We start from the raw sequence: 57,671 nt of genomic DNA, 5'->3' as shown, positions 1-57,671 counted from the left end.
TCAGGTCACCTGATGCGGCTGCGTCTGCTGCCTTGGAGGCCAGCCGCAAGGCGCGGGACATGCCACGAATCAGCGCCGCACCAAACAGCACTGCAAACAGCACACACGCCCCGATGGCAGTGATGGACACCATGCGGATGGTGCTGTAGCGCGCGGTTGCCGCATCAAATTCTTCCCGGGCTATATCAATTTGCAGTTTCATGAGCGCATCCAGCCCGGCGTCTACCGGCCCATACAACGTGCGCGTGCGCTCCAGGGTAATGCGCTTGGCAGCTTCGAAGTCTTGGGCATCCAGCGCCGCGACGGCGGGTTTCAGGGCTTCAGTGACAAACCGGCCCCGATCCAGCGCCAGCTGCTTGGCGATTTCAGCCTCTTTGGGTGTCAGCGTGGTCGCCATATAGGTTGCCCAGATTTTGCCAATGGCCAGCATGTTGGCTTCAGCAACTGCGGTACCGTTGGCAACTTCTTCTGGCACTGGGTTGATCAGGGCGCCCGCAATGGCCAGCCGGATGCGCAAATTCAGCTTGTCAATGTCAGCAATTTGCGCCATCGGCACCGTTCGGTCCTCATAGACCGATTTCAGCGCATCGTTGGTTTTGCTGATGCCGTACAAACCCAGACCGCCAATCAGAACCAGCAGCAGTGACGCAAAGCCAATCAAAAAAATCAGGCGCGTGGAGATTTTGAATTGATTCATAACCGTAACTCCCTCATTCCATCCGGCGGGGTGGTTCGTAAACGCGAAAGTGCTGCGCGGACTGGCGCAACCTGGCGGGTGAACGAGACGGGGAGTAAGGTCTCAGGAAAGGTCAGGTATCAGAGGCAAGGATACAGACTTGCGAGCACTATATCAACAAAAAATGACCTTCCCCTTTCGAGGGGGATAGCCGCGCCGCCTCGCAAGTTAGCCGCTGGTCAACGCCTCATGCGCCTGCAGTACGGCGTGCGCCACATCAGCCAGCTTGCGGCGCTGGGTGCGCGCGGCGGTGCGCAGCACGTCAAACGCTGCCTGGCGACTCAGGCGGTATTGCACCATGGTGATGCCCACCGCCAGGCTCACCCCGCGCTCCACCACCAAGGCGTTTTGCAACTGCGCTGTCATGCCGTGCAGGCTGTGCAGTTCGCGGGCACGCAGCAGCGCGGCCTCCAAGGCGGGCACCATCTGCGCCACGCCCATGGGCTTGACCAGGTAGCTCAGGGCGCCCAGGCTGACGGCTTTGTCCACGCTGGCCGCATCGCTGTAAGCGCTGAACATGACAAACGCTACATGCTCAAAATCTCGCAGTCGGTCAGCCAGCGCCAGTCCGTCGACCTGTGGCATCTGTAAATCCAGAATGGCCAGATCGGGGCGATCCCCATTGGCCAGCAACGCCTCGGCATCCTGTGCCGACTCGGCCGTGCTGACCCGGTAGCCCGCGTGGCGCAAACCACTGGCCAAGGTGGACAGAATCAACCGGTCATCATCGACCAGCAGCAAGTGAGCCTTGCAAGAAGCCGCAATGGTGGTGTTCATGGGCGTTCAAAATTCCTGTACTGCTATTAAAAAAATAGTATTTAACTCAATAGATGAAAGGGCTTAAAGCCAAAATCATCCATAAAACTCAGCACGGGTGGCCCCAGCACCAGCACCGTGTGCACATACCCGCCTTCTGTGTGGTGCGTCAGTTGTGCGCCCTCGCGGGGCAGCAAGGTGTGCACCAATTGCAGGCCATTGCCCAAGGGTTTTGTTGGGGTTGAGCCCTTGCCCGGCCAGTCACCTGCATTGACGATACTCCAGAGCACCGCGCAGGTGTCATCGACCTTTTGAATTGCAATCTGCACGACGCCGGTGGCCGGGTGGCTGTGCTTGACGGCGTTTTGCAACAGTTCATTGAGCACCAGTGCCACGGGTACGGCGTCCGCTGGCCCAATCACACGCTCCGACCAAGGTGTGGGCACAGCAACGTCAATCTGCCTTTTCCACAGCGTACCCACGCCGCGCGCCACTGCTGACGTCAGCTCGCACAACTTCACTTGGTTGCGCTCGGTCTGGCCCTGCAGGCCGTGAATCACGGCCACACTTTGCACTTGAGCCACCAACTGTTCTATGGCCTCCTGCGTTTGCGGATGCGTGCGGCCAAATTCGCTCAGGATGCCAGCCACGCCCTGCAGGTTATTCTTGATGCGGTGATGCACCTCGCGCACCAGCGCACTGCGCAAAGTCGCTTGCAGGGCATCCTTTTGCGCTTCCAACCGTTTGCGGTCGCTGACATCGTGGCCGATGGCCAGATAGCGATCTTCTCCCAGGCGCTGGGTGACCAACTCGGTCACGATGGTGCTGCCGTTCTTGCCTTTGAGTGACCATTCGCGGCGCACAAACGGCTCGGTTTTCAGCCGCTCCATGTGAGCGGGGAGCCCAGCCAGTTCCGGCTCGGCCAGCAGGTCGGCAATGCGCATGGTCAGGTATTCGTCGATGGTGTAGCCCAAAAGGCTGCAGGCCGCCCGGTTGGCAAAAATATGGCGCTCTGTCAGGTCGCTGATCCAGACCACGTCACCCGCAGCCTGCATCACCTGCTGCATGTCGGCCTCGGCACGCATGCGCTCGGTGATGTCGGTGATGAAGCCGTGCCACAGGGTGCTACCGTCCGCCAATCGCTCCGGTCGGGCCAGACCCGACAGCCAACGCAAACCCTGCCGAGGCAAATTGACACGGAACTCCTGCGTCCAGGTCTGCAGGGTGCGGGCCGATTCGATGAGCGCGGCTTGCACCACATCGCGGTCATCCGGGTGCAGTCTGGCGGTCGCCGGGCTGGCATCCTCGCGCACCTGCTCGGGCGTGACTTCATAGATGTCTGCCATGCCAGCGCTGGCATAGGGGAAGCAGCGACGTCCATCGGGCCAGCGGCGGTACTGGTAAACCACCCCTGGCACATTGCGCGACAGCTTCTCCAGCAGATCATGGCTGGCCTGCAAACCGGATTCGAGTTTTTTGCGTTCGGAAATGTTGGTCAGCACCGCGCGGCACTGCAGGGCGTCGTTGGACCGCATGGCATTAACCACCACCCGTATTCCAGGCTTGGCGTCATCTGAACGGATCAATGTCAACTCGCAGCTGTGTTCAGACCCTTGGTCAAACACCTGCCAGAGGAATTCTGCAAATAGCTTGCGCTCAGCCATGGCGACAGAGAAGCCAAAGCGCGCGCCGACCAATCGAGCGCGATTGCGGCCCAGCAGGCTGGCCAGCGCCAGATTGCATTGGCAGATGTTGCCACTGCGGTCCAGCGTGACATAGCCCACCGGCGCAAAGTCATAGAAATCGGCATAGCGCTCGGCGGCTTCTTCCACCTGCACGCGCGCTTCGCGCAGCGCTTCGTTTTGCAATTCAAGCTCGATCTGGTGCACCTGTAACTCGTGCAACTGGCGCTGCACCGCCTGCGGGGAAACAAACGCAGGGTCATCGGGGAACTGGTTTTGCAGACGCTGCTCGGCCTGGCGGCGCAGGGCACTGTTCTGCTGACCCTCATCAAGCGGTGGGAGACTCATAGGCCAATGTAGCATCAACGATTCCCAAAAAGGGCGACACGGCTGAGCTGGCGCCAAGCCCCCGGCAGCATGGCGTAAGGCTCAGTAGCCAACGTTCGAGGCAATCCGCGCCAGATGCGCCAACAGCGAGCGTTTGGCCACCGGCCACATGCGCTCGGGCACGTCGGCGTAGGCGCTTGCCAGCCAGTCGTCTGGCGTGCCGTCGGGCAGCGCCTGCATGGCGGCCATCACTTTGGCCTCACGCTGCAAACGGTGCGCCTTCAGCCGGTCGATCGCCGCCAGTGCTTCGTCGCCGGGGCCGCCCATGGCGTAACCGTGTGCGGGCAAGATGAAGCCCACACCCAGCTGCACGCAGGTGGTTCGCAGCAGGTCCAGCGACGTCAGGTAGTCATTCATGTCGCCGTCAGGCGGGTCCACCACGGTGGTGCTGCCGTTCAAGATGTGGTCGCCGGAAAACAGCAGGCCGTCTTGCAACAGCACCAGACACACGTGGTTGGCCGCGTGCCCGGGGGTATAGATCACTTCCAGCGTATGGCCAGAGTTATATGCCAAATCTCCCTCTAGCCCTTTTGGAATAAGCGTGAGTAGCTCATGATTTAAGAGCGCTCTGTCCGGCGTAAAAGTGCTGGCGGCGCGCGCTGTCGGGGCGCTGGGCAGGCCCAGAATCGGTGGTGTGGGCGCGCACATGGCCTGCAGTGGCCGGGCGCCCGGCGCGTGGTCCGGGTGCGAGTGGGTGCAGACGATCATGCGGATGTCACCGCCAGCGGCGCGCCAGAGCTTTTCCAGGTGCTGGGCATCCGCCGGGCCAGGGTCGATCACGATGTAGCCGGTATCGGGGTCGCCTACCAGGTAGCTGTTGGTGCCAGGGCCGGTCATGGCGCCAGGGTTGGGGGCGGTCAGGCGCTGCAGGTTTTTTAACAGCGGCACGACGCGCTCGGTTTGCCAGTCCAGCGGGTGCACGATCTGGCCATCCGGGCAGACCAGGGCGAGCTCGCCAAACGGCAGTTCGTGTTCCATATAGCGGGCTTCGCGCCCACTCAGCAGGCCAGCGCGTGGGCAACTGGTCCACAGCGGCTCTTCGCTGACGGCGCAGGCGTCCAGCAGTGCTGACACGTCTGCAAAGGCGTCCAAGCGCTCCAGCGTGCGAATGGTCGGGTAAATCATGAAAAAAAGGCCCGCGTGGTGGCGTGCCAGCGCGTCAGCCGGGCGCACCCAGACCGGCTCGAACTGCTCCGATTCATCGGCCACCGGGTGCTGGCCGTCAGGCATGCGCGCCACCAAAAAGGGCACCTCAAAGCGACGGGCCAAGTCGCGGTCGGCGATCCAGCGGGCCAGCACAAACACCTCGTCAGCCGCCAGCGTCAGGCTGCGCGCGGCGCATTGCGCGAAGAAATCGCCCTGGCGGTCCAGCGCCTCAATGTCGGCCTGGGTCGCCCAACTGCCGTCGGCGTGGCGCGCCAGCAGCACGCCGAGTTCTTCAAGGCTCTCACGAATGGCGGCAATGGCTTCGGTGAGGTGCTGCGCCTGCTGGCCGATACGACGCGTGGCCAGCGTGTGGTTTTGTGTGTCGGCCGCATCCACACCACCGCCCGGAAACACATAGGCGCCCGGGGCAAAGCTGGCGCGGGCGGAGCGCCGCGTCATCAGCACCTCCAGCCCTAGCGGGCCGTCGCGCAGCAGCAGCACCGTGGCGGCCACGCGGGCAGGGGCGGGTGAACGGTTGGGGTGCAGGAGTTGGGTGGTGCGTGGCATGGGTAAATGATACCGACACGGTGTGCGGCACAGATAGCAGCTCTACGGAAAAGTCGCTGCTCAATGCGGTGCCTTCATCCAGGCGTGAGGTCAACCGATTCAATAGAGATAATGGCGCCATGCGAATCCCCTTTACCAAAATGCAAGGCGCCGGCAACGACTTTGTGGTGCTTGACGAGACCCAAACCCACTACGGCCTGAGCGCGGCGCAGTACCGTTTTCTGGCGGATCGGCACTTTGGCGTGGGCGCCGATCAGATTTTGACGGTGCGCGCCAGCAGCACCCCGGGCGTCGACTTTTCTTACCTTATTCACAACGCTGACGGCGGTGAGGTGGAGCACTGTGGCAACGGCGCGCGCTGTTTCCTGGCCTTTGTGCGCCGCCAGGGGCTGACGACCAAAGATCAGGTCACCGTGCAAACCATGAACCGTGTGCTGCAGCTCCAGATGCAGCCCGATGGCCGCGTCACGGTGGACATGCAAGCGCCAGACTTCGATCTGAGCCGCCTGCCGTTTAACAACAAAGGGCAGCACTGCGAATTAATAGGTTCATGGCTTTATTGGCCTCTAGCCCTTGATATACAAGCGCAAGAAGCTATTGTTAAAGTAGCACTGGTGTCGATGGGCAATCCGCACGCGGTCACGTTGGTGGACGATGTCGATACTGCGCCGGTGCTCAGCTACGGCCCACTGATCCAGAGCCTGAGTGCGTTTCCAAGTGGTGTGAACGTTGGTTTTATGCAGGTGGTGGATCGCAGTCATATTCGCCTGCGCGTTTACGAGCGCGGCGCGGGTGAAACGCTGGCTTGCGGCACCGGGGCCTGCGCAGCGGTGGTGGCCGGTATCCGAACGGGCCTGCTTGACGCCACTGTGGACGTGCAAACGCACGGAGGCACCCTGACGATTGGCTGGCAGGGCGAACGCACCCCGGTGCTGTTGACCGGCCCGGCCACGGTGGTTTTTGACGGTGACATAGAACTTCTCAATTGAAGGCAAACATGACGATTTCCAACCAGTTTCCCAACGCGATGGGCAGCCCGATCACCGAAGACGACATTGCCAACTATCTGGCCAACACCCCTGATTTTTTTGAGCGCCACGCCGAACTGCTGGCCGCGGTGCAACTGTCCAGCCCGCACAGCCAGCGCGCGGTGAGCCTGCAAGAGCGCCAGGCCACGCTGCTGCGCGAAAAAATCCGCATGCTGGAGCAGCGCATCATGGACATGATCCGCAACGTCAATGAAAACATGGTGCTGTCTGACAAGCTATTGCAGTGGGCGCAGACGCTGTTTTTGAACGCTGACTCGCAAGTCTTGCCGCAGTTGATTGCCGATGAACTGGCCAACCAATTTTCGGTGCCGCAAGTCGGCATCAAGGTGTGGGGCGTAACGCCGCAGTTTCAGTCCTGCAATTTCGCCTTGGGAGTCAGTGAGGATGCCAAGTCGTTTGCCACCTCGCTGACCGAACCTTTCTGCGGCGTCAACACCGGGCTGGAGGCCATCAACTGGCTGCCCGAACCGCAAGCCGCGGTGTCGCTGGCGATTCTGCCGCTGCGCGGCTTGCCCGTGGCCGGCGGCACACGTGGTGGTCTGGCCCCGGCGTTTGGCCTGCTGGTGCTGGCCTCGCCCGACGCGCAGCGCTTTAACAGCACCATGGGCACCGATTTTCTGGCTCGCATTGCCGAACTGGCCAGCGCCGCGCTGACACGGCTGCGCTGAAGCCCTCATGCCTGACCGACCATGACCGACCCGCTGGTGCAGCGTTATCTGGACCATGTGCGGTTTGAGAAACGTCTGGCCGAGCGCACCGTAACGCTCTACACCCTGGATCTGGAAAAGTTGGCCCGCAACGCGACGCTGGCTGGCGTGGACGTGCAGCAGGTGCAGCCCAGCCACATCCGCCGCTGGGTGGCGCAGATGCATTCGGGTGGGCGTAGCGCGCGTGGCATGGCGCTGATTCTGTCGGGCTGGCGCGGGTTTTATGCCTGGCTCGGGCGTGAAGGCCTGGTCGCCAGCAACCCGGTGGTGGACGTGCGCACCCCCAAAGCCGGTAAACCCTTGCCCAAAGCCTTGGCGGTGGACGAGGCCGTGCAACTTGCCAGCTTTAAAAACGAGAGCACTGACCCGTGGCTGGAAGCGCGTGATGCGGCTCTGGTCGAACTGCTCTATGGCGGCGGCCTGCGGCTGGCCGAGGTGACCGGGTTGGATGTGCTGGCCAGCAACAGCGCGCGCGGTTGGGTCGATTTGCAGGCTGGTGAGGCGCATGTGCTGGGCAAGGGCAACAAGCGGCGTATCGTGCCGGTGGGCTCCCAGGCGGTGCTGGCCGTGCAGGCTTGGCTGGCGGTGCGTGATCAGGGCTTGGATCAAGCGGTTCAAACGGCACAAGCGGCACAAGCGGCACAAGCGGCAGAACCCGCGTCACCCGGCCAAGCCACCGCTGGTGCTGCGTTCGTGCCACAACCTGCCTTGTTTATTGGTCGCAACGGCACCCGTTTGGCGGCGCAGTCGGTCTGGAAGCGCCTGCGCGCGCGCAGTTTGCAGGCCGGGCTGGCGCACCCGGTGCACCCGCACATGCTGCGCCACTCGTTTGCCAGCCATCTGCTGCAGTCCAGCAGCGACCTGCGCGGTGTGCAGGAGTTGCTGGGCCACGCCAACATCAGCACCACCCAAATTTATACCCGGCTGGACTTTGGTCACCTGACTAAAGCCTACGATGCAGCGCACCCACGCGCGCGCCTGAAGCCGGGTGGTTCAACCTAAAAGCTGCCGTTTTTAGGTTCAAAGTCACTACTGTCCGGTAGAGGTTGTTCCGCTTTGACGAAAACCCAATAGGCATGCGGGTTTGCGAGCGAAAAAGTTTGGTGTCGATTTGAATTTCATGATGCTTTTTACTGGTAATTTCCCTAGCCCGACAACTCGGGGAACTTACCGTGAATCTTGGAAAGACGCTTTTTGCGCAGGTGATCAGTCTGTGGCGCTCAATGGATTCAAGGCGGCCAAAGATGACCCCGAGCATTTGCGCCGGGTTCGTTTCAAGGATCCAATGGGCAAGACGCTGATCTTCTTGACCAACAACACGGCATTGTCAGCGCCGGTGATTGCGCAGCTTTACAAGAACCGCTGGCAGGTCGAATTGTTCTTCAAGTGGATCAAGCAGCATCTGCGTATCAAGAAGTTTTGGACACCAGCGAGAACGCAGTGAAGACGCAAATCTGGTGCGCCATCGCCACTTAGGTTTTGATCGCCATTGTCAAAAAGGAGCTTCAACTCAAATCCTCGCTCTACACTTGTCAACAGATTTTGTCGGTCTCGGTTTTCGAGAAAACCCAGGTTTCATGCGCCTTGCAGACCGATGAATTACAAAACGAACCCAAGTCCATCTCTAACCAATTGATTTTGTTTGACTTTTGACCGGACGGTTGTGAAACCACAGACACTTCCGCCACCAAGGTAGGGCTGGCGCCAGGCGCCAGCGTCACCCGGTCCGGCCCGGCGTTTCAGGTTTCCACGCACAGCATCTGGCGGTATTCGCTACAGGCCATGTCGGCCATGGTTTTTTCCTTGTCTGACCAGGGGTTCCAGACCACGGTGCTGGCGCTGCCCTGCTTGGTGATGCGCAGAGTGCGGCCGGTGGCTGCGTCCACGATCAGGCTGTTTGCCGTGGTGTCGGTGTAGATCCGGTCGGTTTCGCTTTGGAAGGTGACCGCGCCGCTTTGCTGGCATAGCGCAAAGTCTTGCACCTTATCAAGATAGTGGCAGCCGTCCAACCCCTGCACCGTGGTTTGCGCACTGTCGCCAGTACAAAAGTAGCTGGGCAACGCCTGGGTGATCTCGAAAGCCTCTGCACCGGTGTTGTGGGTGGTCAGCGCCAGGGTCAGCGTGCGGCCCACGGTCACCAGCAGTTCCAGTTCAAACGCATGCTCCCAGAAGCTGCGGGTGACGTCGTCGTCACAGATACCCAGACGCAGCACCACCTGGCCCGACGCGTCCAGCGCGGCGCCGCGCAGCTGCCACAGGCGCGTGCGCACAAGGCCGTGGGCGGGCTTGCCGGGCACCGCGCCAAACCACGGCCAGCACACCGGCACGCCAGCGCGCACGCCTTTGCCGCTTTCATAAACGGCCGCCTTGGACACCCAGAGCACGGGATAGGCAGCTGCGCAGAGATCATTTCCGGCCAAACAATCGGGCAAAAAAACCGCCTGACTTGGGCGCCACCTGCTGTACCAGCGGGGCGCTCGGTACCGGCCGGCTGGTGAGCCATTTTCCGAAGCGCAGGTCGTGGGTCATGATGTGTCCGATCAGCCATTTGTTCAGGAATTTGCGCATCTCCTGCACCCGGTCTTCGGTCCAGCCCTGGTCACTGCCCAGAAACTCGGCAACCTGGGCGGCAAATTCTTCATGCAACTTCAAATGTTGCTCAAACGCCGGGTAGCCGCTTTTTTCCATCATCGCCTGTTCGTTGGAAAAATGTGTGACCACATAGTCCAGCAGTTCGTCGACAGTGTGGTCCACCGACGCCAGGTTGAGCGCGCGCACCAAGGTAAACAGGTGCCGATGCTCCTGATCCACCTGGTCAATGCCGATCTTGAACCCGTCGCGCCATTCGATCACGAACGGCACTCTCTTGTGAGTTGCTTCTGTAGTCATGAGGTGTTGCCCTTCCAGCGGACTTGTTTTGTAAGGGTAAATACTACCTCAGAGCGGCGGCGGCGCCAAGCCCGTCACCGGACGGTTCAAGACTGGCGCTCACCCTCGCCAGATCGCCCCAGCGGCAATGGGTCGCTTACTCCACCGAAATAATCGCCACCAGCGTGTGCGCGCCGCCGGCCGGGATGCTCACCGCATCCGGCCCGGCGTTGCAGGTTTCCACGCAAAGCATCTGGTGGAATTCGCCGCTGGCCATGTCGGCCATGGTTTTTTCTTTGTCTGTCCAGGGGTTCCAGACCACGGTGCTGGCGCTGCCCTGTTTGGCGATGCGCAGGTTTCGGCCACCGGCTGCGTCCACGATCAGGCTGTCTGCCGTGGTGTCGGTGTAGATCCGGTCGGTTTCGCTTTGGAAGGTGACTGCGCCGCTTTGCTGGTATGGCGCAAAGTCTTGTACCTTGTCGAGATAGTGGCAGGCGTCGAGCCCCTGCACCGTGGTTTGCGTGATCTCTGTGGTGCACAAGTAGGTGTGCAGCGCCTGAGTGATCTCAAAAGCTTGCGTGCCAGTGTTGCGGGTGGTGAGCGCCAGGGTCAGCGTGCTTCCCACGGTCACGGTCAATTCCAAGTCAAACGCATGGTCCCAAAGGCTGTGGGTGGCGACGTCGTCACCGATCCCCAGACGCAGCACGACCTGGCCGGGCGCATCCAGTTCTGCGCCTCGTAGCTGCCAAAGTCGGGTGCGCACAAACCCATGCATGGGTTTCCCGGGCACCGCACCAAACCACGGCCAGCACACTGGCACGCCGCCGCGTACAGGCTTGCCTTCCTCAAAAATGGCGGCCTTGGACACCCACAGCACCGGCTGTTGCCCGGTCGGCTGCCAGGTCAGCACCTGGGCGCCCTGCAGCGCGATGCTGGCGCTGGCCAGCGGCGTGGTGATATGGGCCACCGGCAGGCCGGGTGCTGCCTCGTCAAAGTGCAGTGTGCCGGGCAAGCCAAAAGAGGCGTTCAGGGTGTCCAGAGGGGTGGGCATGGGGTGCTACTCGGTGAAAGGTTGGGGAAAAAGCGCTTGCGTGTGATGCGTGATTCGTGACGCTACTTAAATAATAGCTGTTAACGCTTCACGGATAAGGGCTAGAGCCCGAAAAAGCATTGCAATGGTCGAGAATGGCTTGGCTAAGCAGGGGCAGCAGCGCAGACGGCAGGTCATGGCCCATGCCGTCGATCACCATCAGTCTGGCACCGGGAGTGTGGTCTGCTGTGTCCTGGCCGCCCGACAGCGGCACCAGCGGGTCGTCACGGCCATGGATGACCAGGGTAGGCGCTTGGATCTGGCGCAGCAAGGGCCGCCGGTCACCACTGGCGATGACCGCCATCAGCTGGCGGTTGGTGCCAGCCGGGTTGTAGGCCCGTTTGACGCCTTGGCTAACACGCTCGTGCAGCGCCTGCACGGGTTCTGGGTAGTCCGGGCTGCCAATCACTTGCAGTATGTGCACCAGGTGGTCAGTGACCGACGCCAGATCCTTCGGCTTGGCCGGGCGGCTCATCAACATCCGGCGCACCTTGAGGCTGGGTTGGGGCAGGCGCTGGTGGCCGCTGGTGGACATGATGGAGGTCAGGCTCAGCACCCGCTGCGCATGGGCTGCGGCCAGCACCTGCGCGATCATGCCGCCCATCGACACGCCGACGATGTGCGCGCGCTCAATCTGTAGGGCATCCATCACCGCCAAGGTGTCTTGCGCCATGTCATGCAGCGTGTAGGGCGTGTGCACCGGCAGCTTCAAGACCGATGCCGCCACCGCTTTGAACAGACCCAACCCGCCACCACCAGTGGCGCGGGCAGACAAGCCACTGTCGCGGTTATCGAACCGCACCACCCGGTAGCCGCCCGCCACCAGCGCCTGGCAAAACGCATCAGGCCAGGCCACCAGCTGCATGCCCAGCCCCATGATCAGCACAATGGCCGGGTGAGCCGGGTCACCCAGCGACTCGAATTCGATCGGCACAGTTCCAGTGGTTCGCATGGGTCAGGTTGTTTGCGTGGGTTGCGCTGTCTTGCGGGTGGCGCGCGCTGCGGTGGCTGGCGCTGGCAGCAGCGCTCGGTACTCCTGAAAGCTGTCGCGCAGGCACTGGGCAAACACTTCGGGGTCAGGCAGTTGCTCGTCACAGCCGGTCAACGAGATCACCAGCATGTCGTTGTAGCTGGTCACCGAAAACACCAGCCCCATGCCGTCAGCAGTCGGCATGATCGCCGACAGGTAGGTCAGCTGCGCACCCAGCAGGTACAGCGCCACGGCGGGGCCGGGCAGATGGGTGATGCTGCAATTGGCCAGCGCTGCGTGTTTCAGCTCGACATAGGCCAGCACAAAGTCAACGGCCAACTGGCGCACAACGGGCACGGCGCAGCGCGCTGCGGTGAGGCCCACACACAGTTGCCCGGCATAACTCATCAGGGTGATGTTTAGCCCCACACCGTGCTCCACGATGGACACCGGCCAGTAACCGGTCATGCGCGCCTGGCCCACATACAGCGGCACAGGTGGGCCGGGCACATTGGAGATCACCAGGTAGGCCAGCAGCGGCAACACCTCGGAGACCCCCGCGCGGCCATACAGGTTGGCCAGGGTGCTGATCAGCCACGGCGCACCAATGCAAGGAAAGTCCGTGGGCAACGCCGATTTGGCGTGCCGCGCCACCGCCTTGGTGGCTGTGGTGTGGCCATGCACCGCCTGAAGGCGTTTGAGTGGGTCTTTGATGCGGGTGGCCAGGCTCACCAGGCTCAGCGTGGCCTGGGTGTGAAAGTCGGTGTTGCCCTTGTCACGCAGCGAGATCGCCATCGTGGCAATCAGCGACTTCTGGGGCAAAGGCCCGAGCCGCGCCAGATAACGCCTGAGCGCGCCGCCGCACACCGTCAACACCACATCGTTGACCGTGGCATCACAGGCGCCAGCGATGGCTTTGACCTCGGCCAGCGGCACGGCCTCTGCGGCAAAACCACGCTCGCGGGTGATGGCCACATTCAGCGGTGTGCGCGGGGCAAACGCCATGCCCGTCACGGCCTTAGCTGCTTTGCCGCTGCCAGGCTTCACCGTGCCGTGATCAGGCGCGCCGCCCGAGCTGCGCGCCAGCCCGGCGAGAGTGCGCGCCACACCCGGCAGCACGCGCACCAGCTTGACATATTGGCGAGCATCACGGCGCAAAGCCGCCGCCACCAGTCGCAGGGCGCCGGGTGGCTTGGGGTAGGGCCGCGCAGGTACTGTCTTTTTGCGAGCGCTGGTTTTGAACACCACGGGTGCGGTGTCAAACAGCGCGGCGGCCAGCGCGGCGGCAGCGTGTCCGTCGAGCATGGCGTGGTGGATCTTGAAATAATAGGCTTTTTCGCCGCTGGACAGGCCGTCCAGCACATACATCTTCCACAGCGGGCGGGCGCGCTCCAGCAGGTCAGCGTGCAGACCAGCCACCACGGCCTCCAGCTGTGCGCGCTCACCCGGTGCCGCAATCATGATGCGTTCAATGTGCCAATCCAGATCCACCTCGCCCTGCACCCACATCGGGTTGGCCAGTTGCAGCGGCATGTTGGTCAGATGCCGGCGCAGCAGAGGCACCATGCGCTGGGCCAGCATGGTTTTGGCATCGGTCAGAAAGTCGCCCTGGTAGCCCGGAGGCACCTCAAAGGTGTGCAACGAGCCCACATGCATGGGCGTGGCCAGGGTCTCAAGGTTCAAAAAAGCGCCGTCCAGCCCGCTTAAAGATTCCATGCCAGGTGTGAACGTGTTCAAGCTGTCCCTCTATGTATGGGTGTGCAAGGCTAAATTTGATTCTACGGCGCGGCCTTGGCCTGCGCCTGTGCGAGAAGTCGCGCAGGTTACTGAAACTGGCGGGATGAAATGCTATTTAAAAAATAGCTGTCAGCGCTTGACATATAAGGGCTGGAGGCCTAAAAGGCATTGCAATGATTGAGAATGGCCTGGCTCAGCGTGGGCAGCAGCGCGGGTGACAGGTCGTGCCCCATGCCGTCGACCACCAGCAGTTTGGCGCCGGGGATATGGTCCGCCGTGTCCTGACCGCCGGGCAACGGCACCAGCGGGTCGTCGCGGCCATGGATGACCAGCGTGGGCGCAGTGATGCGCTTGAGCAGCGGGCGCCGATCGCCACTGGCGATGATGGCCATCACCTGGCGCGTCAGGCCCGCAGGCTCGTAGGCGCGGCGAATGCCCCGGCCCACGCGCTCACGTAAGCCCGGCTCGGACTCAAGGTGCACCCGGCTGCCAATGGCGCGCACGATACGTACCTGGTGGTCAATCACCGACTCAAGGTCAGCCGGGTTGGCCGGGCGGCCCACCACCACGCGGCGAACGCTCAAGGCAGGCTGTTGCAGCCGCGGGTGGCCACTGGTGGACATGATGGAGACCAAGCTTTGCACGCGCTGCGGGTGTTTGGCCGCCAGCACTTGGCCGATCATGCCGCCCATGGACACGCCGACGATGTGGGCGCGCTGGATCTGCAATGCATCTATTACCGCCAGCGTGTCTTGCGCCATATCGTCCAAGGTGTAGGGCGAGGGCACCGGTAGCTTGAGTACTGACGCCGCAATGGTGCGAAACAGACCAAAACGGCCATACGCCGGTGCGCGGGCTGACAGGCCGCAGTCGCGGTTGTCAAAGCGCACCACGCGGTAGCCGCCGTCCACCAGCGCCTGACAAAAGCTGTCGGGCCAGGCGACGAGTTGCAGCCCCAGGCCCATGATCAGCACGATGGCCGGATGCGCCGGGTCGCCCAGCGCCTCATACGCGATGGGCCAGGCGCCAGTGGTGCGGCCTTGGAGGTGCTCAACGGAGTTCATGGAGACAACAAGACATGCATGGCAGTTTTAGACCTAAAAAAAGGTTCAGACTCTTCGGGTGGCACCTCTGTCAACGGCGACAGGGTGGGTTCAGGGCGGGGTGAATGCGGTTGCGAAACATCGTGGCGGAGTTTACGGCGTACCACCAGACGATTGAAGAACGACTGGTGACGCTATTGACGACGTAGCGATCAGCCTTTTAATATATGCTTTACAGGCCTTTCCAGCACAGAAAAATAGAGGGTTGCCCGGCCCGGCGACAGGCTGGCAAATTTCGTCCGGCAAGTAATTTGTCGCGTGTCTGATGCTGGTATAGGCTACACACTTGGTGAAGTATTTCTGGAGCAACTATGAGTTTGACAGTGCAAAAAAAACAGTCTGTCGCGCGCAACCTAGCGTTGCTGTCCTTGACCGGGCTGACGCTGGTTCTGATGTTGGTTGCCATTGCCATCGGTGTCATTGAATGGCGCAATGTAAATGGCCTGATGCGCCAGTCGGTCACCGAAAAGCTGCAGGGCATTGTGGCGGTGGCCAATGCCTCCGAGTTGACCAACCGCGAGATGGCAATGCGCAACTTCAAGAAGTTCCGCAACGATTTTGCCCCGGAGCTTACCTACAAACCAGACACCAGCGAGTTATCGAGTTTGGGTGTGCCGGTGAACGGTGACTTCAGTTCCGTGGACCGGTTCAACAAAGACACCGACGGCGTTGCCACGGTCTTTGTCCGCAAAGGCGAAGACTTCGAGCGTGTCACCACCTCGCTGAAAAAACAGGACGGCGAGCGAGCTATGGGCACCTTGCTGGACCAAAAGCACCCTGCCTACAAACTGGTACTGGAAGGTAAAACCTACACCGGCCAGGCGCTGTTGTTTGGCAAACCCTACATGACATATTACGAACCCGTTACCGATTCAACCGGGCAGGTGATCGGCATCTTCTTCATCGGCCAAGACATCAGCTTGCAACAGGCGGCGCTGGAGAAACAGATCAACGGGACGCGGTTTTTTGACACCGGAGGTACCTACCTCATCGAGGCCAATGGCCCGGCCGCTGGGGCGCGGTTTCTGGTGCATCCGACGGCCACTGGCAAAAAAGTGGCCGAAGTTTCAGCGCAGTCTGAGGCATTTGTGACGGCGCTAATGACGTCCCAGGACGGTTATCTGCCGCAAGCCCTGCCCTTGCTCAACGGCGCCACTGACAAGCGCTGGGCGGTAGTACGCAAGCTTGACCTGGGCAATCAGTGGCTGGTGGCCGAGGTGAGTGCGTCCGAGGCCATGGCGCAATACTGGATCAACATGACCTTGATCTGGGCGCTGCTGGCCGGCACAGCCGTACTGCTGGGCCTGGGGCTGTATCTGCTGGTCAGACGCACGGTGAGCCGGCCCTTGCGCGAATTGGCCACAGCGGTACTGGCGGTAGCCCAAGGTGATTTGACCCGCACTTTCGAGACCACCCGGCGCGACGAAATTGGTGAACTGGTGACCGAGACCGAAGGCATGCGGCTGCGATATCTGCAGGCCTTGCAACAGGTGCGCCAGGCGGCGGCAAGCATTGGCACTGCGAGCGCCGAAATCGCCAATGGCAACCAGGACCTGAGCCAGCGCACGGAACAGACCGCCAGCAACTTGCAGCGCACGGCCTCCAGCATGATGCAGTTGACCGGGGCGGTGCAGCAGTCGGCCGATGCCGCGCACCAGGCCAACCAGCTGGCTGCCTGCGCAGCGTCTGTCGCCGCACGCGGTGGTGTGGTGGTGGGCGAGGTGGTCAGCACCATGAACGACATCAACCAAAGTTCACGCCGGATTGCCGACATCATCAGCGTCATCGACGGCATTGCGTTCCAGACCAACATCCTGGCGTTGAACGCTGCGGTGGAAGCTGCCCGCGCGGGTGAACAGGGGCGTGGGTTTGCCGTGGTGGCGACTGAAGTGCGCAGCCTAGCCGGGCGCAGCGCGTCAGCAGCACGCGAGATCAAGGCGCTGATCAATGTCTCGGTCGACAAAGTCGAGTCGGGCTCGCGGCTGGTGCAAAACGCCGGTGACACCATGAACGAGATCGTCAGCTCGGTGCAGCGGGTGAGTGACATCATTGGCGAGATCAGCGCCGCAGCTGCGGAGCAGTCACAAGGCATTGGCAGTGTGAATGCCGCGGTGGGTGAGCTCGACCAGATGACGCAACAAAATGCCGCTCTGGTTGAGCAGTCGGCGGCCGCAGCCGAGAGCCTGCGTGACCAGGCGCAACGGCTGGAGCACGCCGTGTCGGTCTTCAAACTGGCCCACGGGGCAACGTTCAGCCAACCCATTTTGGCAGCGCAGGTGCCCGCACCCCGTGTTGGCCAGGAAGCATTTCAAGCCCTGAGTCATAGTCGCGGCTGATTCCATTTTCAGATCGATAGGAGCTTAGGCGCGAAGCCGCAGACAGTGCAGACGCACGGCAAGGCGAAGCAACAACAGATCCTATTGATATGGAAACGCAATGACACATTTGAGGGGTTTGGACATGAACGCACGCACCCCCACCGCCGCTTCTACCGCTCGCCTGAATACCATCGAGGCCTTACGCCAGGTCAGCGCGCAATCGGACGACGACATCTTCGGCCAGCTCAGTGACGACATCGCCATCCCCGCCAAATCGCCCATGTTTGACCCCGACTGGGCGCAGCATGGCTACATTGACACTGTCGTTCGCAACGCCTTCGAGTGGATGCAGGCGCAACAGGTGCCGGGGCTTTCTGTGGAAATCATCCGCATGGAAGGACGCACGCCCGTGCTGTTTTTTGAACTGGCCGCATCCCATGGCAACGCTGAAACAATAGCAGCTCACGCAAACGCAATAAGGGTTAGCAGCCAAACCGTACTGGTTTACGGGCACCTTGACAAGCAGCCCGAGTTCACCGGCTGGCGCTCTGATATGCAATTGGCCAGGCGCCGGTGGTGCTGCCGGTGACGCGCTGGGCGGTCAGCTCGGTGGTGCTTGTCAGGGCCTGCGAAGTGTGGCTCGCTGTCAGGATGGTGGGTGTGGGTGAGTCGCTATGCATGGGTGGTGCTGGCTGGCGCGGCTGACGTGACTGCCGTGACTGACGTAGCGAATGCGGCGGCTTTCAGCTCGCTATAAGCCTGTGCCAGGTCGTCGGCCAGCAGGCGGGCGTCGGGCACGGCGGTACGTGCCACCGTCAAGCCGATAAACAGTTGGTCGGTGTAGCGCACCAGGGTCATGTTCAGGCCCATACCGTGTTCAACGATGGAAATCGGCCAGTAACCGGTCATGCGCACGGGGCCCAGGTACAGCGTTTTCGGTGGCCCGGTCACGCTGGAGATCAGCACATTGGCCAGCGGCGGCAGGCGCTTGAGCGCACCGGCCCGCTCGACCCCTGCCGCCAGCGCGCCCATCAGCCACGGCTGGCCGATGGACGGAAAGTCGGTCGGCATCAGCGGCTTGGCCTGCTGGGCCAGTACTTTGGTGGCGCGGGTGTGGCCATGCACCGCCTGGATGCGCTGCAGCGGGTGCGCGATGTGGCTGGCTAGGCTGACCAGGCTCAGCGTGGCGTGGTTGTGAAAATCGGTGTTGCCGCGCTGGCGCAATGACAGCGCCATCAGGGCGATCAGCGACGCCTCGGGCAGCGGCCCAAGGCGCGCCAGATAACGGCGTAACGCGCCGCCACAGGCGGTGAGCACCACGTCGTTGGCGCTGACATGGCAGGTGCGGGCAATGACTTTGACCTCGGCCAGAGGCAAGCTGAGGGTGGCAAAACCGCGCTCAGCCGTGATCGGGCCGTTTAGCGCGGTGCGCGGTGCAAAGCTCAGCTTCACAGGTTGCAGCGCACCGCTGGCGACGCCGCGCACCAAGCCGCGCAAGGTACCCAGCGCCAACGGTAGACCACGCGCCAGCCGGGCCAACTGGCTGGCATCGTGACGGCCAGCGACTTTTAGCAGACCCAGCCAGTTCGGGCGGCGAGGGCTGTTAGGTTGAGTTGCTTGGTTGGCCGCTGACTCAGTTGAGCCAGGCGGCACAGGTGGCAATGGTGCGGTGGCTGGCGCCGCTGGCCAGTCGCTGGGCGCGGTATTAAACAGGCTGGCAGCCAGCACGGCCGCGGCCTGGCCGTCGAGCATGGCATGGTGAATCTTGAAGTACAGCGCTTTGTGGCCACTAGCCAGACCGTCCAACACCGTTACCTGCCAAAGCGGGCGGGAGCGGTCCAACGGCTGCGCGTGCAATTGCGCCACCAGATCTTCCAGCTGCGCCTGCCCACCCGGCGCGGGAATGTGGGCGTGCTGCACATGCTGGCGCAGATCGATCTCGCCCATCTGCCAGACCGGGTAGGCCAGCTGCAGTGGCAGGGTGACCAGCTGGCGGCGCAGTACCGGTGGCAAGCGCTGGGCCAGCCAGGCGGTGACATCGGCCTGCCAGTCACCGGTGTACCCGGCAGGCAGCTCAAACACGTTGAGCGAGCCCACGTGCATCGGCGTGGCAGGCGTTTCCAGGCTTAAAAAAGCACCGTCCAGCCCGCTTAAAGGCTCCAGGTCAGGGGCGAAAGTGTTCAATCGGTGTTTGCGCGGTGTGGGTTGCTGGGCGGGTGAATTTTGATTCTACGGTGGGCTATGGGTTGTGACTGGATTGCTATTTTTGATAGCTCTTCGCGCTTTACCTGTAAGGGCTACAGGCGTATTTCTTATACAAGAGGCGGCGTCAGGCCAGCCACCACAAAATCAATCCATGCCCGCAGTTTGGCGGCCAGGTAACGGTTGGGCGGGTACAGCAGCCAGGCGGTTCCGGCGTAGTCGGTCAGGTGCAGCCAATCTGGCAGCACCCGCACCAATTGGCCGCTTTGCAGCGCCCGGGTGGCGGTAAACCCCGGCAGGCTGGCGATGCCCAGATGCTGCAAGGCGCCGTCGAGCCGGACGTCGCTGTGGTCAGCCACGTAACGGCCACTGACACGCACAGTGACCACGCCGCCATTTTTCTGGAACCGCCAGTTGCGGTCACGGTCATCGGCACCCAGGTACAGGCAGCTGTGCTGCGCCAGATCGTGCGGATGCGCGGGTGTGCCACGGGTTGCCAAGTAGTGCGGGCTGGCGCAAACCAGATGAGGCGATGGCATCAACGGACGACCCGCCAAGCCAGGTGGCGGTGCATCGGTGATACGGATGGCCAGGTCCACCGCTTCTTCATACAAATCCACCGTACGGTCGGTGATGATGAGTTGCACGTCTACCTCTGGGTAGCGCGCCAGAAACGCAGGCATCAGCGGGTGCACCACCTGCTGGGCAAACGCCTCGGGAATGGTGATGCGCAACAGACCGCGCGGCGTGGCGCTTTGGGTGTCGCTCAGCGCCATCACCTCACGCGCGGCGGCCACCATGGCCTGGCAGCGGGTCAGCGCGGCGCTACCCGCCTGTGTCAACCGCAGCTTGCGCGTGGTGCGCTCCAGCAGGCGCACACGCAGAACATCTTCCAGGCGCGCTACCTGCCGGCTGACCGCCGACGGCGTCAGACCAAGCTGGCGCGCCGCACCAGAAAAGCTGCCCACTTCGGCCACACGGGCAAACACGGCCATGTCAGAGAGGTTGTCCAGCGGCTGATTGATGCTCATGGCGCAAAGGTAATGTTCTGAAAGAGGTGATTATCTTTTTGAATGAATGAATCTAGCATGAATACCCCAAACCCAAGCGCCCGTTTTGCCATGACTACCACCACCCTGCCCCAAAGCGCCCAACTGCTGCGCCTGTCAGACCTGACCCTACTGGCCGTGGCCATGGTCTGGGGCACCAGCTACGGCGTGGCCAAAGGCGCGCTGGTGTTTTACCCGGTGCTGGGCTTTCTGGCGGTGCGTTTTGGCCTGACCTTTGCGTTGCTGCTACCCACGTTGCTGCGCGCTGCGCGTCGTCAGCAGCGCGACGCGTTACGCACTGGCCTGCCGCTGGGTGGCTTGCTGCTGGCCATCTTTCTGTGTGAGACCTTTGGCGTGGCGCACACCCAAGCCAGCAACGCGGCGCTGCTGATCAGCCTTTGTGTGGTGATGACACCGTTTGCCCAATGGTGGCTGCTGGGCCAGCGCCCGGCACCGGCGATGTTTGTGTTTGCTGGCATCTCGCTGCTGGGTGCTGCGCTGCTCAGCGGCGGGCTATCAGGTGGACTGGGCTGGGGCGACGGCCTGATGCTGGTTGCTGCCGCGCTGCGCGCCATCACCGTCTGCAAAACCAGTCAGCTCACGCGCCACAGCAGCGCCACCGCTTTGCAGCTCACGGCGGTGCAGGCTGGGGTGATCGCACTGGGCAGCGTGCTGCTAGCGCTATCGACCCCCGCCGGTCTGCCCGCGCTGCCCAAGGATGCAGCCTTCTGGCAGGCCACGCTGTACCTGGTGTTGGGTTGCACGGTGTTTGCCTTTTTTGCGCAAAACTGGGCTTTGAGGCACAGTTCACCGAGCCGGGTGGCGTTGCTGACCAGCAGCGAACCGGCCTTTGGCGCGTTGTTTGCGGTGTTGTGGTTGGGTGAAAGTTTGAGCGTGTTGGGCTGGGTGGGTGGTGCGCTGATTGTGTTGGCGGCGTTGTGGACGGCTTTGCGGCGTGGGTAAGGTGTGATTCAAAGTGATATGCCATCTCAATAGGGGAGATGTTGGCTTCGTCGTGATTTGTCGCTGTTTGGCCAATCAGCCGGGCGATACGCTTTGCTTCGTGTCCCCCGCCCGCTGCGCGGTCTCCTCCTTGACCTACGCAAAGCGCATCACCCGACTGATTTTCCGAGCGTTTTGGTATGCTGGCAGGGAAGTCAAAAGTTGCCTGCTTTGGATACGGCGCGAATGGATGTGAATTGTTGACAGCAGAGATTCTGACCCACAGTGAGCTAGGCGCGGTGACTGGGTGATGCGACCGGGCTTCGGGGTGAAAGGCGCGCGCCAACAGTCGCGGGCGTACCAATCCCGCCATTTCGCGTGTGTGTTTTCACCTAGAGGCCGCATGCGCATGACCCAGTCGCCGTGCCGGGTCCGGCTTGGTTCGTGGCATCATCATAGGCAATGCAAACATTGCACAGGAGTTTTGACATGAACGCACGCACCCCCACCGCCGCTTCCACCGCCACCCTGGACACCACCGAGGTGTTGCGCCAGGTCAGCGCGCAATGGGACGACGACATCGTCGGCCAGCTCAGTGACTACATCGCCATCCCCGCCAAATCGCCCATGTTCGATGCCGACTGGGCACAGCATGGCTTTATTGAGACCGTGGTGCGCAACGCTTTTGAGTGGGTTCAGGCGCAACAGGTGCCAGGGCTTTCCGTGGAAATCATCCGCCTGGAAGGGCGTACCCCCGTGCTGTTTTTTGAAATGGCCGCCTCCCAAGGCAATACCGAAACAATAGCGGCTCGCGCAGATACAGTAAGGGCTAGCGGCCAAACGGTGCTGACTTATGGGCATCTGGACAAGCAACCCGAGTTCGCTGGCTGGCGCTCTGATCTGGGCCCCTGGAAGCCGGTCTACACCGAAGGCAAACTCTATGGCCGTGGCGGTGCGGACGACGGCTACGCCCTTTATGCCGCCATCGCCGCCATTCAAGCACTCACAGCCCAGCAGGCGGCGCACCCGCGCATCGTGGGCCTGATTGAGACCTGTGAGGAAAGCGGCTCTTACGACCTGGGCGCCTACATCGACCTGCTCAAACCCCGGCTGGGCGATGTGGGTCTGGTGATGTGTCTGGACTCTGGCGCGGGCAACTACGACCAGCTCTGGCTCACCAACAGCCTGCGCGGCATGGCCAGCGGTGTGCTCAAAGTTGAGGTGCTGACCGAAGGCGTGCACTCGGGGGACGCCAGTGGGCTGGTGCCGTCGAGCTTTCGCATCCTGCGCCATCTGCTGGATCGGCTCGAAGACAGCGCCACCGGGCGCTTGCTGCCCGCCAACTTTCACTGCGAGATTCCCGCCGACCGCTGGGCGCAGGCCAAAGCTACCGCAGCCATCCTGGGTAACGAGGTCTACAAGCGCTTTCCGTGGGCGCATACCGACTGTGGTGGTGAGGTGCAAAGCATGCTGCCCACCACCACCGACCCGCTGCAGGCCCTGATCAACCGCACCTGGTCTCCCACGCTGAGCGTGACCGGCGTGGAGGGCGTACCCGAGCTGCAAAACGCCGGCAACGTGCTGCGCCCCTACACCGCCTTCAAACTCAGCCTGCGCCTGCCGCCGCTGGTGGACGCTGCGCAGGCCGTGGCCGGCCTGAAAACGCTGCTGGAAGACAACGCGCCTTACCAGGCCAAGGTCACGTTTGACCGTGCTGCGGGCGCCACAGGCTGGAACGCACCGAGCAGCGCGCCGTGGTTCGAGCAGGCGGCCAACGCGGCATCACAAAACTGCTTTGGTGCGCCTTGTGGCTACATCGGCCAGGGTGGCACCATTCCGCTTATGAACATGTTGTCCACAGGTTTTCCCAAGGCGCAGATGATGGTTTGCGGCGTGCTTGGCCCGAAGAGCAACGCCCACGGGCCGAATGAGTTTTTGCACGTGCCTTATGCCAAAAAGCTCACCGCCGCCGTGGCCCAGGTGCTGGCGGCAGCGGCTTGGGTTTAATGGTCAAATCAGCGATTAGCCCTTGTGGAATAAGCGCGAGCAGCTATATTTAGTATAGCTAAACAGGTTCTCTGTGACTACCTGGCACAGCACTGGCCTGAAGCTGCCTGCGATCCACTGCGGAGCTCAAGCTGCCTGATACTGGCGGGATCGACGCCACGTGCAGGGTCTGGGTTGGGAACGCGAATTCGATTGCCAGGCCTTTGAAGTCGTCAATCAGTTGCAAATTGATGCCTTGCTGAATGTCCATGTACAGGTTGAAGTCGGCACTGTTGACGTAGTAAACGATTTCAAAATCCAGCGAAAACGCGCCAAAGCCCTTCAGGTGTGCGCGGTCAAAGCGCGTGTTGTCCTGTGCCTCAACGGCTGAGCGAACCAGCAGCGGGATGGCCTCAAGCTTCGCTCTGGGCGTGTCGTAGGTGACGCCGATGGCAAAGACCACGCGGCGCTGCTGCATGCGCTTGAAGTTGCGGATGCGGCTTTTCAGCAAGTCGTTGTTGGAGACGACGATTTGCTCCCCGCTCAGGCTGCGCAGGCGGCTGGTCTTCAGCCCGACGTGCTCCACCGTGCCCACCAAGTCGTCAACGACGATGAAGTCGCCAATCACAAACGGCTTGTCGATGGCAATCGACAGCGAGGCGAACAAATCACCCAGAATGTTCTGCACTGCCAGCGCAACGGCGATGCCGCCAATGCCCAGGCTGGCAATCAAGGCGCTGACGTTGAGCCCCAGGTTGTCCAGAATCAGCAAAAACACCAGCGACCACATCACAACGCGACCCAGGAACGACAGCAGCGAACGCGTCATCTCGCGCGCACCCTGCTCGCCGGGCTCGCCATGCGAGAGCCGGTGGCGCAACCAGAAATCCAGGCCCCGGGCGACCCAGAAGCCGGTTTGCAACAGCAGCAAGGCAACGAAGATCCGGCCCGTGGCCTTCTCCAGCGACGCGGGCATGATCAGAAACAACTGGGCGAGGTACAGGCTAACGGCCCCGGCCAGCAACACCCGCGTGGCTGACAACACTTCGTAGAAGAAATCGTCAATCAAAGTGTCTGTGCGGGTCGACAGTTTCTTCAGTCGGCCCAGCACCACCCGGCGTAAGATGTAGAACAGCGCCAAAAAGATGGCGATGGCAAGCAGGGCACTCGACCAGTGCTCCCATGTGTTTGCGGTCATAAATTCTCGAATCAAATGACGACTCCTTTGCTTTTTTTCGTCTGAAAGTCAAACTCTTTATAATACATTTGCACAAATATATTAGTTTGAATCGCCATTCAAACCCACACTAGGCTCGGTCAGCCCTAACCACACCGGAGTGCGCACCCTTGCCCAGAACACAACTACCCGTCGACAATTCCCCGCAGCCCGTAGAAAAAAGCGGGTTTTTCATCGCGCTCTTGAGCTTGCACGGCCTGATTCGGGGTCATGAACTTGAACTCGGGCGTGATGCCGACACCGGAGGGCAAACCAAGTACGTGGTGGAGTTGGCCAAGGCGCTGGGCGAGCGCGAGGACGTGCGCCAAGTGGTCTTGTTAACACGCAAAGTGGTCGATCCACGGGTCAGCCCCGATTACGCCGAAGACATTGAAGTGTTGTCGGACAAGGTTCAAATCGTTCGCATCGCCTGCGGCGAGCCGGGCTATCTGCGCAAGGAGTTGCTCTGGGATTCGCTGGATGCGTTCTGTGACAACACGCTGGCGTACTTCCAGAAAACGACCGGGCTGCCGGACATCCTGCACAGCCATTACGCGGATGCCGGTTATGTCGGCGCACGGTTGTCGCGCCAAACCGGCGTGCCCCTCGTTCACACTGGGCATTCATTAGGGCGCGGCAAGCGCAAACAGTTGCTGGCTTCGGGGGTGGACCCAGCAGAGCTTGAGCAAACCTACCAGATCAGTCGGCGCATTGATGTCGAAGAGGACACCCTGAGCGTGGCCGTGCGGGTGATTACCAGCACCCGGCAAGAGGTTGAACAGCAGTACGCCATGTACGACTTCTATCAGCCAGAGCGCATGCGGGTAGTGCCGCCAGGAACTGACTTGCAGGCGTTTCACCCGCCTGTGCCGAAAGCGCAGCGGCGCCCACCCGCCATCGCCAAGGAGCTCGAGCGGTTCTTGCGCGACCCGAGCAAGCCCATCATCCTGGCCTTGGCGCGACCAGATCCGAAGAAAAATTTGATCAGACTGGTTCAAGCCTACGGCGAATCAGAAGCGCTGCAAGCTGCTGCCAACCTGGTGCTGATTGCCGGTAACCGGGAAGATGTTGCCGACGACAAGGCGGTGTCTGGGCAGGTTCACGGCGAACTGCTGCTGGCGATCGACAAATACGATCTGTATGGCAAAGTGGCCTACCCCAAGCACCACCTCCCCGCTGATGTGGCCGACTTGTACCGCCTGGGCGCTGCCACCGGCGGCGTCTTTGTCAACCCGGCCTTGACCGAGCCGTTTGGTTTGACGCTGATTGAGGCCGCCGCCTGCGGATTGCCCACGGTGGCCACGCAAGATGGTGGCCCGGTGGAGATTTTGGCCAACTGTTGCAATGGCTATCTGATTGATCCGCTGGACAGTCAAGACATGACGACCAAGCTGTTGCACGTCCTCGAAGACCGGCTGAACTGGCAGCGCATGAGCAAAAAGGGCATTGAGGGCGTCCGCAAGCACTACTCCTGGGAAGCCCACGTGGCGCGCTACCTGGAGGTGATTCGCCCGCTGGCCGAAAAAACCGAGCCGATGGCGACGTTTACCAAAGGCCGAAAACCCTCGCGCTTCAGGCAACGTGCGCTGTTCACCAGCCTGGACCTGAACCTGACCGGCGACGCAGCGTCGCTGGCGGTGCTGATTCAGCGCATCCAGTCAGAGCGCAAGTCTTTGCTGTTTGGCGTGGCCACGGGTCGGCATCTGGACGATGCGCTGGGCGAGTTGCGCCGGCATGGCATTCCAGAGCCAGATGTGCTGATCACCCACCAGGGCACGCAAATCCACTACGCGCCCGGTCTGAACCGCGACACCGCCTGGGAGCAACACATTGAACACCACTGGAACCCAGCCGAAGTCCGGCGCCTGCTGGCCGGCTACCCGGGCTTGACGCCGCAGTCCAGAGAGCAGCAAAGCCGTTTGAAAATCAGCTACATCGTGGACCCCACCGTGGCCGATGTTGCCGCCATCCGCCAAACGCTGTTGCGTGGTGAGCAAGATGTGAATGTGGTGTTTTCCTTTGGTCAATTTCTGGATGTGATTCCGACCCGCGCCTCCAAGGGTTTGGCGGTGCGCTGGTGCGCGGGTCGGCTGGGTTTTCAGCTCGATCGCACGCTGGTGGCGGGTGTCACCGCAGCGGATGCAGACATGCTGCGCGGCAACACCCTGGGTGCCGTCATTACCAGCCAGCATCCGGATGAACTGGCAGGCATGTCTGGCGCAGACAACATCTACTATTCACATAGCCAGTTCGCTGATGGCATTCTTGAATCGATGGCGCACTATGGCTTTTAGAAATCGGCGTACCGGGGTTGCCAGATGAGGCCATTTTTGCTCTGCACCGATCTGGACCGCACCTTGATTCCTAATGGTGCGGCCACCGAATCGCCTTATGCCCGGGCGCACTTTGCCAATCTGGTGCGCCAGCCGCATGTCACCCTGGCCTATGTCAGTGGCAGAAACCTCGCGCAGATTGAAGAGGCGATCAAGACCTACCAATTGCCGACGCCAAACTTTGCCATCACCGATGTTGGCTCCAGCATCTACCAGCGCAAGTTCAGTGGCTGGCAAAGTTGGCGCGCCTGGGATGTGCGCATCGGGCTGGACTGGGACTGGGCCGGGGCCAGCGCCGAGCACATCAGCAGCCTGCTGGCAGATGTGGGTGAACTGCGCTTGCAGGAGCCAGAAAAGCAGGCCAGGCATAAGCTGAGTTTTTACGCGCCGCTGTCGGCATCCGCCACGAACCTGAAGCAGGTCATCGAGCAACGGCTGGCGCAGCATGGGGTACAGGCGAATGTCATCTGGAGCGTTGACGAGGAAACTCAGCTCGGTCTGATCGACATCTTGCCGGCGCGGGCGGGCAAACGCCAGGCGGTTGAATTTTTGATGCAGGCGCGTGGGTTCTCACGCGAGCAAACCGTGTTTGCCGGGGACAGCGGCAACGATCTGGACGTGATGCTGAGCGATATTCCTGCCGTTTTGGTGGCCAATGCGCACCCCGAGGTCAAGGCGCGATCGGTCATTCAGCCCCACATCAACCTCTATATTGCCAAGGGCGATTTTCTGGGGATGAACGGCAACTACAGCGCCGGGATTCTGGAAGGCATCTCACACTTTCGCCCAGATATCTGTGACTGGCTCAGACAACAACACGTCGTTGGATAACCTATGTACGAACAAACCTCGCACGCCTTGCTGAACGACATCTTGACCAAGCTCAAGCCGGAGTTGGAGCATCCGAACATGCGCCACTTTTACACCCGGCTGGGGGCCAACTTTTACGCCATCCACTCACTATTTCACCTGCTGTACGGCGAACGCGAAGATTTTCCCGCGCAAATGCTGAAACTTGTCGAAACACTGGCCCGACGCTACGTTGAGCGACCAACACGCTTACGCGACAGCGATATGGGCCGAGAGCAGCACTACGACTGGTTTCTAAGTCAAAAATGGGTCGGCATGGCGGTGTATTGCGATCGCTTTGCCGATAACTTGGAAGACATGCGCGACAAGCTGCCCTACCTGCAGGATTTGGGTGTCAACCTGCTGCACATCATGCCAATTTTGGCCTGCCCGCCCTCGGCCAGCGACGGTGGCTACGCCGTCAGCGACTATTACAAGGTCGATCCGCGCTATGGCAGCAACGACGACGTCAAAGCCCTGGCCGAGACGATGGCGCAACGCGACATGTTGCTGGTGCTTGATGTGGTGGTTAACCACACCTCGGACCAGCACGCCTGGGCGCAAAGCGCGCGCAAGGGCGTCACGAAATACCAAGACTACTACTACGCCTTCGACGACCGGAGCATGCCCGACGCGTTCGAGCAAACCATGCCCGAAATTTTTCCGGTGAACGCGCCAGGCAATTTCACCTGGGACGCCGCCATGGGGAAGTGGGTCATGACGGTATTCAACCACTACCAATGGGACCTGAACTACCGTAACCCCGAGGTGCTGATCGACATGATCGGCATCATGCTGTTCTGGGCCAACAAAGGGGTAGACATCCTTCGGCTGGACGCGGTGGCTTTCCTGTGGAAAAAAATGGGCAGCACCTGCCAGAACGAGCGTGAGGCGCACCTGCTGCTGCAACTCATGAAAGACTGCTGCCAAGTCACGGCGCCAGGCGTGCTGTTTATCGCTGAGGCCATCGTGGCCCCGAGTGAGATTGCCAAGTATTTCGGCGAGGATGCCATCAACGCCAAGGAATGCGAGATTGCCTATAACGCCACCCTGATGGCGTTGCTGTGGGATGCTGTGGCGACCAAAAACGCACGTCTGCTGAACCAGGGCGTGCGCAGCCTGCCGGTCAAGCTCGATCGCGCAACCTGGCTCAACTACGTGCGCTGCCATGATGACATCGGTCTGGGATTTGATGATCAGGACATTCGGCACGTCGACTATGACCCGCATGCACATCGGCAATTTTTGTTGAACTACTTTACCGGCCACTTTCCTGGTTCCACCGCTCGGGGCCTGCCGTTTAGCGTCAACGCGAAGACGGGCGATGCCCGTTTCAGCGGCTCATTGGCCTCTTTGGTGGGGCTGGAGGCGGCCATCGAGGCCAATGATGCCTACGGCATCGATATGTCGATTCAAACCATCATCACCTTGCACGCGGTGATTCTGTCGTTTGGCGGCATTCCACTGCTGTATTACGGCGACGCGATTGGCATGGTCAATGATCAGATCTACCTGTCCGACCCCAACAAAGCAGACGACAACCGTTGGATGCATAGGTACTACTTTGACTGGGAAAAAGCGGCCAAGCGAAAGCAGTCCGGCACGCTCGAATACCGGATCTTCAGCGCACTCAAAAAGTTGATTGCCTTGCGTAAGGAGATCGTTGCCTTTGCCGACATTCAAAACCGCGAGCTGCTGTCGGTCAGCAATCCGAATTTGCTGGTGTACCTGCAGACAGATCACAAAACGAGCAAAAGCCAGGTGCTGGTGGTGGCCAACTTCAATGCTGAACCGCAAACCCTGCAACTTGACGAGATCAGCGCATCCATCCCGTTTTTTCGCCAAGTTGCCAAAGACCTGGTCGCGGGAACCCTGCTTGAGTTGGAGGGGCGCACCATCACTGTGCCAGCGCTCGGGTTTTTCTGGTTGGCTGAAGGATAGTTAAGGCTGCGCTTTGGCAGCGTTCAACGTGTCAGCGCCTGGATGATCTGCTGATGCTGTGGGAAAGCCGCCACCAGCGCAGCCCGGTCAGCCAGGCAAAAGTCAGCAAAATCAAAACCCGGTGCCACCGTGCAGCCTACCAGCGAAAAAATGCCACCCTCGACCACTCTAGACGCGAACCAGGTGTGGGCTGGCGCATGATCTCTTTCAGGGGCCGCCCCCCATCGCCAGCCACTTTAGCCGGTGCTGGTGTAAAAGTGATCAGGCTCAGCACCCCCATCGACAACAGTGCCACCCCGGCCAGCGCCAGATAGGCGCCAACAAAGGGTGCTTGTGTCAAACCGCGCGTCTGCGCGGCCAGGTTCGGGCCGAGCACCGCGCCGATCAGGCCGCCGGCCATGACCGGCGACACCGCCTTTTCACGAAAGGCGCTGCCAGCCAGTTCGGCCGCAGCAAAGCGTTACAGATTGCCATTAGCGTTGCAATAGCCAGCGACCAGCGTGGCGGCGCACAGCAGCCAGAAGTTGTGGTTAAAAGCGGCATAGGCACACAGCAGCGCGCTGCCCAGCGCCACCACCAGTCCGGTAGAAAACGCACCACCCACGACGTAACCCATCACCGGCAGCATGGGCCATCCAGCCCAGCGGCGCCAGACTGAAACCGACCAGCCCGTTAATGGCAATAAAGGTCACGTTGTTGGTCAAAAACAGACCCTGGCAAATGGCCAGTAGCCAGAGGTGTCGGTTCATGGGGTGGGCAGCAGAGCAAAGGGATCTGGTATTGCCTCAGGCTTGCCTGCGTGCCACTTTTTTGACACGTTTTTGACATATTGCGTCGTTATGGTTCGACCATCGTTTCAGGAAAAACCATGCCAACAGCTATTCATATCAGTGCGCTGAACAAGACCTTTCGGGGCGGCCGCAAGGCGCTGCAGGATGTCAATCTGACCATCAACACCGGTGAGATGGTGGCTTTGATCGGCGCGTCGGGTTCCGGCAAGTCCACCTTGTTGCGGCACATGGCCGGGCTGATGGCGGGTGACGGCTCAGCCCAGGGTCTGATCCAGATACATGGCAAAACTGTCCAGAAAGGTGGCCAGATTGCCCGCGACATTCGCCAGATTCGGGAGGGCATCGGCTTTGTGTTCCAGCAGTTCAATCTGGTTGGGCGCTTGCCGGTCATCATCAATGTGCTGGCCGGCACCTTGCACAAGGTGCCGATGTGGCGCAGCCTGTTGCGCTGGTTCACCCAGGCGGAAAAGGCGCGCGGCATCGAGGCCTTGCGCCGCGTTGGCATTGACGAGTGCTGGGCCCAGCGGGCCTCGACCTTGTCGGGTGGCCAGCAGCAGCGCGCCGCCATTGCCCGCGCCATGGTGCAGGGTGCCAAAGTGGTGCTGGCCGACGAGCCCATCGCCTCGCTTGACCCCGAATCAAGCCGCAAGGTGATGGACATTCTGGCGCGCATCAACCGCGAAGACCGGTGCACCGTGGTGGTGTCGCTGCATCAGGTCAACGTTGCCATCAAATATTGCCCGCGCACCATTGCCCTGCATCAGGGTCGGGTGGTGTACGACGGCCCCTCGGTCGGACTCACGCCTGCTGTTTTACGCGAGTTGTATGGCGCCGATGCCGATGATATTTTGTCGCTTGGCGACCATATTTCGAGCCTTGAAGACAAGGCAAAACCCGTTCCCCATCGGGCTTGGCCGGTGCCTTTGGCGCAAGCCGCCTGAGTTGAACTCTCCCCCGCATTTTTTAACCCTCTAGGAAATTTCATGATCAAGAAACTACTCACTGGCTTGGCTGCTACGGCACTGTTTGCCCTGACACCGGCCCACGCGCAGGAAATGAAGGAATTCAATTTCGGCATCATCTCGACCGAGTCATCGCAAAATCTGAAAACCGATTGGCAGCCGATCCTGGATGCTATGGCCAAGAAAACCGGCATGAAGATCAATGCCTTTTTCGCATCCGATTACGCCGGCATCATTGAAGGCATGCGCTTCAACAAGGTGCATGCCGCCTGGTTTGGCAACAAATCGGCCATGGAAGCGGTGGACCGCGCCAACGGTGAAGTTTTTGCCCAAATGGTCAATGCGGATGGCACGCAGGGCTACTACTCGCACCTCATCGTCAACAAGGACAGCAAGCTGATGTCCTTGGACGACATGCTCAAGCATGGCAAAGACCTGGCTTTCGGCAATGGCGACCCTAATTCGACTTCCGGTTTCCTGGTGCCGAGCTTTTATGTCTTCGCCCAAAACCACATCGATGCCAAGACCTTTTTCAAGGTCGCGCGCAGCGCCAACCACGAAAGCAACGCCTTGGCAGTGGCCAACAAGCAGGTTGACGTGGCGACCAACAACAGCGAAAACCTGGATAAGCTCAAAGAGCGCATGCCCGAGAAGTTCAACCAGATCCGCGTCATCTGGACTTCGCCGCTGATTCCGCTGGACCCGCTGGTGATGCGCAAGGACCTGCCCGAAGTCACCAAGAAGAGCGTCAAAGACTTCTTCTACAGCTACGGCACCGGCAGCCAACAGGAAAAGGATGTCTTGATGAAGTTGTCCAAGCTGTCGGGCTTCAAGGCTTCCACCAATGCCCAACTGACCCCGATTCGCCAGCTTGAGCTGTTCAAGCTGAAGAACAAGCTTGAAATGGATGCCACTCTGGCGGCCAGCGAAAAACAGACCAAGATCGCTGAAGTGGACAAGCAACTCGCTGCGCTTAGCCAATAAGCCAACGTTTGCCTGATTGACACCCGTTGATTGAAGTTGCCATGACTGTCCCTGTCCCCATGCGCCCAGCGCCATCACCGCACCTGGCCGCGCCAAAGACCAGCTTGCTGACCATGTTGCTGTGGGGCGTAGCCCTGGCGTTGTTGGCAGCATCCTGGCGCAGTGCCGACATGCGACCGCTGGATCTGGTGCGCGATTCGGGCAACATGGTCACTTACGCCGCGGATTTCTTTCCGCCCAACTTTAGTCAATGGCGTTTCTATCTTGAAGAAATGGGTGTCACGCTGGCGATTGCCTTGTGGGGCACGGTGCTGGCGGTGATATTTGCCATTCCGCTGGGGCTGCTGTCGGCCACCAACATCGCACCTGTCTGGGTTCGCATGCCGATTCGTCGCCTGATGGACGCGGCGCGCGCCATCAACGAGATGGTGTTCGCCATGTTGTTCATTGTGGCCGTGGGTTTAGGGCCGTTTGCCGGGGTGCTGGCTCTGTTTGTGCATACGACCGGCGTGCTGGCCAAGTTGTTTTCAGAAGCCGTCGAGTCGATTGATGCGCAGCCGATCGAGGGCATTCGCGCCACCGGTGCCAACGCGCTGGAAGAAATTGTTTATGGCGTCATTCCGCAGGTGCTGCCGCTGTGGATTTCGTATTCGCTGTACCGGTTTGAGTCCAACGTGCGCTCGGCATCAGTCGTGGGCATGGTGGGCGCAGGCGGCATTGGCGCGGTGCTGTGGGAAATCATCCGCGCTTTTCAGTATGCTGAAACCTGCGCCGTGATGATCATCATCGTCATCACCGTGACCTTGCTGGACATCATCTCAGCTCGCATCCGCGAGGCGGTGATTTAATAATTTGGTAACTACTCAGCTACCGTCATTGCGAGCGTAGCGTGGCAATCCATGAATTCAGACCACCTGACTTCCTGGATTGCCGCGTTGCTGCGCTCCTCGCAATGACGATGCCGGAAACAGCTAAGTAGTTACATAATTTAAGATAAATGGGCCTCTAGCCCTTATTTCATAGGCGCAAGCAGCTATTAAATAAATAGTGAATTCGTCGTCGCCATCACGGCGTGACGGCCAGAGTCGTCATGTAGTCGGCCAATTGCCGGGCAGCGACAGCCAGTGTTGTGTCGTTGACGATGTGGCAATCTGCCGCTATGTCGGCAAAGTCTGCATTGCGCGCCAGCCGACGGGTGACGGCATCGGCAGAGTCCCTGGCACGCTGTGTCATGCGCTGGGCCAATTGCTGTGGGCTTGCGCTGATTTGCACCACCCGCAACTGTGGCGAGACTGGCAAGTTGCTCACATGTGCGCGCGAGCCGTTCACCACCACCAAGCATCCGGACAGCACGTCCTGCGCATACCTGCTGTCAATGCCATACACAAAGCCATGTGCCCACCAATGCCAGCATAGGCTACCAGAACCGAGTAGCGTCTGAAATTCCCCCCCAGATACCGGGTCATGATCCGAGCCTGCATGGGGCGGTCGCGTCACCATGCGCCGGGCAAAGACGATGTCGGCCCGATCTGCCAGCAACGCGCGCGCAGCGGCCATCACGCTGTCCTTGCCGGCCCCCGACGGACCGCAGACAAACACCCAGGCGCCGTTCATGCGCCCACCGGCACGTCGGCCACACGCAGAAATGCAGCACCCGGCGCAGACTCGACAAACAGGCAAAGCTGATCCAGCACCAACGGCGCCAGGGCGTTGAGTCGGTCAATCTCGGGGCTGACCGCGTAAATGAGGCGCTGCTGCGTCTGGGCCGTTACCGCGCCACTGAGCGTGAAATGAAAGCGAAAGCGCTCCAGCACATGCGGGTAGCCGTAGTGCTGCAATAGTTCAAGCCCACGCGCATCAGGCGCGTCAATGCGCCGGCGCTTAAGGTCGGCAGCGTTTGGCGGTGCGCGCAAGTCATCGACTTCGGTCACGCAAGCAGCGGCAAATATCTGCAATTGCGCGGACTCGGCGGCCGGGGTCAGTGCAACAAAATTGCCCAGCGCACTCGCTTGCAAGGGGCTCAGCGTGACTGGCTTGAGCACTGTCGCCAATGTGTGCAGGCGTGCCAGCAAATCTTGCTCCGTATGACCGCCAATCAAGCGAAACGGCGCCTTCAGCGTTGCGTGAAAGCCATAGCGCCGGGGCTCAGCGGTTACCAGCGCCTGCTCGTCTGGTGCGATGTCTGGCAGTGTGGGCTGCGCCAGGAGCACATCGTCAAACTCGTCGCGCCCGAGCCAGTGGCTGCCGAAATGCCACCAGGGTGCGTGTTTCTGAGGCGCGAAATAAATGGCATAGCGCCGGTTCATTGTTCGTCTCCCGTGTTCACCACCAGTTGCACGCGGTCACCGCAAAAGACGGTTTCGCCGTATTTGATGGGTCGCTTGTTCATGTCCACGTCCAGGCATTCCACGCACAGCAGCGGCCGGGTCACCGGCTGCTTGAGCAAGCGTGCGGTTTCGTCGGAGGGCATCTGCGTGGTGACACGGCTTCGCGCCCGCAGGTAGTCTTGCACGCCGAAATGGCGCAGGATGTCACTGATGCTTGAACCATCCCCCAGGCGTTCCAGCAGACCTGCAAAGCGCTTTGCCGGGTAGTAGGCGGTGGCCAAGCCGACCGGCTGGTCATTGGCTTCATCGAGGGTTTCCACCATCAGCACCAGGGTGCCGGGGTCAAGCTGAAGCTCACTGGCAACACGCGCTGGCGCAGGTAACTCACGGGCGGTGAGCAGTTGCTTGCTCGGCAGCAAGCCCTGGCGCAACAAGTTTTCGCTGAAACGGGTTCGGCGCGACAAGGCGTAGTCCAGCAACTCATGCTGCACAAACATGCCGCGCCCGGGCTCGATGCGCACCAGCCCTTCGGTTTGCAGTGCCGCCACGGCTTGACGCAGGGTGTGGCGATTGACACCGAAGCGGGCCGATAGCTCGACCTCACCGGGCAGGCGACCTGTGGTGGCATAGGCGCGGTCGCGGATTTCGGTGGTTAGCGTATCGGCGATCTGGCGCCACACGGTCACCCCGCTGCGACGCCCAGGTGCACTTGGCGTAATTCTTTCGAATGTCATAAATCTTTCATGTTGGCGGGGTGAACTACAGGACGTGGACAAGTCAGATCGCCTGCATTGAACTGAATAATCTACTCTACCAACTGATTTAGACATCTGTATGACAAGCGACTCAACATCACACACATTTTTACAGCGCCCGGCCTGGCTGGCGGTGCTGACACGCGCCACACAGCCTCAACTCGAAGCCGCTTACGCAGCGCATACCGACCTGCTAGCCGGACAGCCGCTGCAGCAGGTACGCCCGCCTGAAGTCGGCATGCTCATGCTGCGTGGCCGCGTGGGCGGCACCGGCAATGCGTTCAATCTGGGCGAAGCCACGGTGGTGCGCTGCGCAGTGCGCCTGGGGCACGGCCCTTTGGGGGTGGCCTACACGCTGGGACGCAACAAGCGTCAAGCGGAACTGGCGGCATTGTTTGATGCCCTGCTGCAAGACCCGCTGCAGCATGACGCGCTGCAACGCACGCTGATCGCGCCCTTGGCACAAAGCCAGGCTGCGGCGCGGGCGCGCAGGCAGCAGGACGTGGCCGACTCCAAGGTCGAATTTTTTACTTTTGTACGGGGCGAAGCATGAACGCAACATCCACTTTGGCGGCTGCCATGCCCGATGCCGTGCACCAGTCGCAACAGGCCTTTCGGGAAGTGCTCAACGCGCTGTCCCGGCCCGGCCAGGTTTGCAACGTTGGCCCGGCCTTGCCCGGTGTGGCGCTAGGTGGGGCCATGGCGCGCCTGCTGCTGAGCCTGACCGACGATGAAACGCCGGTCTGGTGGCAACAAGATGATGCACCTTCGCAGTACTGGCTGCGTTTTCACACCGGCGCGCCAGTGACGACGCTGCCTGAGCTGGCCAGCTTTGCCGTGGTGCGTGCCAGTCAGGATGGCCTGAACCTGAACGCCTTCGCCGCTGGTACGGCGACCTCGCCCGAGTTTTCCACCACCGTGCTGATTGAGTTGCCTGCTTTGCACGGTGGCGCGCCAACGCAAGGGCGCGGACCCGGCATCAAGCACAGTTGTCAGCTTGACCTGGCCGGACTGCCCGTCGGTTTTTGGGCGCAGTGGCAAGCCAACCATGCGGCTTTTCCACAGGGTGTGGACATCATTTTTACCTGCGGTGACAGGTGCCTGGGTTTGCCACGCACCACCCGCGTGCAGCGACTGGAAAGGGTTTGATATGTATGTTGCTGTCAAGGGCGGCGCTGCCGCGATTGAGAGTTCATGGCGCTTGCTCGACGCGCAACGCCGCGGTGACACCGGCATTGCCGAACTGTCGGTGGCGCAAATCCGCGCGCAACTGTCGCTGGCCGTGGATCGGGTGATGAGTGAAGGCTCACTGTATGACCCCGAACTGGCCGCACTGGCCATCAAGCAGGCCAGCGGCGACCTGGTGGAAGCCATTTTTTTGCTGCGCGCCTTCCGCACCACCTTGCCGCGTCTGGGTTATGCGCTGCCGCTCGACACGGCGCGCATGGCCTTGACGCGGCGCATCTCGGCCACCTTCAAAGAAGTTCCGGGCGGCCAGTTACTCGGTGCCACCTATGACTATACCCAGCGCCTGCTGGACTTTGCACTGCTGGCTGAGGGCTGCGGTGAAGCCATGACCGCCCCGCAAACGCCAGTCGGCGCGGTCACCTTTGCCACAAATATTGAAGCTACTAGCGCAAGCGTGCCGCGCATCAACGAGCTTTTGGCACGAGAAGGCCTGTTGGAAACCCCGCAGCCCGATGCCCAGAACACGCCAGCCGACTTGACGCGTAACCCGCTGATGTTTCCCGCTGACCGTGCCCTGCGCCTGCAAGCCCTGGCCCGTGCTGACGAAGGCTGGCTGCTCGGCATGGGCTACGCCAGCCAGCGCGGTTACGCCAACTCACACCCGTTTGCCGGCGAAATCCGCCGGGGTTGTGTCAGCGTCGAACTGGAGCCCGACGAACTGGGCTTTGCCATCGACATTGGCGACCTGGAAATCACCGAATGCCAGATGGTCAACCAGTTCAGCGGCAGTCGCGATGTGCTACCGCAGTTCACCCAAGGCTATGGCTTGGCCTTTGGCGGTGCCGAGCGCAAAACCATGGCGATGGCGCTGGTGGACCGGGCCTTGCGCGCCGACGAGTTAGGCGAGCCCCGCATTGCCGTGGTGCAAGACGCAGAATTTGTGCTCTCGCACGCCGACAACGTCGAGGCATCGGGCTTTGTTCAGCACCTGAAACTGCCGCACTACGTCGACTTTCAGGCCGAGCTTGAATTGGTGCGCAAGCTGCGCGCCAGCCATGCCCAGGTCAATTCGGTCAACCCGGTCAACCCTTCCACACCCGATCAGCCGGAGGCCGCATGATGGACACCCATTACAACTTTGCCTTTCTGGACGAGCGCACCAAGAAGCACATTCGCCGTGCGCTGCTCAAGGCCGTCGCCGTGCCCGGCTACCAAGTGCCGTTTGGCTCGCGCGAAATGCCATTTGCTTACGGTTGGGGCACCGGCGGCGTGCAGATCACGGCCAGCATCATCGGCCAAAGCGATGTACTCAAGGTGATCGACCAAGGCTCGGACGACACCACCAACGCGGTCAATATACGGCGCTTTTTTGCCCGCACCACCGGCGTGAAAACGACCGAGAAAACGCTTGAGGCGACATTGATTCAGACGCGCCACCGCATTCCTGAGCAGCCGCTGACCGAGGCACAAATCCTGGTCTACCAGGTGCCCATGCCCGAGCCGCTGTTCCGCCTAGAACCGAGCCGCGCTGAGGCTATCAAGATGCACGCGCTGACCGATTACGGCCTGATGCATGTGCGCTTGTATGAAGACATTGCCCAGATGGGCGCGATCTCGCACGCCTATGACTACCCGGTCATGGTCAACGAGCGCTACCTGATGTCGCCCTCACCGATTCCAAAATTCGACAACCCCAAGATGCACATGAACCCGGCGCTGCAATTGTTTGGCGCGGGCCGTGAAAAGCGCTTGTATGCCGTGCCGCCCTACACCGCAGTGCGTAGCCTTGACTTTGAAGACCATCCATTTGAAGTGCAGCACTGGGAACACGCCTGCGCGCTGTGCGGTGCCGACCAAAGCTACCTGGACGAAATGATCGTGGACGATGCCGGCAGCCGCTTGTTCGTCTGCTCCGACAGCGACTATTGTCAGGAGCGCCGCGAGGCCGGCCATGTCGGCAGCCAGCAGGCGGTAACGCTGCGCAATGTGCTGGCCAGCGAGCCCGCCAGCGCCCAACCCCCCAATCAGGAGGCCGCATGACAGCCGATGTGTTGCTCAGCGCCCGTGACGCGGGCAAGGCCTTTATGCACCAGGGCCAGCCGCGCTGGGCCTGCCGTGGTGTCAGTTTTGATTTGTACCCAGGCGAAGTGCTGGCGGTGGTGGGCGAGTCGGGCTCGGGCAAAAGCACTTTGTTGCGTTTGCTGGCGGCACGGCTGGCCTGTGACCAGGGCTCGGTGCATTACGACCTGCGTGCCGAGTCTGAACGCGACGCTGCTGGCTTGACCGATCTGGCGATGCTGTCCGAGGCGCGCCTGCGCTGGCTGGCGCGTACCGACTGGGGTTTTGTCGAGCAACATGCCCGCGACGGCCTGCGCATGGCGGTCTCCGGCGGGGCCAATGTCGGTGAGCGCCTGATGGCACTGGGCGCGCGCCACTACGGCAAGCTGCGCGGCGAGGCGCTGTCTTGGATGCAGCGCGTCGAGCTCGACACCGGCCGTATCGATGACCTGCCCGCTACTTACTCGGGCGGCATGCAGCAGCGCCTGCAAATTGCCCGCAATCTGGTGACGCACCCGCGTCTGGTGTTCATGGACGAGCCGACCACCGGGCTGGATGTGTCGGTGCAGGCTCGGCTGCTGGACTTGCTGCGCGAACTGGTGGACGACCTGCAACTGGCCGCCGTTGTGGTCACCCATGATCTGGCAGTGGCGCGGCTGCTGGCGCAGCGCATGCTGGTGATGAAAGATGGCCTGGTGGTCGAGCAAGGCCTGACCGACCGCGTGCTGGACGACCCGCAACACCCGTATACCCAACTGCTTGTTTCCTCGGTACTGACACCATGACCGCTTTACTTGAAACCCTGGCCTTATCCAAAACCTTCACCCTGCATGGCCGGGGTGGCCAGCAACTGCCGGTGTTTGCCAATATCGATCTGAGCGTGCAGCCCGGTGAGTGCCTGGCGCTGACCGGGCACTCGGGCAGCGGCAAAAGCTCATTGCTGCGCTGCCTGTACGGCAACTACGGGGCCAGTAGCGGCGACGTGCGGGTGCGCCACGAGGGCCGCTGGGTCAACATGACCAGTGCCGCCCCGCGTGAGGTGTTTGAGGTGCGCCGTCGCACGCTGGGCTATGTGTCGCAGTTTTTGCGCGTGATTCCACGGGTGTCCACGATCGACATCGTGGCCGACCCGCTGCGCCGCATGGGCGTGGCCGCGGAAAGCGCCCGCGAGCAGGCCGCGCAGTGGCTCACCCGGCTGAACCTGCAGCCGCACTTGTGGAGCCTGCCACCCGCCACGTTTTCAGGTGGCGAGCAGCAGCGCGTCAACATTGCGCACGGCATGATCACCGCGCCACCGGTTTTATTGCTTGATGAACCGACCGCCTCGCTTGATGCAGACAACCGCCGCGTGGTGGTCGAGCTGATTCGCGCCGCACGCGCCCAGGGCAGCGCCATCGTGGGCATTTTTCATGATGATGAAGTGCGCGAGGCCGTCGCCACGCGCCGGTTTGATGTCGAGCAATACCGAAAACCCATCTGACTGACCAGGACACACCCCATGACACAGCACATCATCTGCAACGCCCGCATCATCACCACGGACGATGAATTCACCGGCACTTTGGTCGTTAAAGACGGCCTGATCAGCGCCATTGACCGCAGCAACACCGCGCTGCCCGAGGCACAGGACTGGGCCGGCGACTGGCTGATGCCGGGCCTGGTTGAGTTGCATACCGACAACCTTGAAAAACACCTGTCGCCACGCCCCGGCGTGCTGTGGAACGCGCACTCGGCCATGACCGTGCACGATGCGCAATGCGCGGCGGCGGGCATCACCACGGTGCTGGATTCGGTGGTGATTGGCGACCTGGATGAGGGCGGCCCACGCTGCCAGACCCAGCACACCTCGATTGCCGCGCTGCACCAGTGCCGTGAAGAAGGTCTGTTGCGCGTCGAGCACCTGTTGCACCTGCGCTGCGAGTTGTCGGCCCCCGACATGCTGGAGGTGTTTCACCAATATGCCGATGACTCCTTACTCAAACTCGTCAGCATGATGGACCACACGCCCGGTCAGCGCCAGTGGCGTGACCTCAAAAGCTACCGCCGTTACACCGAGCGCAATGGGCGCTACAGCGACGCCGAATTTGATGCCATGATCGCCCAGCGCAAGGCCGATCAGCAAGCCTACTCGCCACCGCACCGCATTGAGATCGTGCGCGAATGCCAGGCGCGCAGCCTGCCGCTGGCCAGCCACGATGACACGCTGTTGTCTGATATTGCCCAGGCGGTTGAAGAAGGCGTGGGCATGTCGGAATTTCCGACCACGGTGGCGGCTGCGCAGGCCGCGCGCGATGCCAATATGGCCATCATCATGGGCGGGCCCAACATGGTCAAGGGCGGCTCGCACTCAGGCAATGTATCGGCGGCCGAGCTGGCGCAGCTTGATTTGCTGGACATTTTTTCGTCCGACTACGTGCCCAGCAGCCTGCTGATGGCCACCTTCATGCTGGCACCGCTGCAGGGCTGGACGCTGCCCAAGGCGGTGCGCACGGTCACCTGCAACCCGGCGCGCGCCATCGGGCTGACCGACCGCGGTGACGTGGCTGTGGGCCAGCGCGCTGACTTGCTGCGCGTGCGCATGAACCGCGTCGGCATGCCCTCGGTGCTGGAAACCTGGGTGGCCGGCAAGCGCACTTTTTGATCAAGTTATTTTGGAGCGTTTGCCGTGAGCTACACCCACATCGACGCCTTTAACGTTGGCCCCGCCGTGCAGCTGGGCCTGGCACCCACGCTGGCTGACAGCGCGGTGGTGCGCGACTGTCGTTTTGGCCGCTACACCCAAGTGGGCGAGCATTCGCGCCTGGAAAACTGCCTGCTGGATGACTACGCGTACTTGGGTTCGAACTGCGACCTGATGTCGACTGACATCGGCAAGTTCGCCAACATTGCATCCATGGTGCGCATCAACCCCGGCTTTCACCCGGTGGAGTGGCCCACGCTGCACCACTTTACCTACCGGCGCACCTATTACGGCATGGATGACCAAGACGATGCCGACTTCTTTGCCTGGCGTGCCCGCCAGCGCGTGATGATTGGGCACGACACCTGGATCGGCCACGGCGCGGTCATCATGCCCGGGGTGCGCATTGGCAACGGTGCGGTGGTAGGCAGCAATGCGGTGGTTACCAAGGACGTGGCACCCTACACCATCGTCGGTGGCGTCGCGGCCAAAGTGTTACGCCAGCGCTTTCCCCGCGCCATTGCCCAGGCGCTGGAAGCCACCGCCTGGTGGGACTGGGATCACGACATGCTGACCGAGCGCCTGCCCGATTTTCGTGACCTGCGCAGCTTTTTGGCCAAATACGCGCCCTGAATCGCATCTGGCTGGTGCACACATAATTCTGGTAAATTTGGCATCTAACCCCTATACAGCAAGCGTTAAAAGCTATATAAATAATAGCGTTTTTTCGCTCACCTGATAGATGCCTTTGGCGGGCCATCGGCAAAAGGCAGCGTTTTTTCGCTTTGGGTTGACCTACATCATTTACTTGGTGCACCCGCATGGTTACCCTCGCTGCCTTGACTCTATGGGTACTGCCTTGCCGGACGCCCAGCCACGACTTTATGCCTACTGTTGCTGATTCTTCACCGCCCACCCCGGCTGGGGTAGTTGCCAATGTACCCATGGAACTGGTCTGCCCCGCTGGCAGCCTGCCCGCGCTCAAGGCGGCCGTGGACAACGGTGCCGACTGTGTGTACCTGGGCTTTCGCGATGCCACCAATGCGCGCAACTTTGCCGGCCTGAACTTTGACGCCGCGGCCATTGCTACCGGCATCCGCTACGCCCATGAGCGTGGGCGCAAGGTGTTTGTGGCACTCAATACCTACCCGCAGGCCGCCAAGACCGATGTCTGGTGTGGCGCGCTGGACCGGGCGGCTGACAGCGGCGTGGATGCGGTGATTCTGGCGGACCCGGGCCTGATGGCTTACGCCGTCAAACACCAGCCGCAGCTGCGCCTGCACTTGTCGGTGCAGGGCTCGGCCACCAATTTTGAGGCGCTGGACTTCTATTACCAGCACTTTGGCATCTCCAGGGCGGTGCTGCCGCGCGTGCTGTCCATGACGCAGGTTGAGCAGCTCATGGCCAAGACGCCGATCGAGATCGAAGTGTTTGGCTTTGGCAGCCTGTGTGTGATGGTGGAAGGGCGCTGTGCCTTGTCCAGCTACGTCACCGGCGAGGCCCCCAACAGCAATGGCGTGTGTTCACCCCCGAAGGCGGTGCGCTGGGTTGAAACGCCGCAAGGCCGCGAGTCGCGCCTGAACGGCGTGCTGATCGACCGTTACGCTCCCGGCGAAAACGCCGGTTACCCCACGCTGTGCAAAGGCCGCTTTGATGTGGAAGACGACCACAACTATTACGCCATCGAAGAGCCTACCAGCCTCAACACCCTGAGTTTGCTGCCGCAATTGATGAATATGGGCGTGCGCGCCATCAAAATTGAGGGCCGCCAGCGCAGCCCGGCTTACGTGGCGCAGGTCACCAAGGTGTGGCGGCAAGCCATTGACAGCTGCCGCGACAACCCGCACCGCTACACCGCCAAACCGTCTTGGGTCAGTGATCTGGACAAGGTGGCCGAAGGCCAGCAACATACCTTGGGCGCTTATCACCGCCCGTGGAAGTGATCCCGATGAAACTCTCTCTAGGCCCCCTTCTTTACTACTGGCCACGCGAGCAGGTGCTGGCTTTTTATGAGGCAGTGGCCAGCAGCCCGGTCGATATCGTTTATCTGGGCGAGGCCGTGTGCTCACGCCGCCACGAACTGCGCTTGTCAGACTGGATCGACATTGCCAGAAAACTGCGTGATGGCGGCAAAGAGGTGGTGCTGTCCACCCAGGTGCTGATTGAGTCCGGTGCCGATGTGACCGTGCTGCACAAGATTGCCGACAACGGTGAGTTCATGGTCGAAGCCAACGACATGGGCGCTGTGCGTTGCGTTGAAAACAAGGTGCCGTTTGTCGGTGGGCCGCACCTCAATATCTACAACCTGCCCACGCTGGCTTGGATGGCCCCGCTGGGCATGCACCGCTGGGTGCTGCCGCTGGAGTTGGGGCGGGCTGATCTGGCGCTGATTCACCAGGGTCGACCGGCAGGCCTGCAGACCGAGGTGTTTGCCTATGGCCGCATGCCGCTGGCGTTCTCGGCACGTTGTTTTACCGCGCGCCACGCCAACCTGCCCAAGGACGACTGCCAGTTCAAATGCATCGACTACCCTGACGGCTTGCTCATGCGCACCCGCGAGAATGAAGAATTTCTGGTGCTCAACGGCATCCAGACCCAGTCGGCACGTGTCTATAACCTGTTGCCGGAAATTGCCGATATGCAAGCGCTGGGTGTGGATGTGTTGCGCATCAGCCCGCAGGCTCAGCATACTGAGCGCATCATTGCGCTGTTCCAGGCGGTCATCAGCGGCCAACTCAGCGCCGATGTAGCCAATGCCGAATTGCAGACGCTGATGCCCGCGAAAGCCTGCAACGGCTACTGGTACGGCAAGCCCGGGCTGGAAACCGTGTCCGCCGAACTGGCTCCCGCCTGATTCATTTTTGCGACCTTCAAAGGACCTCACCATGCCAGCCAAGCCTTTTGTATTGCCCAAGCCTGTTGGCCAGATGCTGGGCCGCCTGCCGCCGCTGCCGGGCTCCATGCTGTTTGTGACCGCGCTGAATTTGGCGCTGGCCAAGCAGTTGGCACCGGACGTTACCCAGATGCTGCTGGGCAAAAAGCTGCGCTTGCGCGTGACTGATGCGCAATGGGCTTTCGACTTCGAGTGGAAGCACGGCCGCTTTGTGGCTGGTAAAAATACCGGCGCAGCCGATCTGACCATCAGCGCCAGTGCGCATGACTTTGTGCTGCTGGCACGCCGCCAGGAAGACCCTGACACCCTGTTTTTCAGCCGCCGCCTGGCCATGGAGGGTGACACCGAACTGGGCCTGCTGGTCAAAAACACCATCGACGCGATCGAACTGCCGGTGTTCAACGCTGCCCAATTGCACCCGCGTCATGTCATGGCGCAGGCGCGTGAGCATTTGATGGCACGTCTGGCGGCTCTGCGGCCACGTTGATCAACGCATGTCTGAGGCTGCCGTGAATGTGGCGCCCAAGCGCATCGTGGTGGCTATCTCGGGTGCCAGCGGTGCCTTTTACGGCGTGCGCCTGTTACAGATGCTTCGCGACATGCAAGGCGTACAAACCCATTTGACGGTGTCCGACGCGGGTTGGCTCAATCTGCAGCAAGAGCTCGACATGCCACGCGCGCAAATCGAGGCGTTGGCGGATGTGCTGTACCCGGTGCGCGACGTGGGTGCCGCGCTGGCCAGCGGCTCGTTCCAGTGCGACGGCATGGTCATCGCGCCGTGTTCCATGCGCACGTTGGCGGCAGTGGCCCATGGCCTGTCTGACAACCTGATCACCCGTGCCGCCGACGTGATGCTCAAAGAACGTCGCCGCCTGATCCTGATGGTGCGTGAAACGCCCTTGAACCTGGCGCACCTGCGCAACATGACCAGCGTGACGGAGATGGGTGGCATCATTTTCCCGCCAGTACCGGCGTTCTACCAAAAGCCCCAGAGCATCGCCGAGATGGTTGACCACACGGTAAGCCGCGTGGTCGATTTGCTCGGTCTGGCGCAGTCCAACAGCCAACGCTGGGCGGGCTTAACACCCCCATGAATGCCCAGACAGCGGCAAGCAGCGTGCGCTGCGGATAAAAGCTGAATGCATGGGCACTGCGTACTGTTATTTCATTCCAATTTTTAGAGAATAGAGCTGTGGCTTACAGAGATTTAAGAGACTTCATCACCCAACTCGAACAACTGGGCGAGCTCAAACGCATCGCGGTGGCGGTGTCGCCGCATCTGGAAATGACCGATGTGTGTGACCGCACGCTGCAGGCGGCTGGCCCGGCCTTGTTGTTCGAACACCCCACCGGTCACAGCATGCCGGTGCTGGGCAACCTGTTTGGCACCACACGGCGCGTGGCACTGGGCATGGGTGTGAATGATATGAGCGAGCTGCGCCAGTTTGGCCATGTGCTCGCCACCCTGAAAGAACCCGAAGCGCCCAAAGGCTTTAAAGAGCTGATCGGCATGGGCAGCCTGGTGAAAACGCTTTGGAGCATGGCGCCCAAGGAGCAGCGCAGTGCCCCGTGTCAAGATGTGGTGTGGGAAGGCAAGGATGTGGACTTGGCCAAACTTCCCATCCAGCATTGCTGGCCGGGTGATGTGGCGCCGCTCATCACCTGGGGCCTGGTCATTACCCGTGGCCCGCTCAAGACGCGGCAAAATCTGGGCATCTACCGCCAGCAGGTGCTGGCCCGCAACAAAGTCATCATGCGCTGGCTGGCGCACCGTGGCGGTGCGCTGGATTTTCGCGACCACTCTAAACAGAACCCTGGCAAGCCTTACCCAATGTGTGTGGCGCTGGGCGCCGACCCGGCCACCATCCTCGGCGCGGTCACACCGGTGCCCGACTCCTTAAGCGAATACCAGTTTGCCGGGCTGTTGCGCGGTAGCCGCACCGAACTGGTCAAGGCACTCGGCAGTGACTTGCGCGTGCCCGCCTCGGCGGAGATCGTGCTGGAGGGCCACATCTACCCCGACCCCAATCACAAAAGCGGCTTTGAACATGCGCTGGAAGGCCCGTTTGGCGACCACACCGGTTATTACAACGAGCAGGACTGGTTCCCGGTGTTCACCATTGACCGCATCACCCTGCGCCGCGACCCGATTTACCACTCCACCTACACCGGCAAACCGCCCGATGAACCCGCCATGTTGGCGCTGGCCCTGAACGAGGTGTTTGTGCCGCTGCTGCAGCGCCAGTACCCAGAGATCACCGACTTTTACCTGCCACCCGAAGGCTGCAGCTACCGCATGGCGGTGGTGCAAATCAAGAAGGCTTACCCCGGCCACGCACGGCGCGTGATGTTTGGCATCTGGAGCTTTTTGCGCCAGTTCATGTACACCAAGTTCATCGTGGTGGTGGACGAAGACGTGAACCCGCGCGCCTGGACCGATGTGATCTGGGCCATCACCACCCGGGTCGACCCGACGCGCGACACCCTGCTGGTGGACAACACACCTATCGATTACCTGGACTTTGCCTCGCCAGTGAGCGGCCTGGGCAGCAAGATGGGGATCGATGCCACCAACAAATGGCCCGGCGAAACCCAGCGCGAATGGGGCCAGCCACTGACCATGAGCCCGGAAGTCACCGCCCGGGTGGATCAGATCTGGCAAACCCTGGGTTTATAAGCCAAATAGGCCTCTAGCCCTTATGCAATAAGCGCGAGCAGCTATATTAGTTGTAGTGAAATATTTTTCCCGGATTCAGGATGTTGTCCGGATCCAGCGCCTGTTTGATGGCGCGCATCATGGCCACCGCGCCAGCGCCGGTTTCGTCTGTCAGAAAACCCATCTTGTGCAGGCCCACGCCGTGCTCGCCGGTGCAGGTGCCGCCCAGCTTCAGTGCACGCTGCACCAGTTGGGTGTTCAGGCGCTCGGCGGTGTCACGCTCTTCAGGCTTGGTCGGATCAATCAGGTAGCCCATGTGGAAGTTGCCGTCGCCCACATGGCCGACCATGAAATACGCAATGCCACTGGCCTGCGCTTGCGCCACCGAGTCCAGCAGCGCGTCGGCCAGGCGCGAAATCGGTACGCAGGCGTCGGTGGTGATGGCCCTACAGCCGGGCACCGACTGCACGCCGGCAAAGTAGGCGTTATGCCGAGCCGTCCACAGCCGGGTGCGTTCTTCGGGCGTTTTGGCCCACTCAAAAGCGTGGCCGTGGTGCTCGTCGGCAATTGCTTGCACCAGAGCGACCTGTTCCTGCACACCAGCGGGTGAGCCGTGGAACTCCATCAGCAGCATGGCGCCCTCGCGCAGGTTCAGCTTGGCGTAGGCGTTGACGATGCGCACCGTGTTGGCGTCCAGCAATTCGCAGCGGGCAATCGGCACGCCGAGCTGGATGATCTGGATGGTGGTGTTCACCGCGTCAAGCAGACTGTCAAAGCTGACGATGGCAGCCATCACCGCTTCGGGCAGCGGGTAGAGCCGAGTAGTGATCTCGGTCATGATGCCCAGCGTGCCCTCGCTGCCCACCATCAACCGCGTCAGGTCGTAGCCAGCGCTGCTCTTTTTGGCACGGGTGCCGGTGCGGATGACCTCGCCACTGGCGGTCACCACTTCAAGCGCCAGCACGTTTTCGCGCATGGTGCCGTAGCGCACCGCGTTGGTGCCGCTGGCGCGGGTGGCCGCCATGCCGCCAATCGTGGCGTCAGCGCCGGGGTCAATCGGGAAAAACAGGCCGGTGGATTTGACCGCCTCGTTCAGTGCTTTGCGCGTCACGCCGGGTTGCACCGTTACCGTCAAGTCTTCGGCATGGATGCTCAGCACTTGGGACATGCGGCTCATGTCGATGCTGATGCCGCCCTGCACCGCCAGCAGATGCCCTTCAAGCGACGAGCCCACGCCAAATGCAATCACTGGGGCCTTGTATTGCGCGGCCAGCTTCACCGCGTCGCTCACATCCAGGGTGCTTTCAGCAAACACCACCGCATCGGGTGGCGGCACGCTAAAGGCTGATTCGTCGCGGCCATGCTGCTCGCGCAGCGCTTGCGCGGTTGAAAACTGGCCACCAAAGCGTGTTTTAAGCGCTTTCAGCAGGGCGGGTGGCACGGCTCGGGGATGAATTTCGGGCAACAGGTGGTCGCTGGTCAGAGGTGTGTGCATGGCGTCTATTGAGTGAAGCTTGATTATCTGCAATCGTCCGCTAATTCTTCCAAGCCACCTGAACCGGCGCACAGACCTTGGCTTGACGGGCCGCTGGCTAGGGTGTTTAGGCGCTACCGCAGCAACGGCGGCACCGCAGGCGATGTCTACTGGCGCAGTAAGGGCTCGTCACGCAATAACATGCACATCTGTCATGTCAGCTTTGGGTGCATTGCACTATTCCAAATCATTGGTTTAGCGGAGCTAAACACCACGCTTTGCGCCAAGCGCTGCATGCCAAAGCCGACGCCCAAAGGCAAAGCCAAACACGTAACGAGCCCTAAGCGCCAAAAGCAGGTCTGAGTCGGGCAGCTGGCGACCCAATTCGGGCAACTTTACAAGAGATTTGCCAGGGCACAAAGGCCGGCTCACACCGCCGGGATAAGCGTGAATTATTATGAGCCATGACCCTCTCACGCCCCTTTCTGAGCACACTTTGCACCCTGACAGCATTGGCTGGCCTGCTGCTGGCTGGCTGCTCTGACCAAGCCGCTGCGCCTGCCGATACCGCTGCTGCGCCAGCTCCCCAAGCAGCCAGCACACCGGCCAAAGGCGGGCCAGGTGCGCAACCCCCTGTCTCAGTCACCACTGTGCGCGCACTACAGCGCGATATGGCGGTCAACCTCAAGACCACCGGCACAGTGGTGTCGCTCAGCAGCGTCGATGTCAAGTCGCAGATCACTAGCACCTTGCGCCAAGTGCATTTCAGGGAAGGCCAGTTCGTCAAAGCCGGGCAATTGCTGTTCACCCTGGACGCCCGCACCGAAGAGGCCAACTTGGCCAAGACGCGCGCGCAATTGGCTAAAGACACGGTCAGTCTGAACGACGCGCGGCGCCAGTGGCAGCGTGCCAAGCAGTTACTCGCGCAAAAGTTCGTCTCACAAGGTGCGCTAGACACCGCGTTGGCAGAGGTAGATGCCTGGCAGGCCACCTTGGCGTCTGACCAGGCGGCGATCACCGCCAGCCAGGTGGCGCTGTCTTACGCACGCATCACCGCGCCGCAAGCCGGTCGCGCTGGTGCGGTGAATGTGTTTGCTGGCAGCGCGGTGCTGGCCAACCAGACGCCGCTGGTCACCATCACCCAGTTGGACCCGATTGGCGTGGCCTTTAGCATTGCGCAGCGTGACCTGTCCAGCGCGCTGGCCGCCCTGAAAGACGGTGGCGCGGTGGTCACCGCCGTGCTGGCCGACAAAGGCGGCAGCTTTCAGGGGCGATTGCAATTTATGGACAACCTGGTGGACGCCAGCTCCGGCACGGTCATGGCCAAGGCCAACTTTGCCAATCCTGGCAGCAAACTGTGGCCTGGCGCTTTTGTCGAGGTGTCGCAAACTGTCGCCACCCTGAGCGATGTGGTGGTGGTGCCACAAGTCAGCGTGATCCAAGGGCCGCGCGGCACCTTTGTGTATGTGATTGCAGACGGCGTGGCCAGCATGCGCCCGGTCAAACTGCTTTACGCTGAGGGCGCTGATGCCGCCATTGAAGGCGTCAAGCCAGGCGAAGAGGTGGCGCTGGACGGCCGACAAAATCTGCGACCCAATGCCAGCGTGGTGGTGCGCGCACCACAGGGTGCGGCATCGGGCGGCAAAAAAGCGGGCCAGCCATGAACCTGTCGGAGCTTTTCATCCGCCGTCCGGTGATGACGGTGCTGCTGAACCTGGCCATTGTGCTGGCCGGGGTGATTGGTTTCAGAAGCATCCCGATTGCCGCTTTGCCCAGCTACGACACGCCGGTGATCAGCGTCAGCGCCAGCCTGCCCGGGGCCAGCCCCGAGACTATGGCAACCTCGGTGGCGCTGCCGCTGGAGAAGCAGTTTCAGACCGTGCCCGGCCTGAAAACCATCAGCTCCACCAGCACGCTGGGCAACACTTCCCTGACCCTGGAATTTGAAGAGGGCCGCAGGATCGACGCGGCCGCCGTGGATGTGCAGGCCGCCTTGCTGCGCGCCCAGCGCGCCCTGCCCATTGAGATGACCAACCCGCCGTCGTACCGCAAGGTGAACCCGGCCGACGCGCCGGTGCTGCTGATCTCGCTGCGCTCACCTTCGCTGGCGCCGTCTGACCTGCAAGATTACGCCGAGCACCTGATCTCGCCCATGCTGTCCACCATCAACGGGGTGGCGCAGGTCAACATTTTCGGTGCCAAGCGTTACGCCGTGCGGGTGCGCGTCAAGCCTGACGCCCTGGCAGCGCGCAATCTGGGGCTGGACGAGGTGGCCGCTGCCTTGCGCGCCGCGAATGTCAACACCCCGGTGGGCACACTCGAAGGCCCCAAGCAGACGCTGGTGCTGCAGGCCAACAAGCAGCTGAAAAACGCCGCCGAGTTTGCTGACCTGATCATCAGTATCAAGGGCGGCAACCCGGTGCGCCTGCGCGACGTGGCCCAGGTGGAGGACAGCCTGGAAACCACCAAGAGCTGGGCCACCTTCAACGGCGAGCCCACCACCACGCTGGCCATCCTGCGCCAGCCTGGCGCCAACACCGTGCAGGTGGTGGACGCAGTGCGTGCCGCGCTGCCGGGTCTGCAGGCGCAGATGCCCAAGTCGGTCACGCTCACGCCGATCAACGACCGGTCGCTGTCGGTGCGCGAGGCCCTGCGCGACGTGACGCTGACCCTGCTGGGCACAGTGGTGCTGGTGGTGTTGGTGATCTTTTTGTTCTTGCGGCGCTTTGTGGCCACGGTGATCCCGGCGCTCTCCTTGCCGGTGTCATTGATTGGCGCGGTGGCGCTGCTCTGGGGGCTGAATTACAGCCTGGACAACATCTCGCTGCTGGGCCTGACGCTGGCAGTGGGCCTGGTGGTTGACGACGCGATTGTGGTGCTGGAGAACATCATCCGCCATATAGAGAAGGGCGAAAAACCGTTTCAAGCCGCGCTGCGTGGCTCGCGAGAAGTGGGTTTCACCATCATCTCGATTTCTACCTCGTTGATTGCGGTGCTCATCCCGATCTTTTTCATGCCGGGTGTGATCGGTCTGCTGTTTCATGAGTTTGCGGTGGTGGTGGCGCTGGCCATCTTCGTCTCGGCCTTTGTGTCGCTGACACTTGTGCCGATGCTGGCCAGCCGCTTTTTGACCGACGAGGCGACGAAGAAGAAGTCTGGGTACATCGTGCGGCTGTTTGAGCGCGGCTTCAACGCCATGCTGGCCGGCTACACCCGCTGGCTGGACAGGGCGCTGGTGCACCGCATATTCATTTTGGGCGTGGCTACCGCCACCATTGTGGCCACCGTCTGGCTGACCATGATCATCCCCAAGGGGTTTTTCCCCGAAGAAGACCTGGGCCAAATGTTTGTCTCCACCGAAGCCGGCGAAGACACCTCGTTTGAGGAAATGGTGCGCCTACAAGAACGTGCCGCCGCCATCATCCGCGCTGACCCGGCGGTGGCGGCGCTGAACTCGTTCAACGGCGGCAGTGGCGCGCAAAACACCGGGCGGATGTTCATTACCCTGAAGCCGCGCAACGAGCGCCCACCCATGAAACAGGTCGTGGACGGTCTGCGCAAAAAAACCAATGCGGTGCCGGGCATCAAACTGTTTATCCGGCCAACGCAAAACCTGCAATTGGGCGGGCGACCCAGCAAAGCGCAGTTTCAATACATTTTGCAAAGCGTGCGCGCTGATGAGCTCAACGACTGGGCCGACAAGCTGCTGGAGCGCTTGCGCAGCGACGCCCTGTTTCGCGACGTCACCAGCGACGCCCAACTGCGCGGTCTGCAGGCGCAGATCAACATCGACCGTGACCGGGCCAACGCGCTGGGCGTGTCGATTGACAGCATCCGCAGCGCGCTCTACAGCGCCTTTGGCGAGCGCCAGGTGTCCACCATTTACCTGCCCACCGACAGTTATCAGGTGATCATGGAAGTGGCGCCAGAAGACAAGCAGGACGAAAGCGCGGTGGGCGCTATCTACGTGCGGTCTTCTATGGGTGCGCTGGTGCCGCTGTCGAGCTTTGTCACGGTGCAGCGTACGGTGGGGCCGACCTCAATCAACCACGTCGGGCAGTTGCAGGCGGTCACCGTATCGTTCAACCTGGCGCCCGGTGTGGCGCTGGGGGATGCTACTGCCAAGATCGACGCAGCGCGTGAAGCCATCGCCATGCCCGCCTCCATCATCAGCACCTACGGCGGTGACGCGGCAGTGTTTAAAAGCTCGCAAGGCAGCCAACTGGTGCTGATTTTGGCTGCGTTGCTGGTAATTTACGTGCTGCTGGGCGTGCTGTATGAGAGCTACATCCACCCCATCACCATCCTCATGGGCTTGCCTTCAGCCGCGGTGGGGGCGCTGGCCACGCTGATGCTGTTTGGTCAGGATCTGACGTTGATCGCGACCATCGGCATCGTGCTGCTGATTGGTATCGTGAAGAAAAACGCCATCATGATGATCGACTTTGCGCTGGACGCACAGCGCCACCACGGCATGACGCCGCAGCAGGCCATCCGCGAGGCCTGCATCCTGCGTTTTCGACCGATCATGATGACCACCTTGGCGGCGCTGATGGGTGCGCTGCCGATTGCGCTGGGTATTGGCGCCGGTGCCGAGTTGCGCCAGCCGCTGGGCCTGGCAGTCGTGGGCGGGCTGGTGTTTTCACAAGCCATTACCCTGTTCATTACCCCGGTGATCTACCTCACGCTGGAGCGCTTCAGCGGCCAAGGCCCGGTGCTGACGCCTGAGGTGCCAATGGGGCAGGATGAGGGCACAGCTTCTGTTTAAAAAAGATAGCTATCAGCGCATATAGGATAAGGGCTAGAGCACGATTTAGCGCTTAAACCAGCGGCAAAACCCGGCCCAGCAAGCTGATACGGCATTCGTTCACGCCCGGCACCCCAATAGGGCCTGGCGCACAGTTCAAACGGGTTGCGGTGTGTAGCATCAAATCCATGGGTCAAGCCGCACGGTCTGCGCCCATCGATTTTTTGACCCTTAACCCTCGAGGCCCTTATGAAAAGCACCCTGTCCACCCGCACCAAGATTTTCATTAGCTTGGGGCTGGTGGCGGCGTTGGGCGTCGGGTTTGCCGCATGGCAGATGCGTGCGCCTGAGTTGCCGCAGGGCGTGGCTTTTGGCAACGGGCGGCTGGAAGCCACTGAGGTTGATTTGGCCATCAAAGTGGGCGGGCGGTTGGCCAGTCTGACACCGCACGAAGGCGACAGAGTGGTCAAAGACGAGGTTGTGGCCTCGCTGGATGCGCAAGATATTGCCGCCCAGCTGCGCGGTGCTGAGGCTCAGGTGCGCCAGGCGCAGGAGCTCACCCGCGAGGCCCAAGCGGGCGTCACAAAAGCGCAGTCGGACGTGAATTTGGCACGGATGACGCTGAAACGCTCGCAACAGCTGGTGCAAAAAGGCTTTATCAGCGGTGAAAAACTTGACCGCGACCGCAACACCCAGCAGGGTGCCGATGCGGGCTTGGCCGCTGCCCGCCTGCGGGTGATGCAGGCCCAGGCGGCGGTAGAAGCGGCAACTGCCCGTGGCGAGAGCCTGAGCGCCACCGTGAACGACACCGCGCTGAAGGCACCGATCACCGCCCGCGTGCTCTACCGTCTGGCCGAGCCGGGCGAGGTGCTGGCACCAGGGTCCAAGCTGCTGACGCTGCTGGACCTGACCGACGTTCACATGACCATCTTCCTGCCGACGAGCGAAGCGGGCAAAGTGGCCATAGGCAGCCCGGCGCGCATTGTGCTGGATGCCCTGCCTGACCAGGTGCTGCCCGCTACCGTGACCTTTGTCGCACCGCGCGCCCAGTTCACCCCCAAAGAGGTGGAAACCCGCAGCGAGCGCGAGAAGCTGATGTTTCGCGTCAAGGTCAAAGTCGACGCTGCCTGGCTGGCGCAGCATGAGCAGATCACCAAAGGCGGCATGCCCGGCATGGCGTATGTGCATACCGACGCGCAAGCACCTTGGCCGCAAAACCTGCAATTGCGCTAAACCGCCGTGAACACCCCCGCACCCAGCGCCAGCGTCGCCAGCCTGCGTGGCGTGACCCAGCGCTACGGCAAAGTGCTGGCGCTGGAGGAGATCACTCTGGCGCTACCCGCAGGCTGCATGGTCGGCCTGATCGGGCCGGATGGCGTGGGCAAATCGACCCTGCTGGCGCTGCTCGCCGGTGCCCGGGAAATCCAGACCGGTCAGGTGACTGCCCTGGGGGCCGACATGGGCAACCGCAAGCAGCGCAACGCTACCCAGCCACGCATTGCCTACATGCCGCAGGGCTTGGGAAAAAACCTCTACCCCACCTTGTCGGTTTTTGAGAACGTCGACTTTTTTGGCCGCCTGTTCGGACAAAACGCGCGTGAGCGCAATACACGCATCGACGAACTGCTGGCCAGCACCGGGCTGGAGCCGTTTCGCGACCGCCCTGCGGCCAAACTCTCGGGCGGCATGAAGCAAAAGCTGGGCCTGTGCTGCGCCTTGATCCACGACCCCGATCTGCTGATTCTGGACGAACCCACCACCGGCGTTGACCCGCTGTCGCGGCGCCAGTTCTGGCAGCTGATTGACAGCATCCGCGCGCGCCGCCCTGGCATGAGCGTGGTGGTGGCTACCGCCTACATGGAAGAAGCTGCAGGGTTTGACTGGCTGGTGGCGATGGATGCCGGGCGGGTGCTGGGCACCGGCAGCACCGCCGAGCTGCTGGCCGACACTGGCAAAACCACGCTCGAAGAGGCTTTCATTGCCCTGCTGCCCGCGCAACAGCGCAATGCCCACCGCACGCTGGTGATGCCGCCGCGCCAGCCAAGCAGCGGCCCACCGGCGATTAAGGCCAGCCACCTGACGCAGCGGTTTGGCGATTTCACTGCGGTGGATGACGTGAGTTTTCGCATCGAACGTGGCGAGATTTTTGGCTTTTTGGGCTCCAACGGCTGTGGCAAAACCACCACCATGAAGATGCTTACCGGCCTGCTGCCACCCACCGAGGGCCAGGCCACGCTGTTTGGCAAGCCGGTGGACCCACGCGACCTGGAAACCCGCAAGCAGGTGGGCTACATGTCGCAGTCGTTCTCGCTCTATGGTGAGTTGACAGTGCGGCAAAACCTGGACTTGCACGCGCACCTGTTCCACCTGCCACCCGAATCCATCGGCCCCCGGCTGGACGAGCTGGTGACGCGTTTTTCGCTGGGTGCTTATCTGGACGAGCCGGCAGCAGAGCTGCCGCTGGGCATCCGCCAGCGCCTGTCACTGGCAGTGGCGGTGGTGCACGCGCCCAAACTGCTGATTCTGGACGAGCCCACCTCGGGCGTCGACCCGATCGCACGCGACCAATTCTGGGAGCTGCTGGCCGAGTTGTCGCGTGACCAAGGTGTGACGATCTTTATCTCGACCCACTTCATGAACGAGGCCCTGCGTTGCGACCGCATCTCGCTGATGCATGCCGGGCGGGTGCTGGCCAGCGACACGCCCGAAGCGCTGCGGCTGGCGCGTGGCTCGGCTACGCTGGAAGACGCTTTCATCAGTTACCTGGAAGAGGCCAGTGGCACGCCGCCTGCCACAGATACCGCACTGCCGGAAGTTGCCCACGCCGCAACAGTCCAAATACAGCCGACACAAATTACATCAAAACCCGCTCCAGCCCTTGCCGTCATTGCGCAAGGTGATACAAACAACATAGCATCTTCAGAGCCACGGGTCACGCCGCCCCACGCCGCCTTCAGCCTGCGCCGCCTGCTCGGTTACGCCTACCGCGAGTTTCTGGAGCTGCGTCGCGACCCGATCCGCCTGACCTTTGCACTGCTGGGCTCCGTCCTGCTGATGTTTGTGCTGGGGTATGGCATCTCGATGGATGTGGAGGGCCTGCGTTTTGCGGTGCTCGACCGCGACAAGACGCCCGAGAGCCGGGCCTATGTGCAGAACATTGCCGGGTCGCGCTACTTCATCGCGCAACCCGCGCTCACCAGCAGTGCCGACATTGACCAGCGTATGCGCCAGGGCGAGTTGTCGCTGGCGGTGGAGCTCCCTGCGGGTTTCGGGCGTGATCTGCGGCTTGGGCGCCAGCCCGAGGTAGGCGTCTGGGTCGACGGCGCCATGCCGTTTCGCGGCGAGACCATTCGCGGTTATGTGCAAGGCCTGCACTACCAGTATGTGACCGAGCTTGTGCTGGATGCGACCGGCAGCCTGGCGGTGCAGCCCGCCACGCTGGAGGCGCGTTACCGCTACAACCAGGACTTCAAGAGCATCTTTGCCATGGTGCCAGCGGTGATTCCGCTGCTGCTGATCTTTATTCCGGCGATTCTGATGGCGCTGGGTGTGGTGCGTGAGAAAGAGCTGGGCTCCATCACCAATCTGTATGTCACGCCGGTCACCCGGCTGGAGTTTCTGGTGGGCAAGCAGCTGCCCTACATTGCCATGTCGATGGTCAGCTTTTTCCTGCTGTTGTTGCAGGCGGTGCTGATCTTTGGCGTGCCGGTCAAGGGCAGTGTGGTGGCGCTGACCTTTGGCGCGCTGCTGTATGTGACCGCTACCACCGGCATTGGGCTGCTGATTTCCACCTTTACAAAAACACAAATTGCGGCGCTGTTTGGCACAGCCATTTTGACCATGCTGCCCACCGTGCAGTTTGCGGGCTTGACTACACCAGTGAGCTCGCTCGAAGGAGCAGGCTACTGGATCGGGCAGTTTTTCCCGGCCACCTATTTCCTGGTGATTTGCCGCGGGGTGTTTACCAAGGCGTTGTCGTTTGGCGACTTGACCGGCCAATTTCTGGCGCTGGCGGCGTTTATTCCGGTGCTGACGCTGCTGAGCCTGGTGCTGTTGCGCAAGCAGGAGAAGTGAGCATGTTTCAGAATCCCTTTGTCGCCAGCCTGTTCAACATCTACCGGCTGGGCCTGAAAGAGTTGCGCAGTCTGGTGGCCGACAAGGTGCTGCTGGCGCTGATCATCTGGGCGTTTTCCGGCGGCATCTATGTGGCCTCCACCGCCAGTTCGACCGAGTTGCACAACGCGCCGGTGGCGGTGGTGGACGAAGACCACTCACCCCTGTCGCGCCGCCTGGTGGACGCGCTGTACCCGCCGTATTTCAAGCTGCCACAGCAGATCGCCCTAAGGGACGTTGACCCGGTGATGGACCAGGGGCTGTATTCCTTCGCCCTGATCATTCCGGCCCACTTCCAGAGCGATCTGGTGGCTGGGCGCCACCCCGAGGTGCAGCTCAACATCGACGCCACCAACATGAGCCAGTCGTTCATTGGCGCGAGCTACATCCAGGCGATTGCGGCGGGTGA

Annotated in this window: 49 protein-coding genes and 2 pseudogenes (2 of these 51 cut by a window edge); 32 read left to right on the top strand and 19 right to left on the bottom strand. The window is 61.4% G+C overall.

What is annotated here, in order from left to right; translation table 11 throughout:
- The 4 genes from BLL52_RS21705 to BLL52_RS02480 form a co-directional block, all read right to left on the bottom strand.
- Positions 1-697: the 5' end (the start) of a methyl-accepting chemotaxis protein gene (locus tag BLL52_RS21705; protein WP_075585142.1), read on the bottom strand. The gene continues 1,064 nt to the left of window position 1, outside the view; only the first 697 of its 1,761 coding nucleotides appear in the window; its start codon is at positions 695-697; the stop codon falls past the left edge of the window.
- Positions 698-904: 207 nt separating this feature from the next.
- Positions 905-1,513, bottom strand: coding sequence for an ANTAR domain-containing response regulator (locus tag BLL52_RS02490; RefSeq protein WP_075585141.1), 609 nt, complete (start codon positions 1,511-1,513; stop codon positions 905-907).
- A gap of 41 nt (positions 1,514-1,554) precedes the next feature.
- A complete protein-coding gene (locus tag BLL52_RS02485; RefSeq protein ID WP_075585140.1) occupies positions 1,555-3,522 on the bottom strand; it encodes a sensor histidine kinase in 1,968 nt (655 codons plus the stop codon).
- Positions 3,523-3,603: 81 nt separating this feature from the next.
- Entirely contained in the window at positions 3,604-5,274 is a 1,671-nt protein-coding gene (locus tag BLL52_RS02480) for an MBL fold metallo-hydrolase (RefSeq protein WP_075585139.1), read from the bottom strand.
- Between the two features lie 119 nt (positions 5,275-5,393).
- Here BLL52_RS02480 and dapF point away from each other — a divergent pair, with 119 nt between their 5' ends.
- From dapF to BLL52_RS19875, 4 genes and pseudogenes are all read left to right on the top strand, one after another.
- Entirely contained in the window at positions 5,394-6,263 is an 870-nt protein-coding gene (dapF, locus tag BLL52_RS02475) for a diaminopimelate epimerase (protein WP_075585138.1), read from the top strand.
- An 8-nt stretch (positions 6,264-6,271) separates the two neighbouring features.
- Positions 6,272-6,991 (top strand): DUF484 family protein, encoded by a 720-nt coding sequence (locus BLL52_RS02470; RefSeq protein WP_075585211.1) that lies wholly within the window; start codon positions 6,272-6,274, stop codon positions 6,989-6,991.
- Positions 6,992-7,012: 21 nt separating this feature from the next.
- Positions 7,013-8,032: a tyrosine recombinase XerC gene (locus BLL52_RS02465; RefSeq protein ID WP_075585137.1), complete on the top strand. Its 1,020-nt coding sequence runs from the start codon at positions 7,013-7,015 to the stop codon at positions 8,030-8,032.
- 202 nt (positions 8,033-8,234) lie between these two features.
- Positions 8,235-8,683: pseudogene (locus tag BLL52_RS19875) on the top strand (transposase); the annotation flags it as partial.
- A gap of 86 nt (positions 8,684-8,769) precedes the next feature.
- Here the strand turns inward: BLL52_RS19875 and BLL52_RS02450 are convergent.
- From BLL52_RS02450 to BLL52_RS02425, 6 genes are all read right to left on the bottom strand, one after another.
- Positions 8,770-9,414, bottom strand: coding sequence for a D-hexose-6-phosphate mutarotase (locus BLL52_RS02450; RefSeq protein WP_158025669.1), 645 nt, complete (start codon positions 9,412-9,414; stop codon positions 8,770-8,772).
- 22 nt (positions 9,415-9,436) lie between these two features.
- Complete coding sequence (locus BLL52_RS02445; RefSeq protein ID WP_083633743.1) at positions 9,437-9,919, bottom strand: bacteriohemerythrin; 483 nt, start codon at positions 9,917-9,919, stop codon at positions 9,437-9,439.
- Between the two features lie 136 nt (positions 9,920-10,055).
- Positions 10,056-10,949, bottom strand: coding sequence for a D-hexose-6-phosphate mutarotase (locus BLL52_RS02440; RefSeq protein ID WP_075585133.1), 894 nt, complete (start codon positions 10,947-10,949; stop codon positions 10,056-10,058).
- Positions 10,950-11,037: 88 nt separating this feature from the next.
- Positions 11,038-11,940 (bottom strand): alpha/beta fold hydrolase, encoded by a 903-nt coding sequence (locus BLL52_RS02435; RefSeq protein WP_075585132.1) that lies wholly within the window; start codon positions 11,938-11,940, stop codon positions 11,038-11,040.
- Between the two features lie 3 nt (positions 11,941-11,943).
- Positions 11,944-13,695 (bottom strand): wax ester/triacylglycerol synthase family O-acyltransferase, encoded by a 1,752-nt coding sequence (locus BLL52_RS02430; protein ID WP_139313280.1) that lies wholly within the window; start codon positions 13,693-13,695, stop codon positions 11,944-11,946.
- A gap of 158 nt (positions 13,696-13,853) precedes the next feature.
- A complete protein-coding gene (locus BLL52_RS02425; RefSeq protein WP_075585130.1) occupies positions 13,854-14,759 on the bottom strand; it encodes an alpha/beta fold hydrolase in 906 nt (301 codons plus the stop codon).
- Between the two features lie 350 nt (positions 14,760-15,109).
- Between BLL52_RS02425 and BLL52_RS21700 the strand changes: the two genes are divergently transcribed.
- Complete coding sequence (locus BLL52_RS21700) at positions 15,110-17,134, top strand: methyl-accepting chemotaxis protein (protein ID WP_075585129.1); 2,025 nt, start codon at positions 15,110-15,112, stop codon at positions 17,132-17,134.
- 124 nt (positions 17,135-17,258) lie between these two features.
- Positions 17,259-17,705 carry a zinc-binding metallopeptidase family protein gene (locus BLL52_RS02415; protein WP_075585128.1) on the top strand — a complete coding sequence of 149 codons (447 nt, stop codon included), beginning with the start codon at positions 17,259-17,261 and terminating at the stop codon, positions 17,703-17,705.
- A gap of 83 nt (positions 17,706-17,788) precedes the next feature.
- On the opposite strand, the gene BLL52_RS02410 is transcribed toward BLL52_RS02415, so the two are convergent.
- Positions 17,789-19,300, bottom strand: a complete 1,512-nt coding sequence (locus tag BLL52_RS02410) for a wax ester/triacylglycerol synthase family O-acyltransferase (protein ID WP_241838962.1) — start codon at positions 19,298-19,300, stop codon at positions 17,789-17,791.
- Positions 19,301-19,428: 128 nt separating this feature from the next.
- Positions 19,429-20,349 (bottom strand): LysR family transcriptional regulator, encoded by a 921-nt coding sequence (locus BLL52_RS02405; protein WP_075585127.1) that lies wholly within the window; start codon positions 20,347-20,349, stop codon positions 19,429-19,431.
- A 90-nt stretch (positions 20,350-20,439) separates the two neighbouring features.
- On the opposite strand from BLL52_RS02405, the gene BLL52_RS02400 reads away from it, so the two are divergent.
- Both BLL52_RS02400 and BLL52_RS02395 read left to right on the top strand, forming a co-directional pair.
- On the top strand, positions 20,440-21,330 hold the full coding sequence (locus tag BLL52_RS02400) for a DMT family transporter (RefSeq protein ID WP_075585209.1): 891 nt from the start codon (positions 20,440-20,442) through the stop codon (positions 21,328-21,330).
- Positions 21,331-21,798: 468 nt separating this feature from the next.
- Positions 21,799-23,316 carry a M20/M25/M40 family metallo-hydrolase gene (locus tag BLL52_RS02395; protein WP_083633742.1) on the top strand — a complete coding sequence of 506 codons (1,518 nt, stop codon included), beginning with the start codon at positions 21,799-21,801 and terminating at the stop codon, positions 23,314-23,316.
- A 58-nt stretch (positions 23,317-23,374) separates the two neighbouring features.
- Here BLL52_RS02395 and BLL52_RS02390 read toward each other — a convergent pair whose 3' ends face one another.
- On the bottom strand, positions 23,375-24,493 hold the full coding sequence (locus BLL52_RS02390) for a mechanosensitive ion channel family protein (protein ID WP_075585126.1): 1,119 nt from the start codon (positions 24,491-24,493) through the stop codon (positions 23,375-23,377).
- Positions 24,494-24,642: 149 nt separating this feature from the next.
- Between BLL52_RS02390 and BLL52_RS02385 the strand changes: the two genes are divergently transcribed.
- Genes BLL52_RS02385 through BLL52_RS02375 form a run of 3 tightly spaced genes read left to right on the top strand, consistent with a single transcriptional unit; the run spans position 24,643 to position 29,634 of the window.
- Positions 24,643-26,805, top strand: coding sequence for an HAD family hydrolase (locus BLL52_RS02385; protein WP_075585125.1), 2,163 nt, complete (start codon positions 24,643-24,645; stop codon positions 26,803-26,805).
- 24 nt (positions 26,806-26,829) lie between these two features.
- Positions 26,830-27,675, top strand: coding sequence for an HAD-IIB family hydrolase (locus BLL52_RS02380; protein WP_075585124.1), 846 nt, complete (start codon positions 26,830-26,832; stop codon positions 27,673-27,675).
- A 3-nt stretch (positions 27,676-27,678) separates the two neighbouring features.
- Positions 27,679-29,634, top strand: a complete 1,956-nt coding sequence (locus tag BLL52_RS02375; RefSeq protein WP_075585123.1) for an alpha-amylase family glycosyl hydrolase — start codon at positions 27,679-27,681, stop codon at positions 29,632-29,634.
- Positions 29,635-29,657: 23 nt separating this feature from the next.
- On the opposite strand, the gene BLL52_RS02370 is transcribed toward BLL52_RS02375, so the two are convergent.
- On the bottom strand, positions 29,658-29,801 hold the full coding sequence (locus BLL52_RS02370; RefSeq protein WP_083633741.1) for a cupin domain-containing protein: 144 nt from the start codon (positions 29,799-29,801) through the stop codon (positions 29,658-29,660).
- 20 nt (positions 29,802-29,821) lie between these two features.
- Positions 29,822-30,383 (bottom strand): annotated as a pseudogene (locus BLL52_RS02365) (MFS transporter); the annotation flags it as partial.
- 119 nt (positions 30,384-30,502) lie between these two features.
- On the opposite strand from BLL52_RS02365, the gene phnC reads away from it, so the two are divergent.
- The 3 genes from phnC to phnE are packed head-to-tail and all read left to right on the top strand — an operon-like array spanning position 30,503 to position 33,219.
- Complete coding sequence (phnC, locus tag BLL52_RS02360) at positions 30,503-31,366, top strand: phosphonate ABC transporter ATP-binding protein (RefSeq protein WP_075585122.1); 864 nt, start codon at positions 30,503-30,505, stop codon at positions 31,364-31,366.
- A 42-nt stretch (positions 31,367-31,408) separates the two neighbouring features.
- Complete coding sequence (gene phnD / locus BLL52_RS02355; RefSeq protein WP_075585121.1) at positions 31,409-32,371, top strand: phosphonate ABC transporter substrate-binding protein; 963 nt, start codon at positions 31,409-31,411, stop codon at positions 32,369-32,371.
- A 41-nt stretch (positions 32,372-32,412) separates the two neighbouring features.
- Entirely contained in the window at positions 32,413-33,219 is an 807-nt protein-coding gene (gene phnE / locus BLL52_RS02350; protein WP_075585207.1) for a phosphonate ABC transporter, permease protein PhnE, read from the top strand.
- 217 nt (positions 33,220-33,436) lie between these two features.
- Here phnE and phnN read toward each other — a convergent pair whose 3' ends face one another.
- Genes phnN through phnF form a run of 3 tightly spaced genes read right to left on the bottom strand, consistent with a single transcriptional unit; the run spans position 33,437 to position 35,432 of the window.
- Positions 33,437-33,985: a phosphonate metabolism protein/1,5-bisphosphokinase (PRPP-forming) PhnN gene (phnN, locus tag BLL52_RS02345; RefSeq protein WP_075585120.1), complete on the bottom strand. Its 549-nt coding sequence runs from the start codon at positions 33,983-33,985 to the stop codon at positions 33,437-33,439.
- Positions 33,982-34,677, bottom strand: coding sequence for a DUF1045 domain-containing protein (locus BLL52_RS02340; protein ID WP_075585119.1), 696 nt, complete (start codon positions 34,675-34,677; stop codon positions 33,982-33,984). Before BLL52_RS02340 ends, phnN begins: the two co-directional genes overlap by 4 nt.
- Positions 34,674-35,432, bottom strand: coding sequence for a phosphonate metabolism transcriptional regulator PhnF (phnF, locus tag BLL52_RS02335; RefSeq protein ID WP_075585118.1), 759 nt, complete (start codon positions 35,430-35,432; stop codon positions 34,674-34,676). Before phnF ends, BLL52_RS02340 begins: the two co-directional genes overlap by 4 nt.
- 100 nt (positions 35,433-35,532) lie before the next feature.
- On the opposite strand from phnF, the gene phnG reads away from it, so the two are divergent.
- The 13 genes from phnG to ubiD all read left to right on the top strand — a co-directional run bounded on the left by phnG (position 35,533) and on the right by ubiD (position 46,949).
- A complete protein-coding gene (phnG, locus tag BLL52_RS02330; protein WP_075585117.1) occupies positions 35,533-36,006 on the top strand; it encodes a phosphonate C-P lyase system protein PhnG in 474 nt (157 codons plus the stop codon).
- Positions 36,003-36,602: a phosphonate C-P lyase system protein PhnH gene (gene phnH, locus BLL52_RS02325; RefSeq protein WP_075585116.1), complete on the top strand. Its 600-nt coding sequence runs from the start codon at positions 36,003-36,005 to the stop codon at positions 36,600-36,602. The genes phnG and phnH overlap by 4 nt, the downstream gene beginning before the upstream one ends.
- Position 36,603: 1 nt before the next feature.
- The gene (locus BLL52_RS02320) at positions 36,604-37,761 is read left to right on the top strand and encodes a carbon-phosphorus lyase complex subunit (RefSeq protein WP_075585115.1); all 1,158 of its coding nucleotides are present in this window, start codon (positions 36,604-36,606) and stop codon (positions 37,759-37,761) included.
- On the top strand, positions 37,758-38,681 hold the full coding sequence (locus tag BLL52_RS02315) for an alpha-D-ribose 1-methylphosphonate 5-phosphate C-P-lyase PhnJ (RefSeq protein WP_075585114.1): 924 nt from the start codon (positions 37,758-37,760) through the stop codon (positions 38,679-38,681). The genes BLL52_RS02320 and BLL52_RS02315 overlap by 4 nt, the downstream gene beginning before the upstream one ends.
- Positions 38,678-39,484 (top strand): phosphonate C-P lyase system protein PhnK, encoded by an 807-nt coding sequence (gene phnK / locus BLL52_RS02310; RefSeq protein WP_075585113.1) that lies wholly within the window; start codon positions 38,678-38,680, stop codon positions 39,482-39,484. Before BLL52_RS02315 ends, phnK begins: the two co-directional genes overlap by 4 nt.
- A complete protein-coding gene (phnL, locus tag BLL52_RS02305) occupies positions 39,481-40,179 on the top strand; it encodes a phosphonate C-P lyase system protein PhnL (protein WP_075585112.1) in 699 nt (232 codons plus the stop codon). Before phnK ends, phnL begins: the two co-directional genes overlap by 4 nt.
- An 18-nt stretch (positions 40,180-40,197) precedes the next feature.
- Positions 40,198-41,340, top strand: coding sequence for an alpha-D-ribose 1-methylphosphonate 5-triphosphate diphosphatase (locus BLL52_RS02300; protein WP_075585111.1), 1,143 nt, complete (start codon positions 40,198-40,200; stop codon positions 41,338-41,340).
- A 24-nt stretch (positions 41,341-41,364) separates the two neighbouring features.
- Positions 41,365-42,012, top strand: coding sequence for a DapH/DapD/GlmU-related protein (locus tag BLL52_RS02295; RefSeq protein ID WP_083633740.1), 648 nt, complete (start codon positions 41,365-41,367; stop codon positions 42,010-42,012).
- A 251-nt stretch (positions 42,013-42,263) separates the two neighbouring features.
- Positions 42,264-43,322 carry a ubiquinone anaerobic biosynthesis protein UbiU gene (gene ubiU / locus BLL52_RS02290; protein ID WP_083633739.1) on the top strand — a complete coding sequence of 353 codons (1,059 nt, stop codon included), beginning with the start codon at positions 42,264-42,266 and terminating at the stop codon, positions 43,320-43,322.
- 5 nt (positions 43,323-43,327) lie between these two features.
- Positions 43,328-44,233: a U32 family peptidase gene (locus BLL52_RS02285; RefSeq protein WP_075585109.1), complete on the top strand. Its 906-nt coding sequence runs from the start codon at positions 43,328-43,330 to the stop codon at positions 44,231-44,233.
- 31 nt (positions 44,234-44,264) lie between these two features.
- Positions 44,265-44,759, top strand: a complete 495-nt coding sequence (gene ubiT / locus BLL52_RS02280) for a ubiquinone anaerobic biosynthesis accessory factor UbiT (protein ID WP_075585108.1) — start codon at positions 44,265-44,267, stop codon at positions 44,757-44,759.
- A 7-nt stretch (positions 44,760-44,766) separates the two neighbouring features.
- The gene (locus tag BLL52_RS02275; RefSeq protein WP_075585107.1) at positions 44,767-45,366 is read left to right on the top strand and encodes a UbiX family flavin prenyltransferase; all 600 of its coding nucleotides are present in this window, start codon (positions 44,767-44,769) and stop codon (positions 45,364-45,366) included.
- Positions 45,367-45,464: 98 nt separating this feature from the next.
- Positions 45,465-46,949, top strand: a complete 1,485-nt coding sequence (gene ubiD, locus BLL52_RS02270; protein ID WP_075585106.1) for a 4-hydroxy-3-polyprenylbenzoate decarboxylase — start codon at positions 45,465-45,467, stop codon at positions 46,947-46,949.
- Positions 46,950-46,995: 46 nt separating this feature from the next.
- Here the strand turns inward: ubiD and BLL52_RS02265 are convergent, their stop codons facing one another.
- A complete protein-coding gene (locus tag BLL52_RS02265; protein WP_075585105.1) occupies positions 46,996-48,423 on the bottom strand; it encodes an FAD-binding oxidoreductase in 1,428 nt (475 codons plus the stop codon).
- Between the two features lie 443 nt (positions 48,424-48,866).
- Here BLL52_RS02265 and BLL52_RS02255 point away from each other — a divergent pair, with 443 nt between their 5' ends.
- The 5 genes from BLL52_RS02255 to BLL52_RS02235 form a co-directional block, all read left to right on the top strand.
- On the top strand, positions 48,867-50,066 hold the full coding sequence (locus BLL52_RS02255; protein ID WP_083633738.1) for an efflux RND transporter periplasmic adaptor subunit: 1,200 nt from the start codon (positions 48,867-48,869) through the stop codon (positions 50,064-50,066).
- Positions 50,063-53,170 (top strand): efflux RND transporter permease subunit, encoded by a 3,108-nt coding sequence (locus BLL52_RS02250; protein ID WP_075585103.1) that lies wholly within the window; start codon positions 50,063-50,065, stop codon positions 53,168-53,170. The genes BLL52_RS02255 and BLL52_RS02250 overlap by 4 nt, the downstream gene beginning before the upstream one ends.
- 228 nt (positions 53,171-53,398) lie before the next feature.
- Complete coding sequence (locus tag BLL52_RS02245; RefSeq protein WP_075585102.1) at positions 53,399-54,382, top strand: HlyD family secretion protein; 984 nt, start codon at positions 53,399-53,401, stop codon at positions 54,380-54,382.
- A gap of 6 nt (positions 54,383-54,388) precedes the next feature.
- The gene (gene rbbA, locus BLL52_RS02240; RefSeq protein WP_075585101.1) at positions 54,389-57,223 is read left to right on the top strand and encodes a ribosome-associated ATPase/putative transporter RbbA; all 2,835 of its coding nucleotides are present in this window, start codon (positions 54,389-54,391) and stop codon (positions 57,221-57,223) included.
- Positions 57,224-57,225: 2 nt separating this feature from the next.
- A protein-coding gene (locus BLL52_RS02235) for an ABC transporter permease (RefSeq protein WP_075585100.1) crosses the window boundary here: on the top strand, positions 57,226-57,671 show its 5' portion. Its footprint extends 700 nt past the window's final position; 446 of the gene's 1,146 nt are visible here — the first part of the coding sequence; its start codon is at positions 57,226-57,228; its stop codon lies off the right edge, out of view.

The organism is Rhodoferax antarcticus ANT.BR, assembly GCF_001938565.1.
GTDB lineage: Bacteria > Pseudomonadota > Gammaproteobacteria > Burkholderiales > Burkholderiaceae_C > Rhodoferax > Rhodoferax antarcticus.
Note: the sequence above shows the minus strand (reverse complement) of the source record. Positions and strands in the feature narration are given on the sequence as shown.

Coding starts and splice junctions, on each gene's coding strand:
- BLL52_RS02490 (WP_075585141.1), bottom strand. CDS start 1,513: ATGAACACCACCATTGCGGCTTCTTGCAAGGCTCACTTGCTGCTGGTC.
- BLL52_RS02485 (WP_075585140.1), bottom strand. CDS start 3,522: ATGAGTCTCCCACCGCTTGATGAGGGTCAGCAGAACAGTGCCCTGCGC.
- BLL52_RS02480 (WP_075585139.1), bottom strand. CDS start 5,274: ATGCCACGCACCACCCAACTCCTGCACCCCAACCGTTCACCCGCCCCT.
- dapF (WP_075585138.1), top strand. CDS start 5,394: ATGCGAATCCCCTTTACCAAAATGCAAGGCGCCGGCAACGACTTTGTG.
- BLL52_RS02470 (WP_075585211.1), top strand. CDS start 6,272: ATGACGATTTCCAACCAGTTTCCCAACGCGATGGGCAGCCCGATCACC.
- BLL52_RS02465 (WP_075585137.1), top strand. CDS start 7,013: ATGACCGACCCGCTGGTGCAGCGTTATCTGGACCATGTGCGGTTTGAG.
- BLL52_RS02445 (WP_083633743.1), bottom strand. CDS start 9,919: ATGACTACAGAAGCAACTCACAAGAGAGTGCCGTTCGTGATCGAATGG.
- BLL52_RS02440 (WP_075585133.1), bottom strand. CDS start 10,949: ATGCCCACCCCTCTGGACACCCTGAACGCCTCTTTTGGCTTGCCCGGC.
- BLL52_RS02435 (WP_075585132.1), bottom strand. CDS start 11,940: ATGCGAACCACTGGAACTGTGCCGATCGAATTCGAGTCGCTGGGTGAC.
- BLL52_RS02425 (WP_075585130.1), bottom strand. CDS start 14,759: ATGAACTCCGTTGAGCACCTCCAAGGCCGCACCACTGGCGCCTGGCCC.
- BLL52_RS21700 (WP_075585129.1), top strand. CDS start 15,110: ATGAGTTTGACAGTGCAAAAAAAACAGTCTGTCGCGCGCAACCTAGCG.
- BLL52_RS02415 (WP_075585128.1), top strand. CDS start 17,259: ATGAACGCACGCACCCCCACCGCCGCTTCTACCGCTCGCCTGAATACC.
- BLL52_RS02405 (WP_075585127.1), bottom strand. CDS start 20,349: ATGAGCATCAATCAGCCGCTGGACAACCTCTCTGACATGGCCGTGTTT.
- BLL52_RS02400 (WP_075585209.1), top strand. CDS start 20,440: ATGACTACCACCACCCTGCCCCAAAGCGCCCAACTGCTGCGCCTGTCA.
- BLL52_RS02395 (WP_083633742.1), top strand. CDS start 21,799: ATGAACGCACGCACCCCCACCGCCGCTTCCACCGCCACCCTGGACACC.
- BLL52_RS02390 (WP_075585126.1), bottom strand. CDS start 24,493: ATGACCGCAAACACATGGGAGCACTGGTCGAGTGCCCTGCTTGCCATC.
- BLL52_RS02380 (WP_075585124.1), top strand. CDS start 26,830: ATGAGGCCATTTTTGCTCTGCACCGATCTGGACCGCACCTTGATTCCT.
- BLL52_RS02375 (WP_075585123.1), top strand. CDS start 27,679: ATGTACGAACAAACCTCGCACGCCTTGCTGAACGACATCTTGACCAAG.
- phnC (WP_075585122.1), top strand. CDS start 30,503: ATGCCAACAGCTATTCATATCAGTGCGCTGAACAAGACCTTTCGGGGC.
- phnD (WP_075585121.1), top strand. CDS start 31,409: ATGATCAAGAAACTACTCACTGGCTTGGCTGCTACGGCACTGTTTGCC.
- phnE (WP_075585207.1), top strand. CDS start 32,413: ATGACTGTCCCTGTCCCCATGCGCCCAGCGCCATCACCGCACCTGGCC.
- phnN (WP_075585120.1), bottom strand. CDS start 33,985: ATGAACGGCGCCTGGGTGTTTGTCTGCGGTCCGTCGGGGGCCGGCAAG.
- BLL52_RS02340 (WP_075585119.1), bottom strand. CDS start 34,677: ATGAACCGGCGCTATGCCATTTATTTCGCGCCTCAGAAACACGCACCC.
- phnF (WP_075585118.1), bottom strand. CDS start 35,432: ATGACATTCGAAAGAATTACGCCAAGTGCACCTGGGCGTCGCAGCGGG.
- phnG (WP_075585117.1), top strand. CDS start 35,533: ATGACAAGCGACTCAACATCACACACATTTTTACAGCGCCCGGCCTGG.
- phnH (WP_075585116.1), top strand. CDS start 36,003: ATGAACGCAACATCCACTTTGGCGGCTGCCATGCCCGATGCCGTGCAC.
- BLL52_RS02320 (WP_075585115.1), top strand. CDS start 36,604: ATGTATGTTGCTGTCAAGGGCGGCGCTGCCGCGATTGAGAGTTCATGG.
- BLL52_RS02315 (WP_075585114.1), top strand. CDS start 37,758: ATGATGGACACCCATTACAACTTTGCCTTTCTGGACGAGCGCACCAAG.
- phnK (WP_075585113.1), top strand. CDS start 38,678: ATGACAGCCGATGTGTTGCTCAGCGCCCGTGACGCGGGCAAGGCCTTT.
- phnL (WP_075585112.1), top strand. CDS start 39,481: ATGACCGCTTTACTTGAAACCCTGGCCTTATCCAAAACCTTCACCCTG.
- BLL52_RS02300 (WP_075585111.1), top strand. CDS start 40,198: ATGACACAGCACATCATCTGCAACGCCCGCATCATCACCACGGACGAT.
- ubiU (WP_083633739.1), top strand. CDS start 42,264: ATGCCTACTGTTGCTGATTCTTCACCGCCCACCCCGGCTGGGGTAGTT.
- BLL52_RS02285 (WP_075585109.1), top strand. CDS start 43,328: ATGAAACTCTCTCTAGGCCCCCTTCTTTACTACTGGCCACGCGAGCAG.
- ubiT (WP_075585108.1), top strand. CDS start 44,265: ATGCCAGCCAAGCCTTTTGTATTGCCCAAGCCTGTTGGCCAGATGCTG.
- BLL52_RS02275 (WP_075585107.1), top strand. CDS start 44,767: ATGTCTGAGGCTGCCGTGAATGTGGCGCCCAAGCGCATCGTGGTGGCT.
- BLL52_RS02265 (WP_075585105.1), bottom strand. CDS start 48,423: ATGCACACACCTCTGACCAGCGACCACCTGTTGCCCGAAATTCATCCC.
- BLL52_RS02255 (WP_083633738.1), top strand. CDS start 48,867: ATGACCCTCTCACGCCCCTTTCTGAGCACACTTTGCACCCTGACAGCA.
- BLL52_RS02250 (WP_075585103.1), top strand. CDS start 50,063: ATGAACCTGTCGGAGCTTTTCATCCGCCGTCCGGTGATGACGGTGCTG.
- BLL52_RS02245 (WP_075585102.1), top strand. CDS start 53,399: ATGAAAAGCACCCTGTCCACCCGCACCAAGATTTTCATTAGCTTGGGG.